The following is a 57361-nucleotide window of genomic DNA, read 5'->3' as shown; positions in this document are numbered from 1 at the left end:
GGCGGCGACGGTGCTGCTGCTGCGCGATCAGCCGGAGTTTCAGGTCCTGATGGTGAAGCGCCATCATCAGATCGATTTCGCTTCCGGTGCGCTGGTGTTTCCGGGCGGCAAGACCCACGCGGGCGACAGCGATCAAGGTTGGGCACAGCATGCGTTGGGGTGGGACAAGCTGGATGCCGTGCAACGGACCTTGCGCATTGGAGCAATCCGTGAGGCCTTCGAGGAGGCGGGCATTCTGCTCGCGCAGTCTTCGGACGGCGCGCCGTTCGAGGCGCCGTGCGACGCCTCGGTCCGCAGCGCAGTGGACGCCGGCGAGCTCGCTTTCATCGACGTGGTGCGCGATCTCGGCGTCAAACTTCGGCTCGACGATCTGGCCGTCTTCGCCCGCTGGATCACGCCCACCATGATGCCGAAGCGTTTCGATACATGGTTCTACGTCTTGCACGCTCCGCCGGGACAAGTGGCGGCCTGCGATGGGCGCGAAACCGTCGACGCGGAATGGATTGCGCCCGCAGAGGCCGTGCGAATGGCCGCATCGGGCGAGCGCACCATCATCTTCCCGACTCTTATGAACCTGCGACTCCTCGCGGAGGCCCAGAATGCGCGCGAATGCCTGGCCCGCGCCCGCGCCCGGACGTTGGTCACGGTGCTGCCCGAAGTCACGGTGCGAGATGGAGAGCGTGTGCTCGTGATCCCGCCCGACGCCGGCTACGGTGACGTGTCGCAGCCCCTGAGCGCCCTGCGCTGAGGCCAGGCAAACCTAGGCCGAGGCCCGCTCAGCAGGCGCGAGGTCGGTAAGGGCGCTTCGGAGAATGTCCAGGATCTCCGTCCTGCGCCCCTGGAAGAAGGGCTCGGCGGCCGCCACCGCGAGTGCGAGCGGCCGGTTGGCGTAGCCCGCGCGCAGCGGGACCGCGAGCATCGCCGCGTGCGGCGTCACCAGCCCGACGTTGAACGCGAAGCCTCGGGCGGCAGCCTGGCCGGCTTGCTTCTCGACGGCCTCCGCGGACGGCGCGGCATCGGGTCCGTCCCACGTCGCCAGGGCCCGGAGGATCAGAATGCGTCGGGGTTCCAAAGGCTCTTGTCCAAGCAGGACGTGGCCGAGCGTGGAGCGAGCCAGGCACCGCCGGTCGCCGGCCTTTACGTGATATCGGATCGGCGTCTCCGCCTCGAGCACACGAACGTACTGGCAGTAGCCGTCGCTGATCGACCCGAGCACGACGGTCATGCCCGTCGCATCTGCGATCGGCCGCATCTGGTGCTGGATGCCTCGCAGCGACAGGATTTCCTCGCCGACCCAGTGGCCCAGCAGTGACACGCGGATGGACGGGAAGAACGTCTTGTCCGTGATCGAGTATTCGAGGTAGCCGAGGTCCGCCAGGCTTCGCAGCAGTGCTGCGGTGCTCGAATGCGGATAGCCAAGCGCCTGCGCGACGTCGTGGATGGGCGCCGGTCGCCGCACGGCATCGAAATACTCGAAGATCTCAAGCGTCCGAGCGGCGGATTTGACGACGGAAGCGTCGGGACTGCGCATGGGCGAACCTACTCCGTGAACCTCGCCTCGGCGTTGGACAGCACGACCCGGCCGTCCTGTGTCTCGGCCTGCACGAGGGCCCGAGCGGGCCCGTCCCGCCAGATGCGCGTCGTGATCGTGTCGCCAAAGCCCACACGATCTGAGAAGCGGCCCCGCATGGCGCGAAACGCTGCGGGATCGTCATGGCATGGTTCCCGCAGGATCGCACGGCCGACGACGCCATAGGTGCAGAGGCCGTGCATGAAGGGCGCCGGAAAGCCGCTCTTTAGCGCGAAGTCCGGATCGATGTGAATCGGGTTCAGGTCGCCGGAGAGGCGGTAAATGGCGCCCTGTTCCGGGCGTGTCTCAAACGCCACGGTGATGTCCGCCTCGCGCGCCGGTGGCGCCGCGTCGGCGGAGGCTGGGCCTCTCTCGCCGCCGAAGCCTCCGCCGCCGCGCACGAACAGGGTGGCGTGGGTCCGGAACAGCTCGCCGTCGCTGTCGCATCCGTGGCTTTCGATGCCGATGACTGCGGCCTTGCCTTGTCCCAAACCTCGGTGATCCGCCCCGTCACCGTCACCGCGGCCTGCGGAGGAAGGGGTCGGAAAAGCTCAACGGACTGCTCTCCGTGCAGCAGCATCTCCAGACGCATGTCGACGTCGCGCATGACGGCGCTCATGGCCCCGCCGCCGGCGATCACGGCGAAGGTCGGCAGCACCTTGGGCCTCGGCCTTCGTAGACGTACTCGAGATCCTCGGCGGGCCTCGCGCCGACGCCGAGCGCATAGAGGATCGCGTCGCGCGGGGACCAGGTGCGCGTCACGGCAGGAAGCGTGAGACCGACGAGCTCGGCCGAGATCGGTTTGCGCGGCATCAGGGTTGGGTTCCGACGAAGGGGACTTCACCATCCGGCGGCCAGGCTGCGACCCCGTCTTCGATCGGCGCCTGCAGGCTTTGCAGCAGCTGCGAGAACATGGTCCAGTTTCCCAAGGCGATGACCAGCTCGATCCTCTCCTGATCCGAGCGGAGGTGGCGGCAGCAGGCCGCCCACGCCTCGTCGCCGATGGCCCCGGTGTCGAGGGTGTCGTCGGTCGCCTGCACGGCCCGATCAGCCTCGCTGAGTTCCGCCGCCTCGCGCCAACGCCGCACCGCCAGGAGATCGGCTTCGGGGATATCCAGGCCGCGTGCGACCCGCCAGTGCTGGGTCCATTCGTAGACTGCGCCCGTCCGCCAACCGATCCGGAGGATGAGCAACTCGCGGAGCCGCGGGTCGAGCGCGTTCCCGGTGAACAGGAGCGTTTGCAACAGGTCGCCGAGGCGCAGCGCCACCGTCGGGTGGCGTAACAGGATGCGGAACACGCTGAGCTCGGCGAAGGCTTCGGGCAGCCCATGCCGACGCGCCGCGTCCCGCGCATTGGGCAGATCCAGCACCGGCACCCGGGGTTCCACGTGCATCCTGGGTCTCTTGCATCATCACACAGATATGCGTTAGGTATGACACAAGCATGTTATGGACGTCTGGCCTTGATCGGGTTGTTGGATGTTGCCGAAAACCACGCTCGCCATGGTGCAGACCGCTGCGCGGCGCCTCGAGGCCCGCGATCTGCCGATGCCGGCGACGCGAAGGACGTGCCCTACGTCGCGGCCGTCGTGGAACTGGAGGAAGGGGTGCGGCTCGCAAGCCGCCTGACGCGCTGTGCGCCCGACGCACTGCGGCTGGGGCTTCCGGTCCGCCTGGCCTTCCACGACCTCGGCGAAGGCGTCATGGCGCCCTGGTTCGAACTCGTCGAGCCGACAGCCGACAGGACGGACGGACAATGACGGACGGCGCCGCCCCATCACCATCGGCAGAACCGTTCGAGGTCATCGTCGTAGGCGCAGGCTTCAGCGGCCTCTATCAGCTCCGGCGGTTGCGGGAGCTCGGGTTCCGGGTCCGCCTGCTCGAGGCCGCTCCGGACCTGGGCGGGATCTGGTACTGGAACTGCTATCCCGGCGCACGGGTCGACAGCCACGTTCCGCTCTACGAGTACTCGGACCCCGAGCTGTGGCAGGACTGGTGCTGGAGCGAGCGCTTCCCGGCCTGGGCGGAACTTCGCCGCTACTTCGACCATGTGGACCGCAAGCTCGATCTGCGGAGGGACATCCAGTTTGGGTGTCGCGTCGAAGGAGCGAGGTTCGACGAGACGCGCCAGACTTGGGAGGTGCGCACCAGCACGGGCGAGGCGCTCGAAACGCGCTTCCTGCTGATGTGCACCGGATTTGCCGCCAAGCCGTACACGCCCGATCTCCCCGGCCTCGACCGCTTTGAGGGTCTTGCCCACCACACTGCCCTCTGGCCGCAGGACGGCGTCGACATGGCCGGCAAGCGGGTCGGCGTCCTTGGGACCGGAGCCAGCGGGGTCCAGGTGGTGCAAGAGGCGGCCGCGGTCGCGTGTGAGGTCATCGTTTTCCAACGCACGCCCATTATCGCCTTGCCCATGCGTCAGTGTCACTTGAGCGTGGAAGACCAGGCGGCGCTGAAGCGGGAGTATCCCGCGCGCTTCGCGAGCCGGCCGCTCAACTTCGGCGGGTTCGACTTCAAGCGGATCGGCGGCGAGTCGGCGCTCGAGGCGTCCGAAGAGGAGCGGCGACGCGTTTACGAGACGTGCTGGGCGGCGGGGGGCTTCGCTTTCTGGTCCGCCACCTTCGGCGACATCCTGACCAATATGGCGGCGAACCGGACAGCCTATGATTTCTGGCGCGAGAAGGTGCATGAACGGGTCGAGGATCCGGTCCTCGCCGAGACGCTCGCGCCTGCGGAACCGCCGCACCCGTTCGGCGTCAAGCGGCCCTCCCTGGAACAGACCTACTACGACGTCTTCAATCAGCCGAGCGTAACACTCGTGGACTTGAGGGCCGATCCAATACAGGAACTGACCGCCACGGGGGTGCGGACCGCGCAACGCGACCACGACATCGACCTCCTGGTCCTGGCCACAGGTTTCGATGCGGTTACCGGCGGTCTGACACAGATCGATATCCGCGGAACGAGCGGCGCGAGCCTTACTGAGACCTGGGCCGCCGGCGCCGCCACCTACCTGGGCATGGCCACCACCGGGTTCCCGAATCTGCTCTTTCTCTATGGTCCGCAAAGTCCTTCAGGGTTCTGCAACGGGCCGACCTGCGCCGAACTGCAAGGTGAGCACGTCGTCAGGTTCCTCGCGCATGTGCGAGGCGGCGGCTACCGCCGCCTCGAGGCGACGGCGTCCGCCCAGGCGGCGTGGTCGCAGCATGTCGAGGACGCTGGAGCGATGACGCTCTTTCCCTATGCGGACTCTTGGTACCTCGGCGCGAACATCCCCGGGAAGCCGCGGCAGTTTCTCAACTACCCGGGCGGCTTGCCCCTCTACCTGCAGGCCTGCGAGGCGTCGGCCGCAGCAGGCTACGACGGATTTGACCTGTCTCGATGAGGCCCAGGGACCAGAGCCTCGACACCGATCACCGAGAGGGGGACCGCCCCTGTGGGAGCCCAGCAACATGACCGCATTTTCCTTGGACGCTCCAACCCGGCGGCCCAGCGCCCACGAGATTCCGCTTGCACAAATCGATGTCAGTAAACCCATCCTCTTTCAGACCGATGTGGTGGGCGACTACTTCGCCCGCCTACGGCGTGAGGATCCCGTCCACTACTGCGCGGAAAGCGCAAACGGGGCCTATTGGTCGCTCACCAAATTCGACCACATTGTGCAGGCTGACACCAACCATCAGGCGCTGTCGTCCGACTCGAAGTGGGGTGGGATCGCGATCCAGGATCTCAACAGCATCGAGGCCGCGGTTCCCATCGAGATGTTCATCGCGATGGATCCGCCCAAGCACGATCAGCAGCGACGCGCCGTCAGCCCCGCAGTTGCGCCGGGCAACCTGAAGCTCCTCGAGCCGATCATTCGCGCCCGCGCCGGCGAGATCCTCGACGCGCTTCCGGTCGGCGAGGAGATCGATTGGGTCGATCTCGTCTCGATCGAACTGACGACCATGACCCTGGCTACGCTCTTCGACTTCCCTTGGGCCGAACGGCGCAAGCTGACCCGGTGGTCCGACGTCACCACCGCCTCACCTGAGACGGGCATCGTCGCGTCTTTCGAGCAGCGCCGCGACGAACTGTTGGAATGTGCAATGTACTTCAAGGCGCTCTGGGACGAGCGGGCCAAAGCGCCCCCGCAACCCGACCTCATCTCGATGATGGCGCATGCCCCGGCGACGCGGGACATGCCGTTCGTCGAGTTCATGGGGAACCTGCTGCTCCTTATCGTTGGCGGCAACGACACGACCCGTAACTCGATCAGCGGCGGCGTCGTGGCGCTCAACCAGGCGCCGGACGAGTACCGCAAACTGATGAGTGACCCGTTGGCGCGCATTCCCAGCATGGTGTCGGAAATCATCCGCTGGCAGACGCCCATCACACACATGCGGCGCACGGCGCTCCAGGACGTCGAAATCGGCGGCAAGACCATCGCGAAGGGCGACAAGGTCGTGATGTGGTACCTCTCCGGCAATCGCGATGACGAGGTCATTCCGCAACCGGATGAGTTCATCATCGATCGGCAGAACCCGCGCCATCACCTGTCGTTCGGATTCGGGATTCATCGCTGCATGGGCAACCGCCTCGCTGAGCTCCAGTTGCGGATCGTTTGGGAGGAGATCGCAAAACGGTTTCGGCAGGTAGAACTCGTCGGCGAGCCCCAACGCACCTACTCCAACATCATCCGGGGCTTCACCGCCTTGCCCGTGAAGCTTCACGCTCACTGAGGCGCGGCTGCATTGACCTGCCCCCTGCCGGTCCGTCGATCATTATGAGAGCCCAGGGGGATGGTAGCTGATCTCCAGCGCCGGCGGTAGCGGCCGGGCGGTGGAGCTGATCAAGTAGCGCAGCCGGCCGGCCGCGGGGTTCAGCCGCACCGCTTCCGGTGTCCGGCCGCCGTGCGCCGAATGTGGCCTGACGTGGTTGTAGTCGAGCCGCCAGCGCTCGATCACGGCCCGTACCTCGGCCAGGTTGGCGAAGACCTCCTCGTTCAGGCACTCGTCGCGCAGCTTGCCGTTGAAGCTTTCCTCGGAGCCGTTCCGCTGCGGCTTGCCCCGCAAGATGTAATGCCATTCGACGCCGGTGCGGTTGGTCCATTCCAGCATGGCGCGGCTGGTCATCTCGGTCCCGTTGTCGCTGACGATGGTCGGCGGCTTGCCGCGCCGGGCGATCAGAAGGTCCAGCTCGCGGGCCATGCGCTGGCCGCCGATCGAGGTGTCGACGAACAGGGCCAGGGCCTCGCGTGCGGATTCCGACCTGATCCCGCCACCCGTTCCGGAATGATGCCGCCACCCATTCCGATTTGATCCCGCCACCCATTCCGGAATGATCCCGCCAGGGATTCCGATCGTGCCGCCAGGGTCCGGGCGGGGCTTCGTCGACGCTAAGGTCCCTCCTTTTCGAGGAGGGCCAGATGCCGACGGAGAGGATCGCGATGCGCCGCGTGCGCGAGATGTTGAGACTGCGGCTGGACGCCGAACTGTCGGTGCAGGAGGTGGCCCGGCGAACCGGTGTCGCGCGCTCGACGCTGCGGGAGATGCTGCAACGGTTCGCCGCCTCCGGCCTTCCGTGGCCGCTGCCCTTGGCGCTGACGGATAAGGGCCTCGAGCTCAGGCTGTACGGCGAAACGGGGACGAAGCAGGGCTTCCGTCGGCGCGCGGAGCCGGACTGGGCGGCGCTGAACCGCGAGCTGAAGAAGAAGCACGTCACCCTGCAGATCCTGTGGGACGAGTACATCGAGGCTCATCCGGACGGCTATCGCTACAGCCGGTTCTGCGAGCTCTACCGCAGCTGGGAAGCCTGCCTGCCGGTCACCATGCGCCAGACGCATCTCGGCGGCGACAAGCTCTTCGTCGACTACGCCGGCGACACCGTGCCGGTGATCATCGACCGCCGAAGCGACAAGACCCAGCCGGCGCACATCTTCGTCGCGGTGCTGGGCGCCTCCAGCCTGACCTTCGCCTACGCCACGTGGAGCGAAAAGCTCCCCGACTGGATCGACGGCCACGTGCAGGCCTTCGCCTTCTTCGGCGGCGCGCCGCGGCTGCTCGTGCCGGACAACCCCAAGGTGGCGATCATCAAGGCTTGCCTCTACGATCCGCAGGTCGGCCGCGCCTACGGCGAGCTGGCCGCCCACTACGACACCGCGGTGCTGCCGGCGCGGCCCAGGCACCCGCGGGACAAGGCGAAGGTGGAAGCGGCGGTGCGGATCGCCGAGCGCTGGCTGCTCGGCAAGCTGCGCCATCGGCGCTTCTACAGTCTGGCCGAGGTGAACGCCGCCCTGGGCGATCTGCTGGTCTGGCTCAACGAGCAGCAGGTCCGGCGCTATCAGCGCCGCACCCGTCGCCAGCTCTTCGAGGAGATCGACGCCCCGCGGCTGAAGCCGCTGCCGAACGAGCCCTATGCCCTCGCCGAATGGCGCGTGCGCAAGGTAGGCCTGGACTACCATGTCGACGTGGACGGCCACTTCTACTCCGTCCCCTACCGCCACGCCCGCGAGAAGGTGGAGGTGCGGCTCACCGCCCGCGGCGTGGAGATCTTCCTGCGCGGCGAACGCATCGCCGTCCACCTGCGCGGCTCCGGCGACGGCAAGCACACCACGCTCAGCGAGCACATGCCCGCCAGCCACCGCCGGTACAGCGACTGGACCATCGAGCGGATCCTGGCCGAGGCGCGGGCCTGCGGCCCGTCCGTGGCGCTGCTCTGCCAGGTGATCCTCGAGCACCGGCCGCACCCTGAGCAGGGCTTCCGCACCACGATGGGGATCGTGCGCCTGGCCAAGGTCTACGGCGTCGCTCGCTTGGAGGCGGCCTGTGAGCGCGCCCTGCTGGTGAGCGCGCGCAGCTACGGCGCGGTGAAATCCATCCTCGACAACCGGCTCGACGGGCAACCCGTCCGCCGGCGCGACGGCGAGGCCGGCGGCGCCGTCGCCCACCCCAACATCCGCGGCTCAACCTACTACCACTGAGGAGATCTGATGCTGACCCATCCCACCTTCGACCAGCTCAACGCCCTGGGCCTGCAAGGCATGGCCAAGGCCTTGCGAGAACTGCTCGACAACCCCGAAGCCACTGGCCTGGGACATGCCGACTGGCTGGCGCTGCTGCTGGATCGTGAAACCGTGCACCGACAGGACAAGCGTCTCGGCGCCCGGCTCCGCCATGCGCGCCTGCGCCACCACGCCGTCCCGGAAGACATCGACTACCGCGCCCACCGCGGCTTGGACCGCGGCGTGCTCAGCACGCTGCTCAAGGGCGACTGGATCGACGCGGCCGAGAACCTCGTCATCTGCGGCCCGACCGGCGTGGGCAAAAGCTGGATCTCCTGCGCGCTCGGCCACAAGGCCTGCCGCAACAACCGCTCCGTCCTCTACGTCCGCGTCCCCAAGCTCTTCGACGAGCTCGCCCTGGCGCATGGCGACAGCAGCATCGGGCGCCGCTTCAAGAGCTTAGGCGCCGTGCAACTGCTGATCTTGGACGACTGGGGCCTCGAGCCGCTGGACGCCCAGGCCCGCCACGACCTGCTCGAGATCCTTGAGGACCGTTACGGCCGGCGCTCCACCATCGTCACCAGCCAGCTGCCGGTCTCCGCGTGGCACACCGTGATCGGCGAGGCGACCTACGCCGACGCCATCCTCGACCGCCTCGTCCACAACGCCCACCGCCTCGACCTCAGCGGGGACTCCTTGCGGCGCCCCAAGCCTGCCGATCAGGCTTGACCGACCGGCCTGATACCTTCCACATCAACACCACGACGAAGCGCCCTCCGGAGTGGCGGGATCAGCCCGGAACGACTGGCGGCATCATTCCGGAACGGGTGGCGGCATCGTCGGAATCCGCACTCGGGCGAAGTCGTCGACGATGCACAGGATCCGGAAGCCCCGGCCCCAGTTGAGCGTGTCGGCGACAAAGTCCAGACTCCAGCGCTGGTTGGGGCCATCCGGCAGCGCCATCGGCGCCCGCGTCCCGGTCGCGCGCTTGCGGCCACGCCGCCTTCGCACCGCCAGGCCCTCCTCGCGGTAGAGCCGGAAGAGCTTCTTCTTGTTCATGCTGACGCCTTCACGCTCGTGCAGGATGCCCAGCCGCCGGTAGCCGAAGCGGCGTCGCTCCGCCGCCAGACCCCGCAGCCGCTCGCGCACGTCCGCATCGCCCGGCTGGGCCACGCGGCGCACCGTCTTGGGATCGATCTGGACCAGCCCGCAGGCCCGCCTCTGGGAGAAACCGCGCTCCACCATCAGGCGAAGCACGGCCTCTCGACGCGCTGCAGGCCCGATCAGTTTTTTCCCAGCAGGTCCTTCAGGGCCGAGACGCCCAGCATCGACTCCGCCAAGAGCTTCTTCAGCCGCCGGTTCTCGTCCTCCAGCGACTTCAACTTCTGGGCATCCGACACGCTCATGCCGCTGTACTTCGCCTTCCACCGATAGAACGTCTGCTCGCTGATCCCGTGCCGCCGGCACACCTCCGCCGTCGGGCTCCCGGCCTCCTGCTCCCGCAGCACCCCGATGATCTGCGCTTCGTTGAATCTGCTCTTCTTCACGTCCGTCTCCTCTAAGTGACGGACTCTCACTCAAACCGAGGGATCAGGAAGGGGGCAGGTCAATTCGCTTCCGCGGAAGAAGGGCAGAGTGCGCCATTTCGGTGGATCCACTTGGGTCAGTCGCAGGGCGGGGAAGCGCTCGGCCAGGCGTTGGAGCACGCGCTTGGCCTCGAGGCGCGCCAAAGGGGCGCCGATGCAGATATGGGCGCCACCGCCAAAGGCCACATGCGGCGCACGCTTGCGGGTAATGTCGAAACGGTCCGGATCCTCGAACACCTCGGGGTCCCGGTTCGCGCCATGCAACGAGGTGATGAGCAACTGGCCGGCGGGGATTTCGCGCCCGCAGACCTGAGGGGGCGCCTCGGTGACGCGGCTGGTGATGGCGACCGGCCCCTCGAAGCGGAGGATCTCCTCGACCGCGGAGCTCGAGAGCGCCGCCGGGTCGGCCGTGAGCTTGCGCCATTCCTCGGGATGGGTCAGCAGCAGCCAGACGCCGTTGCCGATCAGGTCCGTGGTGGTGAGGTTGCCGCCGACCAACAGCGCGGACAGGTTCACGCGGACCTCATCGTCGGACAGCGCCGCCCCGTCCGCTTGGAGCTTCACCATGTCGCTGATGAGGTCTTCCTGGGGCGAAGCCCGCCTCGCAGCCATCAAGTCGGTGAAATACGCGGTGAGTTGCGCCGAGCCCCATTCGGCGCGGGCGGCCTGCTCAGAAGAGCGGAACGGGTTGAGGCTCAGGATCACGGCCTCCGACCAGTCGCGGAACTCCCTGCGCCGATCCGGCTCGACCCCCAGCACGTGGACGATGACCAGGATCGGCACCGGGATGGCGACGTCACTCATCAGGTCGAAGGGCTGGCCGCTCGGCAATGCGTCGATCACCTCGTCGATAACCTCTTCGAGGCGCAGCTTCATGCGGTTGACGTGCCCGTAGAACGCCTGGGCTAGCGGCGGTCGGACCCAGGGTTGTCGAGGGTGAGGATGCTCTCCTGACGGCCCAGCATCTGTTCGGGAGGGCGCTTGAGCCGCGCGCCGTCCTCGGCGTGGCTCGAGGCCCGCCAGATGGAAGCGTCGTTGACGGTTTGCCGGACATCGGCGTAACGCGTCAGGAACCAGCTCTTGACCGGCTCGTCGCGCATGACCGGGCACCGCTGGCGCAAGGCCTTCAATCGGCTGTGCGGGTCGTCGCGCGCGGCGGGATCCAGAGCGGTGGTCTGGATAATGTTCCATTGCGGTTCGCCCGCACCGGCCGTCTCGGTATCATCTGGCATCGTGATCCTCCTGAATGTGTCGGCCGCCGCTCGGCGACCGAGTTCAGTCTCAGTGCGTGGGCGCCGTGGCCGACAGGGTGGCGGTCTCGGCGCACGCTTTGGCGGCGGGGTAGTCCGCCTTGCCATTGCTGACGCGCAGCGGCCGGTCGGCGACGAAAATCCTCTTTGGGGCCTTGTAGGCCGCCAGGGTCGTGCGGACGTGCGCCCGCACGTCCGCCTCGTCGAGCGTCTGCCCGGCCGGGAGCTCGACGACCGCGGTCACGACCTGGCCCCACTTCGGGTCCGGCAAGCCCACGACCAGCGCATCGGCGACGGAGGGGTGGGTTTCAGGGCTTCTTCGACCTCCTCGGGGAAGACCTTCTCCCCGGTTCTGCACGCTGGCGGTGACGGTGGCGTTTCAAGGCGCCTCCCAGCAGGCGATCAGGTCGTGCTGCCAGAAGTCCTTCGACCGGACCCCGACAGTCGTCCCGCGGCAGGGCGGCGCCTTCCCGCGCGTGCGTTCGATGGCGCCGGGGAGGATGTGCGCCAGCCGCGACCGGCGCTTGGCACAGTCGCGGCGGCTGATGCGGCCCTGGGCGCCCGCCCTGCGGGGCTGCTGCAAGGCGCCAGGTCGTCCCGTACTAAAAGCGGTACTGGAGTTCGATGCCGTAGATGCGGGGCGGGGTGAGTTCCACCTCCTGGGCGCCCGTGGCGAACCGGTCCGACGGCACGGTCGGGCTGTTGTTGCGGCTCGATCCGGCGAGCGCGGCTTGGTAGCCCTCGGTGTCGAACACGTTCTTGACGTAGGCGATCACTGTGTACTTGCCGCCAGTAGGCGCCCAGTAGGCGCGGAGATCCACCTGATCCCAGGAAGGGGCCTTGTTGTATTCTCGGGTGAAGACGTTGGCGTAGGCCTCGGACCGGTAAAGATAGGTCGCTCCAAGGGTGAGGGCGCCGGGTTCCAACTCGAAGGTGTAGGACCCGTTCAACGCCAGTTTGTGCTTCGGCGCCTGGGGTAGCTGGTTTCCGACCACGCTGACGGGGCCGGTGTTGATGTTGTCGTTGGTATCGACCAGCGTGACGCTCTTCCGAATCTTCGTCGGATTGTAACCGTAGTCCACCGTCAGGCGTACTGGCCGGATCGGCTGCCAGATCATGCCGAACTCCAGGCCGCTGGACCGCGACTTGGCGATATTGACGAACTGACCGACGTTGGTCGGGCCCACGCGCACGGTGACCGGCGCCTGCAGGTTCCGGTAATCGAGATAGAAGAGCGCTGCGTTCACCTGCAGGGTGGAGCTTACGTTCTTCTTCAGGCCGATCTCGTAGGAGTTGACGGTCTCTTCGTCCGCCTTGGGGTCGGCCAGGAACCCTCCGGCCGAGAAGCCGAAGGCCTTGTAGCCGCGGCTGTAGCGGGCATAGGCCATCGTGTCGTCGTCAGGCTCCCACTGGACGCCGAAGGTCCCCGTCCAGGCGTCCGACGTATCGCCAAGCCGGCGGCTGGCGATGCCGTTGGAGCCGATCGTGTATTGGCGGCATACGCCTGCCGTGCAGACCGAAGGGCTGGTGACCCCTTCGATCAGGCCCGCGGTGCTCTTCGGCGCCAGCGTGTCGGTGAGGTCCATGGCCCCGTTGCCGAGGCCGCCCAGTGGAGCCAGCGCGTTGCCGAGGCCCAGCGCCTGGCCGACGGCCGGCAGAGCGGTCAGGTTGCCGAGCAGGCTGCCCCAGTTGGCGGCCGTGCCGGGACCGAAGGCGCTGAGGCCCAGGGCCGGATAGAGGCCCGGGTAGCAGGCGTCGGAGTTACAGACGATGCGCCGGAACTCGGAGCCGAACTTCTTGTCCTTGGTGTAGCGCAAGCCCGCGGTCACCTTCAGGGTCTCCGTCGCCTGCCAATCCACCTGCCCGAACACCGCCTTGCTCTCGGTCGTCAGGTCGTAGTTGCCCGTCGACCAGAGGCCTTGGGGATTCGGCGCAGCGCCCAGGATCGGAGTGCGGAGGCTGGAAGGGCCGTTGAGGAAGAAGTCGGCGGTGCTGCCGGTCCCGGTGTATTTTTCGTTGTAGTAGTACGCGCCCGCGATCCATTGGAGCGGACCATCGTGGGACGATGAGATGTTGATTTCGTGGCTGTACCACTTCGGATACTCAAAATAATGGAATGTATTGTCTGCGTTTACGGTCAACGGAGCGCAGTTGACCGTCGAGCGTCCGGCCGCGAACAGGGCTCCAACGGTTCCACAGATCGATCCGGGCGCCAGTGGTATCTGGAACGACTGGACGTTGGTCGCGTCGGTGTCGCCATAGAGGTCGTACTTATACTCTTGAATGCCTCCGACGTACCTGATGTCGATACTCGGCAAATGGTAGACGAAGTTGGTCGTCAGCGAATTGACGTCCCGCAGCCTGACACGCTCGGGCGTGTTCGTGTTGAACTCGTGTGCATCCTCCAAAGCGGGATTCACGGTGATGTTCGTGTTGCCGAACTGCCGCAGGCTGCCCGGGACGATGCCGTTCACGCCGGTTTCCGGCGTGTAGCCGTGGGCCGAGTTGTAGACGATCGAGAAGTTCGGATCGAGGCGGCCGGTCTCATACGGGCCGTTGAGATAGCCGGCGCGCGCGCCGGGACCGCCGCGGTTGTGCCAGGCCAGGGTCTTGTAGGAGACCCACAGCTCGGCGTTCTCCCCAAGGTCTGCTTCGAGCTGGAATTGGACTTGGTACTCGTCCCGCTTGCTGCCTTCCGACGGGCCGCCGGCGAGGTTCTTGAAGTAGCCCTTTCGCTGGTCGAACTTGTAGCCCGAGACGCGGAACCTCAGATCGTCGGCGATGGGCCCGGACACCGCGGCCTGGAAGTTGGTGAACCCGTAATTCTCGGCGATCGCCCGAACCTCGGCGTAGAAGTCCTTGGTCGGCCGCACGGAGATGACGTTGACGGTGCCGCCGATGGCGTTGCGGCCGTACAGCGTGCCCTGCGGCCCGCGTAGGATCTCAACCCGCGCCACGTCCAGCGGCGGGCCGCCGGCCAGCACGGTCGAGGTGGTGAACAGGCCGTCGATGTAGATCGACACGGCGCCGTCGACGGCGTGCACGTTCGTCAGACGGCCGATGCCGCGCATGCTGGCCCGGTCGTTGCCCGACTGATAGGTGAAGCCTGGTGTGAAGTTGGTTAGATCCTGGACCGAGTTGACGCCGACCAGGTCGCGTTGCTTGCTGGTGAACGCCGAAATGGCCACAGGCACGTCCTGGAGGCTCTGCTCGCGCTTTTCGGCGGTGACGACCAGTTCCTCAATGACGTTGGCGGGCTGGGCGTTGGCTGTGCCGGCGATAGCCGCAACGGCCAGGGCGCTCGACACCAGAAGATTGTTTCTAAGAGTCATGTTGTCGGCCTCCTCAGCCAATCTGATGAATATGTTGCATTCCCCCGGCGCATGAGCCGGTTCGGCGCGTCTGGTGACCCAAGACGACCGCTACCCGGTCAAGCCGCCAGGATCTGGCTCCCGCCGCCCGCCTAGAACCGCTTCTTGAAGCCGACCTCGAACACCCTGCCGAGCGGATTGCCGTTCGTGTAATCGTAGTTGTACTGGCTCGGCACGTAGGGTGGGTCCTTGTCGAACAGGTTCTGCACGCTGGCGGTGATCGTCGTGTCCCAGGGCGCCTCCCAGCGGGCGACGAGGTCGTGCTGCCAGAAGTCCTTCGACTTTCCGACGGGAACCAGGTCGCGGCCGGACGGCGCGCTGGGATTGGGGACGGTCACGAACAACGGCGATCCGAACGCCGGCGACGTGCCCTCTGCGTATCGGGTCTGCCATCGGACGGACAGTGGTCCCCGATTGAAGGCAAGGAACCCATTGGCCCGCAATTGGGAGTAAGAGAAGAATTCGTTCACCAAGTCGCTGAGGCCCGCGCGGTCCTCGGCCGGCGAGATGGCGATGTCTGTCCCAAGCAGGGACGTGGCGCCGCGCTTGTATTCGATCAGATAGGTGGCCTCGCCGCCGATGGCCCAGGCGCCGTCGAACCAGCCGTCCCAATCGTACTGGGCGCGGAACTCGAGGCCCGATGTCTTGGTGTTCGGCCCGTTGATTGTGAAGCTTCTCAGGCGCGCCACGTTTGCCGCGCCGCAGGCCCCGGCAAACGTGAACCTTGCCTGGAGCTCGGCGAAGGCCGCGGCCCCACAGTTCACGTTGGTCCCGCCCGGGAACATGGTGGCGTAGAGCCGGGCGCCGCTCTCTTCGGTGATCTCGTCTTTGAACTTGAAGTTGAAATAGTCGAGCGTCGCCGTGAAGCCGCCGATCTCCAAGATCGCGCCCACATTGAAGGTGTCGGCCTTTTCGGGCTTCAGGTCGGGGTTGCCGCAGCTCTGGAAGGCGCGATAGGCGCTGCCCAGGACCCGCACGCCGTTGTTGCAGCCGGCGCCGACGAGGCCGGGGGCCGGCGCGCGGAACGTCGTACTCGCGCTGCCGCGCAGGGCCAGCATGTCGGTCACCTGCCATTTCGCGGCGACCTTCGGATTGGTGGTTGATCCAATCCCGCCCTGGTAGTCTTCGTGGCGGATCGCGAAGTTCAGGTTGACGTTGTCGAGCACGGGAACTTGGAGTTCCGCGAAGATCGCCTTGACGTTGGCGTCGTCGTCGCGGTCCACGGCGGAGCCGAAGAACTGCAGGGGGCCGCTTTCGTCAGCGCAGGCCGGCCGGTCGGGGCACGGCGTTTCGCCGGAATTGAAGAACTCGCCGTACTTGCGGATCTCTTGTGTGTAACGGTACTGGGCGCCGGCGGCCCAGGCGACCGGCCCGCCCGCCAGTTCGATACCGGTCTCGCCGGAGAGAACGGCGTCGGCGACCAGAAGCTTGTTGGTCAGGACGTTCGTATAGTTGCCGTAAAGCCAGGCAACCACCTGAGGATTGTTGGCGACCGCCGGATTGTAAAAGGGATTGGCGGCGCCGTTCACGGCGCTGGTTTGCACGCCGTTGGTGAAGGGATTGAAGTAATGGCACCCCAGGGCCGCATTGCCGGCGCCGGTGGTGAAGTTGTTGGTCTCCGCAGCGGTGCAACCGGCAGGGTCGCTCGCCTGCGCCCCGAAGCCGCGTAGCGCCAGCTGGATCCGCGACACCAGCAGGTCGTTCGTGTTCGCGGTATTCTTCTGCTCCATGTAGGTGAGCGCGGTGTCGAACTTGATGCCGGCAAAGAGCTCCCCCTTGAAGCCGCCCGAGATGCGGAAGGCGTCATTGACGATCTCTTGGTGGTCGGCCTTGTCCGGGTTGATCGGGTGCCCCGCGAAGGCGATCGCCCGCCAGCCGAGCTGGATTATATCAACGCCCCGGGCGCCGAGCGGCGCGCCGGGTTGCGCCCCTACCGCGCTGTTGGCGGAGCCTCGGACGGCGGCGCACTGAGCGGCGGTGAGCGGCGCCCGGCAGTCGTTGAGAAGGGCCACGAGGCCGGGATGATTGGCGGGGATGTTGTACGGAACGGCGAAGTTGGGACCATTGGGCGCGGTGGGGGAGAAGGAGGTTCCGCCGATGGCGACAGGCGAGGGGTACTGGGCCGTCAGGTTGGCCGGCGAGATTCGCTGCATCGGCGTGTCGTTCTTGGTCCACGCCGCTTCGCCATGGAAGGACACCTTGTCCGACAAGTCAAAGTTGACCTCAGCGTAGAGCTGGTAGTGGTCTTCGCGGTTTACCAGGTCGTTGAAGTTGGAGAACTGGAAGCGGCAAAGCGAGCCGGCGGTCGCCGGACTCTGCGCGCTGACCGGCACAGCCACGGTCGCTGTCGCACCTTGGCCGAGGGTGCCGCTAAGGGGGTTCGGATAGGTGACGTTGTTGGTGAGCGTGCCGCCAAGCTCTTCGCAACCATTGTCGCGGAACAGGTTGGCGCCCCCCAGGAAAAGGCCAGGGTTCGAGGCGCCGGTCCAGCCGCCGGCGCCCGCATAGCCGCCGAAATCGAAGGACCGGAGCGCCCAGTCGCGGTCATGGATGTCGAGTCGGGACCGGTGGCGGTAGCCGGCGGTCAGCAGGACGTTGCCGTTGTCGAACTGCTTTCCCCAGGCGACGTTGCCCTGATAGTCGCCGTTGGAGCCGTCGATGAGGGCATATTCTCCATCCAACTCCAGTCCGTCCAGGTCCCGCCGGGTGATGAAGTTGACCACGCCGCCGATCGCGTCCGAGCCATAGGTCGCGGCGGCCCCATCTTTGAGGACCTCGATGCGACCGACCGCTGCGGTCGGAATGAAGTTGAGGTTTGCTCCCCCGCCCTGAAAGGCCGCGGAGGGGCTATCCGCCAACCGCCGACCGTTCATCAGGGTCAGCGTGCGGGCGGCGCCGAAGCCCCGCAGGTTGATCGTGGCTGTTCCCGCCCCGCCGTTGTAGCGGTTGCTCTCGCCGAGCGACGACTGCGAGGAGGTGATCGTCTTGACAAGCTGCACGACGGAGGGGCTGCCCTGCGCTTCGAGGTCCTTGCTCGAAAGCACATCGACCGGCATGGCGGCGTCTTCCGGCGTCCCGGCAATGAAGGAGCCGGTGACGATGACCTCCTCGACCTCGGCAGGCGTGTCGGCGGTCTGCGCCGACGCGGTTCCGGCCAGGCCCAATGCGAACGCCACGGCCAGCATCGAGCTTCCGCGGAAATAGCGACGGTTAGTCATCCTGTTTTCTCCCCTTTGTCCGGCCCGCATCGTTATCGCGCGGAGTCTCGGACTGCTTCATGCCGACGAGTCTCTGCGTCGGCAGGCACCCTCGGTCGTCTTGTCTGGGCCTGAGTTCGCCCCGAACCCCTCCCGCGCCTTACAGCTCTCGACGGAGCGGCAGCGCATCGCCACCTCATTTCATAACGTAACGCACAATAGTAATTGCACAAGCCCGTAGCCAGCTCGGGACGTCGACGCGCGAGCGGCCCGGGCCCGACAGGGGATTTCGACCGGCGAGCGCGCGAACCGCATCCCTCAGAGCCGGGAGGTACGAGGTATGCAGGGGTGGATACAAATCCAGCGGGCCGAGTGCGTTCGTCGTATCCCGGCATGGGGCCGCGTTTGGCCTGTCCGGTCAGTCGAAGACGGCCCATCCTCGGGCCTTCGACCGACGTCCCGTCACGCTGGAACTCGCGCGCCCGCATCCCGGCTCAATCGAAAGCAGCGGCCCTCTGCGCGTCCCAGCCTGTCCTTCCTTGGCCAGGGCCGCGTCTCCAAGGAATAGAGCCGATCGCCCTTCATGGCCGCCACAGCTTCAACCTCGTCGGTCGCCAATCCTAATCGGTCAGGCTGAGTTGCAGCGAGCCTCGTATGACCAGAGTCATCCTCCACAAAGAGATGGCCGGTCTGGCGCCACCCGACGTCCGGGCACGACGTTCGCGACGTCGGGCGCCCGTTGCACGGCGGCCAGCGCTCTCCGTAGTCAGGGCTCCGACTTCATCAGCCTTGGGCGCGCGGGCGCACCCCGCCCCCGACGTCTTCGCGCGGAACATGCGGCTGAGTACTCCGCGCAGACCATGGGGTAGTCGTCGGGGAGCCCCCACTTCCGGCGATAGTCTCCGGGCGTCAACCCTCTCGCCGCCAGATGCCGCGGCAGTCTCTTGTAAGGGCGGCCGTCTTCGAAACTGATCAAGGCCGAGCATTTGATCGAGTGGGCGATCGCCGAGGCATCGGGCCTGGGCGCTGAACCGTCGCGGATCGCGGCCAGGTTCGCCGCCGTAGCGGACACCCGCTTCACCAGTTCGACCAAACCGCGAGGGTCGATGCGAGGAGACGCGCCGCTGCTCAGATAGGACGTGACAACCACCGTGGTGAGGCGCGCGACAGCCGGATGCAATGGTCGTTCTCCAATGCCCGCCCTCCAATGCCCGCCGGCGCCAAGGGGGATCTTGAGACGCGGCCTTGCGCCCATAAGATATGCGTACATACGTCACGGTTTCTCCGCGCACAACGACGGGATTCCGAGCGCAGCGTTACTTCAACATTGCCGCTCTACCTGCGTTTTTTGCTACGGGCGCCTGGCTTCGGCGGGATCTCCGGAGTCTCAGCAGACAATATTCGGATGATGAGATAATGTGTGTATGATACAAATATGGCTGTGACGACCTTATGGGCCGCCTCACACCCTTGGACGGCGCACACTTGAATTGGAGATCTCATGAGACTCGCTGCAGCGCTCGCCACGGGCCTCATGCTGTCGATGTTCACGGCCGGAAGCGCGTCCGCGATGGAACCTGTCGTAGCGAAACTTCGCGCTGCGACCGAGAAGAAGGTGAAGTTCGTTGCCGCCGGCACGATCTTCCAATCCGAAGGGACCCAGTGCGTGGCCGCCGTTCCCAACTACCGCACGATCACGCTTGAGGCCTGCAGGCAGCTCTCTCGGCGCTTCGGCGCCATTGACAGCCTGGGGGACGCGCGGCGCTCGCTTAGCTCGGAAAAGCTCGCGACCTGCAACGGAAGCCGGGCCTAGCGAGACAGCCATATGTAGGCATCGGCGCTATCCGCGCGGACTCTTTCCAGCGCCCTTATGGCTGCACGACGGCTGAGGCGCGGACCAATTGGCGAGATCGGCCGTCCAGTATGTCCAGCGGGGAAGCGCCCTGTGAGTCGGGGAGAGCCCTTCGGCGGCTGCCGCGCGCGGGGCATTCGGCGCCGGCGTTGAATCGAATGTGATTTGAGTGGGGGCTCCACTGGCTGGGCCGGCGAGAGTCGATGTGAGCCTCGGCTTCGGGATCCTGGTCTGAGCCGGCCACAAGTCGTCGCTGACCCTGACCACGGATTGCGCGGGCGCCCCTCTCCCTACCGGTTCGGGCTCTCAAGGCCCGGCGGCTCGCTCGCCTCGGACGTTCCGTGCTGACCGATGAGAACGGCTGATCTTTGCCGGTGCGTCGGGCGAACCGATGCCCGCCTCGTCGGAGGCCGGGCCTGATCGAGCGCGACCGCGTCAAAGGCGCGCCGCGCGCCATTGCTGGCGCGCGGCGCAAGGATGCTCTGGGAAGGACTGATGTCCGTAAGCACTTGTATGCTACAATAATAATTCTTCAGCGCAACCCCTGACGTGCCATCGGGAGGCGAAGCCGCTGGCTCCATTTACAAAGATATTGCCAATCCAATTTCGAAGTGGTGGCTAGAGGTCGCGTTTGTATTCGAACTAGCGCATAAATTGCCAAGTTCAGATGTGGTCACATCAACAGCATTGCCGGCTGAGCGAGACATCAATGATTGTTGACAATCTAGCCACGACCGGATTGTTGGCGCGCGTCGGTGGGTGAAAGTCTGTGATTGACGAAAGCGTCGTTCCTTCGCAACCTCCGCAAAGGGCGCAGAACAAGCGTCGATGAACTAGGGTCAGAAATAGGTAAGGTACGGTGCCGATACAATATTATCGGCTTCCGAGCCTGAGCCCAGGCCACCCTTCGACGACTGATCGGAGGAGGAACAGCGCTGCGGGGAGGCAGCCCAGGATGATCGCAAAGAAGCTTATGATGGCGTCAGGCGTTCTGATGCTCACCAGCGTCGCCGGCGCGCCGGCCTTGGCCCAGTCCACCAACACCATCGAGGAACTGGTCGTGACCGCTGAAAAGCGGGACCAGAGCCTCCAGGACGTGCCGGTCGCAATATCCGCCTTCACTGCGGAGCGACGCGAGATCGTCGGGATCAATTCGATCCAGGACATGACGAACTTCACACCGGGTCTGCAGTACAATTCTTCGACGGACCGTGTGTCGCTTCGGGGGGTCGGCCGCCTCACCAACGTCCTGTCGGCAGAAGCCTCCGTCGCCAACTACAACGACGGGGTCTTCGAAACGTTCGCGGTGCAGGCGGGCCGCTCGACCCTGTTCCTCGACCGGGTGGAGGTGCTGCGCGGGCCGCAAGGCACCCTCTACGGCCGCAACGCTATCGGCGGCGCCATCAACCAGATCTCCAAGCGCCCGACCGCCGATCCCTACGGCGAGGTCCGCGCGGGCTATTCCAACTATGAGAACCGGTTCATCGAAGCGGCGTTCTCGGGCCCCCTCACGAGCAATATCCAGGGGCGCATCTCAGGCAGCTGGATCCGCCAAACCCAGGGCTGGATCGACAATATCATCCCGGGCTTCTCGGACGAGGGCGGCGTCAGAAACGAGCTATTCCTGGAAGGCCAGCTGCAGGGAAAGTTCTTCGACGACAAGCTGGACGTCTGACTGAAGGTCGGCGCCGGCCAGCGGCACAATGGAGCCGGCGGGCCGGGAAGCCAGTCCGGCGGGTGGACCAAGGCGCCGTATCCCACGTTCGAGTACGGACCATCAGCCACTGAACTCAACAACGGCTACGGGTGCAATCCGAACGCCACCGCCGTCGTGAACCTTTCGCCGCTCGGGTGCGTCAATCCGGCGTTGACCAGTCCTTGGGAGATGGCCCGTGTGGTCCAGTACGAGGTTCGGCTTCCCATCTACAACACCATCGCCGGGCACTTCACCTGGCACGCCGACGACTTCGACATCAAGTACATCACCGGCGGCGTCAACTACCACTATGAGCTCAGGGGGCCGCCCGGCGTCGCCACCCTGCCCAACACTTCGGCGGCGCCGATCACGTCCTACACCCTTCCTGGCGGTCTGGTGATCAAGCCCGCCGAGATGTTCGACTATCGGGAGTACAACAAGTTCTGGAGTCACGAGGTCAATCTGATCTCCACGAAGGATGGGCCATTCCAATGGGTGGCGGGCGCCTACTACTACAAGCAGCACTATCGCCAGCCCGTGTTCACCACCAACCCGAACCAGACCCAATGGAACGGTCCGTTCGCCCTCGGCAACGTGTTCTGCGCTCGAACCAACAATGTGTGTGCGCCTGGTTTTGAGTTCCGCCGGTTCGACAATCGGCCCGACATCCACGCCGAGTCTTATGCGGTCTATGGGCAAATGGACTGGGAGTTCGCCGAGACCTGGAAGGTGACCGCCGGACTGCGCTACTCGCACGACAAGAAGTACGGGACCGAGTCGGTCCGGATTCTCTGTTTCGCAGTGCCGGCCTGCTTCGCGGCGCCGGAACTGCTCGGTCCGGGCACGCCCCCGGTCGACCTGACTCAGCTTCCGAGTGTGGTTTCGGCGCCCGCCGGCACTGCCGCTGATCCATTCCCGAAGGGCATTACCGGTCCCACAGTCTACGACCCGGCCACCGGCCGCGCGAGCCGGCCATACGGCGCTAGCTGGGAAGCGGTCACCGGCACGGCAGGGCTCGAGTGGTCGCCGGACTCCGACACCATGGCCTATGCGAAGTACAGCCGGGGTTACAAGTCGGGTGGGTTCAACATCGGGATCTTCACGGTGCTGAGCTTCGACGCCTATACTAGGGAGGAGTCCGTGGACTCCTTTGAACTCGGCCTGAAGAAAAACTTCGGCCCCACCATCCAGACCAACGTCGCGGCCTTCCACTACCGCTATAAGGATCTACAGATCCCGATCGCCTCAGTCGCCACTGCCGGGGGCCTCAGCCAGGCCGCCACGAACTTCGAGAACATCCCGAAGTCGATTTCGCAAGGACTGGAATTCGAGCTGACCTGGCAGCCGGTCGACAATCTGCAGATCCTGTTCAGCTACTCCTTCCTGGACACCGAAATCCGGAAGGGCCAAGCCATCGACGTCGTCGATCCCGCGGCGCTCGACCCAAAAGCCACTCCGATCTTCACGGCGGCGCAGTGCGCGGCGTCGGTGGGCACCGCCAATCCCTGCCCGGCGGACATCTTCACGGCGGGACAACTGAATGGTGGCTTCCAGCGCTTCCAGAATCTGAAGGGCAACCAACTGCCGAACGCGCCCAAGAACAAGCTGGCGCTGAACGTCAACTACACAATCGAGACGGACAGCGGAGACTTCAACCTGTCGGGAAGCTACATCTGGCGGGACAACCAGTATGGGACGCTCTTCTCGCGGTCTTACAACCAGTCGCCGGCCTGGGACCAGGTCGATGCGCGGGTGACTTGGGACGCGCCCAACGGCAAGACCCGAGTGATCGCCTACGTGAAGAACCTGTTCGACGACATTGGCTACGACGCAGGCGCCGTGGGCTATCGGTTCGCCGGGACGACCAACAGCGCCGCTGGAATCGGGACGAACACAATTCAGGGCGTCTTCCAGAATTTCTCCGTCACGCCGCCCCGGACTTACGGCATCGAGGTGCAGTACAAGTTCTGGTAGCGCCAGGATTGTAGAGGGAGGCGTTCCACGATGTCGTGGAACGCCTCTTCGAAACGAGACTGGACAGAGTGGCGCGAGGGGACTGCTCGATGGGCGCTCAACTGCGGCTTCGAGACACTTGCGCGACCGCACGGATATCTAGACTACTCTCATCGTGGCACGAAAAATGACCAACACGCGATCCGCGGCGGAAGAGGACGAGGGACGCCCGCCCACGGCCGGCCATGAAACCGCGTCGGTCGCCGCAGCCCGAATTGAGAACGTTGGTTTTCTTGTTGCCGACGTGACGCGATTGATGCGGAAAAGCTTTGACCGCCGCGTTAGGTCGCTGGGGCTGACGCGCCCCCAGTGGCGCGTTCTCGTCTACGTCCTTCAGAACGAGGGCCTCTCCCAGTCCATGCTGGCGCGGGCAATGGACCTCGAGCGCGCTCCGCTCGGCCAGCTGGTGCGGGCGCTGGAGAACCTGCGCCTCGTCCGGCGGGTGCGCTCTTCGGCCGACCAGCGAGAGTGGCTGATCTATGGGGGCGAGGACTCCCGAGATATCATGCCCCAACTCGTCGAGGCGGCCGGCTGGCTGCGAAGCGTCTATTTCCAGGGGCTGACACGAAGCGAGGAGCAGATGCTGCGCCGGCTTCTTGAGCGGATGCGCTCGAACCTCAGCTACGAACTCGAACGCTGACCCCGCGGCGCACGGCGTATCCCTTAGCAACCCGGCAAAATGAGCGCCACGCACTTGGCGTGCGGCGCCAGAGGCGCTCCTACGAGCTTGTGTCGGGGCAGTAGTATTGTATGGTACAAACTATCGCACACCTGCGAGATCGAAGTCCGCTACCGGCCTTCTTGCCCTTCTGGGGAAGCGGCGAGGCCGCTGCGCCTCCTCGCAGGCGCTTCGCCGACAGGCCTCGCACCTTTCGGGAGCCACCGCAGCGGGCGCGGAGCAGAGAGGGATCGGGGTGCAACCGCCGTCGGCAGAGTCCTCGCCACACGACCACGTGCTCGATCACGCCGCCCGGCGGTTCAACGCCCAGGGGATGGAACTCTCGACCCATGCGCAGTTCGTCGAGCAACTCGGCGCGGTGAGACCCGCCATCTGCGGCCTGACAGAGGAGCGCAAGGACTTGCTGTTCCAGGTCTACCAGCGGTCCTTCCAGGTGGTGGCCTGGCATCTTCGCGGCGCGACGCGTCGGCGAGGGCACCCGTTGAAGGTCGTCCGATCTCTCGTCGCGACGGTCCTGAACCCCGCTCGCCCGGAAATCGCCGCGCCGAGCGAGATCGATCTCCTCTCGGCCGCCCGAGGCGCCAAGCTGCGGAGCCTTCACGACGCGCTCGTCGCAGAACTGGCGGCGGTGCTCGCGGCGGGCGCTCAGGCGGGCCAGGTTCGCGATTGCGACTTCCCAGTCGCTGCGCGAGCCATCCTCGGGCTTATCCTCTGGACGCCGGTCGCATCGCACAGGATGCCGCCCGCAAAGCTCTTCAATCGCCCTCGCGTCATCGAAGCGCTTCAAGACCTCCTCACCTATGGCCGGGCAGGAGACCGGTCGGTCGGGGTGGAGGCGCCGCGCCTCGACCTTGCGCCGCCGTCGTCACGCTTCCCGGCAAGCGTCGGCTTCCCTGACTTTCAGAGCTCGAGCCGCGAAAAGGTGCTCGTGAACGCCTCGTACCTGCTCAACCGCTGCGGTGGATGGCGCGCTCCGCCGGAAGAGGTCTCGAAGCGCCTCGGCTGCGATTCACGCCCCCTCCGCGAACTCGCCGGCGACAAGGCGGGTCTGGTGCGAGCCTGCCAGGCCAGGACGATCGACGTTCTCTATCGGATACTGGAAGAGGCCTTCGCAAGTGGTCGTACCACGGACGTCGCTGCCTTCGCCTTCGCTCAAGCTTTGGCGGAGGCCTACCTTCGGGAAGATGTCCAGCCACTGCGTCCATTCGTGGGACTGGAGGCGCTTTCACCCGACGACCTCGAGGCCCTGCGGATTCGGTGGCGCGTCTTGTGGGCGAACCTGCGTGGCCGCCAGGTAGACGCGGTGGCAAATCACCAGCTCCGGGAACGCTACTATGACCTAGCGCCGCTCATCTGGACGGCCCTCTGCGGCTGGCTCGCCTCGGGGCTCCTGGATGGCGGCGACCGCGCAAACGACCATTCGCGCGAGGTCGCGCAACTCATGCGCCTGGGGCTCGCTCCGGTCTGAAAATGGGATTCGAGGCCTCAAGGTCGCGCGCTACGACGTCCCGGAACGAACGCCGGCGCAACGTCGGCGCGCTTCCGCGGCAGGATCCTGGAGGCGCGGGGGCGGGGTCTTGAACGCCGGTGCGCGGACCGCGCCGGCGCGCCAAACGCACCCCTGTCTGCGCGTTCGGCCACATCTCCGATGCTGGCGGCGCTCTAGACTTCATCTCCTGAAGCCTTCGACCAGCCCATTCTTGTTCTAGTGTGGAGATCGATGCCGAAGCGCCCACCTCCAATCCGCCAGCGGCCGAAAGTCCTCAATCCGACGTTGGAACAGGCCATGGTCTCGCTGCGAGCGCAACGCCCCCATGAGGCCGAGCGTCTCGCCTCTGTGGTGCTCAAGGCGGACCGGGGCAATGTGATTGCCGCGCAGATTCTGGCCGAGGCCTTTCTGCTGCAGGACCGGGCCCAGGAGGCCATCGATCTGTTGCGGCGAACGGCGCGGCGCAGCCATGAGCCGGGGACTGAGACCCTGCTGGCCATGGCGTTGAACGCCGCCGGTCGAGGCGACGAGGCGCTGGACCAGTTGCGCCGGGCGACGATGCGGCGCCCCGTGTTCCCGTTGGCGTTTCTCAAATTGGGAGAGCAACTCGCCGAGATCGGTCGCTTCGACGAGGCTATCGCTGTGCTTGAAAGCGGGCTTGCGCTGGCGCCTGATGGCGTCGGGTTGCGTGTCGGACTTGGATTCATCCACCTTGGACACAATCAACGCGATGTGGCGCGGCGTCTGTTTTTGCAAGTGCTCGCGACGGCCCCTGAGCGGCACGACGCGACGGTCGGGCTGGCTCGGGTGATGGCCGCGGATGGCGAATACGCCGCCGCCGCCCATCTCCTTCGGCGCGCGCTCATTCTGCGGCCTGAAGACGCGGCGACCTTGCTTGAGCTCGGAAAATGTCAGTTGGAAATGGGCGCGCGAAGCGCTGGGGAAGCCACCTTGCGCGCCGCGGTGCGGAGTGCGCATCGGCTGGCGCCTCTGGCTATCGTGGCGCTTGGGACTACCTCGCATGGCCGCTTCTTCCTGCGGCCTAGCGAGGCCGCGGCATTCCTGGGGCGCGCTGCAAATTGATCCCGTTCAAGCCCGGTAGTGGCGGCGGTAGACGCCCTTGTCGCGGCGGATCCGCTCGCTCAAATCGCGGTTCGCCGTGGTTTCCTCTGCGGTGAAGACCGCTGTCTCCGCGGTCCAGGCCTCCCGCTTGATTGGGATGCATTGCGCGACCGGCGTGCCCTTCGAAAGAACGCCGTTGAAGGCCGCGTTGTGCCAGTGCGCCGGGAAGTGGATACTGGCGTCGTGGTATCGGTCGCAGTCCACGACCCCGGTCAGGGTGGTGAACGGCAAGTCGAATCGGTTGGCCGGGTGCGTGAAAAGCAGCGAATACCCAGCTGGCGCCTCTATCGTCCAGAGGTTGTGGAACTTGATGAGGAAGCGATCCGGGTCGAACAGCGGCGAGCCGATGACCTGGCTGGCCGGATGGAAGCCAATTGGCGAGCGCTCGAACGCGACGCCTCGGGTTGGCGGGAGGTCGTTGTCCCACGTGAATTCGCCATTCTCGACCTTCACGTCACAAATCAGAGGGATCAGGAATCCAGCGGTCATGGCGTCTATGAACGGGGGGCACCGCTTGACTGTGTCGTCCTCAATGGAAGCAAGCGGGTTGAACGCCTGCTGCGGCATGGTCTTGAACCAGTCAGGCAGGCCGCGCGTCGCCGGGACGGGTAGGGGCAGCCGTCCGTCCAGCTCCTGCGGGCACCGGAACTTCAGGGTCATCTGAGCAGGTTGGGGCACTACGCCTGAAGACCTTCCTCTCTAAGCTCCTTGGGCAGCGGCCGGTCGCGATCGAGGCGCAGGTTCAGAATTCTCAGAATGGTCAGGCAGGTCTCAAGGGCCTCGCCAGACACATCGCCGAGCAGATCGCGCTGGAGAGCTGCGACGATCGCCTCGATCCGTTCCATCAGCGGCTTCGACCTAGCGGCCAGCCGCACGCACTGGGCGCGCCGGTCGCCTGGCCGGGGATAGCGTTCGATGAGCCCCAGCCGTTCCAGCTCCTCCAGATGACGCCCGATTGTGGGCCCGCCGACGGCCAGCTGGTCGGCGAGCTCCCGTTGGCTGACCCCGTCTTCGACCCTCGACAGGCTCAGCAACACCTGCCAGCGGGCATGCGTGAGCCCGCTGGCCCGCAGGCGATCATCGATCCGTCTGCGCCATCGCCGCCCAAGGAGTGTTGCCTCGACTCCAATCTCGGCCGCCCGAATGTAATGTGCCATAACGACAGCTTACGACAGCGCTCGCGGATGGCCAACGAGCCGATTCTTCCCCGAAATAAGCGGTCGGCCTCGCTCCAGGCCACAGATGCTTGACAGTAATGTATGATACAATTATTGCTACACGTCTCCTCGGCAGTTTTACTGTCATTTCGGGCGCGCCCTTGGGCGCGCCCGTTTTCTTCTCCGCGGCGGACGGGGCACTCCATGGGCCGGTTGGTCCAAGATGGTTTGCCCTAGCCCGTCTGCCGCAGAATATTCAGCCAATCACGAAGCGTCGCCAATCGGCGACGCTTGGCCAGGCGACTGCCGTCCCGAAGCATGCCAATGGCGACGCCATCCACCATCGCCGCAAGACCCCGAGCCACGAGCGCCGGGTCCGCGCAAGCTGCCATGTCGCCTTCAGAGTGCGCGCGGTCTACGAGTTTGGTGAGCTGCTCGTGCCAGGCGGCGTAGCCGGAGCGGAGAATGCGGGCGACATCCGCGGCGGGTGCGCGAGCCTCCACGATCCGCCCGTACGGAGCTAGCACCGCTCACGGCCGCCGAACCTGCGAAAACCCACGACTTGCGGTCTGACATAATTGAACCGAACCCTCCGCGGCACATATTGAGGCCTTCGTTCCGCGCTGCGCGCTCGACGGATCCGACAGCGCCGTCGTGCGGTTCGACAAGATCCTGAACCTGATCACCTCGTGCAAGTTCTCGTTGCATGACGTCTCGCGCTTCGAGCTGGACAGTCCCTCGGGCCTGCCGCGCTTCAACATGCCGCTGGAGCTGGGCGCGGACCTCGGCCCACGGCTCAAGGGTCCAGCCGCCCAGCGCCGGCGGCGAATCCTGGTGTCGGACGCGGAAGCGGACCGGCATGACCAACCTTGTCGGACATCTCCGGCATGAGATCGACGACCTCATCCTCGAACCTATCGACTCTAAGGGAGGCGTCGCATGCCCACGCTGAAGCGCGCAGAAGTCCTCGACGAGACCCCGGTGAAGTGACGTCGAACTCCCGGCTGCGTAACACCGGCGGTCTCGTTGCCTATAGGATATGCTGGGCCGGGAAGGGGGCGAACCGTCGAAACCCCGTGAAGCTCGTCCACGCCGATGTTGGCTCCGTTCACCGGGACGACCGCGTGTCTCGCGAATATAGCGCCCGGCCCAAGCGAAAGCCCCGAGCTGGCGCAGAGCAGATCGAGGGGTTGCGATCGCGCTAGTCCGGAGCGAACGCGCGCATGAAGCGATGCGCAGCCTCGCAGGCGGTGGCTTCGATTTCCTCGTGGGAGATGTCGGCGCGAGCGTTAAGTAGAAAGGCGGACTGGAGGCTCCCGATCACCATCCCCGCGTACATCTCTGCCGCCTGACTGGGATTGGGGATGCTGAGCCGTCCTGCCGAGGCTTCGACGACGAGGAAGTCGGCGAGACTGGTTCGACTCATGCGGATCCCCGAATGATAGATCGCCCGCGCCAGTTCGGGCGACGTCGCGGCGCTGCCGATGGCGAAGCGCATGAAGCCGATGCTGCGTGTGGCGAGGAGCGCTTGCAGCAATGCGACGCCGTAGGCAACGAGGGTCCTCTCGGGATGCTGGGCGGCATCCAGTCCAGCCAAGGGGGCCGCGATCGAGGCGGCCCGCCGAGCGGCGAGGGCGCGCACCACCTCGTTCTTCGAACCATAGTGGTTGTAGATCGTCTGCTTGGCGACACCCGCGCGGCGCGCAATGTCTTCCAGGGACGCCTCCACGCCACGCTCCACCAACAGTTCGATAGCCGCGTCCAGTATGGCTTCGTGCTTCGCCAGGTCGATCTGGCCTGTGCTTCTGGACATGTTCGACGCGTCGCCCCCCAAGAGCATCAATGACCGACCAGGTGCACGTCAACAAGCCCGGCGGTGTCGCCTTCGCGGCGCTGCGTGGGCGACGACGCTTGCCGAACGTAGGGTACGGCTGGATAGATGTATCCACGAGTAGCCGGCGCCCGCTTGGACGCGGTGGGCCGTGCAGCCGGGCGTGAGGGGACTTGAGTACATCGGAGGACCGCAAGCCGGCTGCGCCCGGAGGAACCGCACGCCGCCAGTTCCGGCGGCGCTGGGTGGTTATGGGGGTGGGACCGATCCTGATCCTGGCCGTCCTCGCCTACCTGATCCTCAGCAGCGGGCGCTTCGAGACCACCGACAACGCCTACGTCCAGGTGGCCAAGACGCCGGTGGCGCCCTCGATCGGCGGCCGTGTCGTCGAAATCTATGTGAAGGAGAACCAGCCGGTTCGGCGCGGACAGGTGCTGTTCCGCCTGGATCAGCGCGACCTCCAGGCCAGCGTCGACCTGGCCCAGGCCCAGCTCGGCAACGCGCAGCTGGCGGTGAGCCAGGCGCGGATCGCCTATCAGCGCGAAATGGCGAGCGTCGGCGCAGCGCGCGAGAACCTGGCCTTCGCCACCCGTGAAGTGACCCGCCAGCGCCAGCTCAACGCGGCCGGGGCCGTCTCGGGCCAGGTGGTCGACCAGGCCGTGCACACCGCCAACCAGGCGCGCGACCAGCTGGCTGTGGCCCAGCAGCAGGCGGCCCAGGCCCTGGCGGCGCTGGGCGGAGACCCGAACGTCGGCGATCAGGCGCCCGCGGTGCTGCAGGCCCGCGCCCAGCTCCAGCGCGCCCGGCTGAACCAGGACTTCGCCACAGTCGTCGCCCCCGCCGATGGTGTCGTCGCCCGCGTCGACCAGCTGCCGGTCGGCGCCTATTTAAACGCGTCGCAGACCGCGTTCTGGCTGTTGTCCGGTCACCCGTGGATCGAAGCCAACTTCAAGGAGGACCAGGTCCGCAACATGGAGGTGGGCCAGGCGGTGGAGATCGACGTCGACGCCTATCCCGGCGGCGCGCTGCGCGGCCACGTCGCCAGCTTCGCGCCCGGCACGGGTTCGGCATTCTCGGTGCTACCCGCCCAGAACGCCACGGGCAACTGGGTGAAAGTCACCCAGCGGCTGCCGGTCCGCATCGCGTTCGACCGCCCGCCGCCGCCGCGGGCGGCCCGCGCGGGCCTGTCGGCCAAGGTGAAGGTCGATGTGCGCACCGCGCTGAAGCGGGAGTAGGGACGTATGGCCCGCGCCCCCGCCGCCCGCCTCTGCGCCGCCGTGGCGAGCCTGGGTGTGGCCATTTCGGCCTGCACCACGGTCGGCCCCGACTTCCAGCCGCCCGCGCCCGACAGCAGACTCGCGGGCTACGCCATGACTGGGGAACCCCCGGCGCCCGGCGTGGTTCTGAGCCCCGACGTCCGCGCGGCGGGGCCCTGGTGGCAGGCCTTCAGGTCTCCGGCCCTCGACGAGGTCATCGGCCTGGCCCTGGCAGACAGCCCCACAGTCGCCGCGGCGCTCGCCAAGCTCGAGCGCTATAAGGCCGCCGAGCGCGAGGCGACCGGCGAACGCAAGCCGCAGGTCGAGGGAACCGCCTCGGCGCAGCGGCAGAAGTTCAACCCCGCCTCGTTCGGCTTCTCCGGCGCGCCCAGCGGCTCGCAGTTCACAGAGTTCGGGCGGCCTCGCACCTTCGACGTCTTCTCGCTGGGCGGGCGCGTCAGCTACGACCTCGACCTCTTCGGCGGCGGGCGCCGGCGCGAGGAGGCCGCCGCCGCGCGCACCGCCCAGGGCGCGCATGAGGCCGACGCCGCCTACCTGACCCTGACCGCCAACGTGACACTGCAGGCGGTGCGCATCGCAGGCCTCAAGGGCGAGATCGCGGCCCTGCAGTCGATCATCGCCGACGACCGCACGCTGCTGGACCTCGCCCACCAGTCGTTCGCACTGGGCGGCATTCCGCGCATCACCGTCACCCAGGTTGAGACGCAGTTGGCCGAGGACGAGGCCCTGATCCCGCCACTGCGCCGGCAGTACGACGCCGCCCGCCACCAGTTGGCCTTGCTGGTGGGGAAGTCTCCGGCCGCCTGGACGCCGCCGGAATTCGAACTCGCCGGCCTGACCGTGCCGGCTGCCATACCCGTCAGCCTGCCGTCCGCCCTGGTCCGCCGCCGGCCCGACATCCTGGCGGCTGAGGCGGAACTGCACGCGGCGACGGCCGCAATCGGTGCGGCCCGGGCGGACCAGTTTCCCAACATCCGGCTTTCGGCGAACGGGGCGCTCTCGTCGATCAAGCCCGAGGACGTGATCTCGACCGACGCCGCCGGCTGGACGCTGCTGGGCGGACTGACAGCGCCGATCTTCGATGGCGGCGCGCGTAAGGCCCGCACCCGGCAGGCCGAGGCGCAGGCGCGCGAGGCGCTGGCCCGCTACCGGCTGACGGTTCTGCGCGCGTTCGTCGAGGTGTCGGATGCGATGGCCGCGCTGGAGACCGACCGCCAGCGGACCGAGGCCCTGACCCGGGCGGTGTCGCTGAGCCGCGAGTCGGCCGACGTCACGCTGCAGGCGGCGCAATTGGGCGCGCGCACCGCGGCCGAAGTCTTGCAGGCGCGCCGGCAGCTCGACCGCGATCGCCGCGACCTGGCCCAGGCCCAGGCCCAGCGACTGTCGGACCTCGTGAGCCTCTACGCCGCCTCGGCCGCCGACTGGCGCGGACGTGAAGCCTCGGGGGCGCGCAATGGCGTCGGCCCAGGACGTTAGGAACCGGATCCCGATCACTGGGTCGCTGATGCTGGCGACGCTGATGTATACGCTCGACTCCACCATCGCCAACGTCGCGCTGCCACACATGCAGGGCAGCCTCTCGGCCTCTCAGGATGAGATCACCTGGGTGCTCACCTCCTACATCCTGGCGACGGCGGTGGCGACGCCGCTGGCCGGCTGGCTGGCGCAGAAGATCGGCCGCAAGACCATGCTGTTGTGGTCGATCATCGGCTTCACCATCGCCTCGATGCTCTGCGGCCTCGCCCAGAACGTGCCCGAGATGGTGGCCTTCCGCGTCCTCCAGGGGCTGGCCGGCGCCGGCCTGATGCCGCTCTCGCAGTCGGTCATGCTCGACATCTTCCCGATGACCATGATCCCGCGGGTGATGAGCATATGGAGCGCCGCGGTGATCCTGGGCCCGATCGCGGGCCCCACCCTCGGCGGCTGGATCACCGAAGAGCTGGACTGGCGCTGGGTCTTCTACATCAACCTGCCGATCGGGATCCTGGCGACGCTGGGCGTGCTGCGCTTCATGGCCCACGACCCGGGAGGGCGGGCGCGGCCCTTCGACTTCGTGGGCTTCGGCGGACTGATCGCCTTCATCGTTGGCCTGCAGGCGATGCTCGACCGCGGCCCCGGACGGGACTGGTTCGACTCGAAGGAGATCTGGGTCGAGACCGCGATCGCACTGGCCGGCCTTTGGGTCTTCATCGTCCAGACGGCGACGGCCAAGCATCCGTTCTTCCATCGCGACCTCGCCAAGGACCGCAACTTCGTCGGCACCGCCCTGCTCGGGTTCTTCGTGGGCGTGCTGCTGTTCTCGACGACGGCGCTGCTGCCATCGTTCATGCAGAACCTGCTGGGCTATTCGGCGACGCAGGCCGGCGTCGCCAGCGTGACGCGCGGGCTGGGTTCACTGGTCTCGTTCCTGCTGGTGCCCATGGCCATGGTTCGCCTGGGCCCCCGCACGTGCCTGTTCCTGGGCCTCATCCTTTGCGTCTGCGGCTTGTGGATGATGGGCGGCTTCAGCCTCGAGATGACCTCGGGACCGATCCTCGTCAGCGGGTTCGTCCAGGGCTTCGGCGTGGGCCTGCTGTTCTCGCCGCTCAGCACGCTGGCCTATGTGACCCTGGACCAGAGCCACCGCGTCGAGGGCACCATCGTGTCCACCATGGTCCGCAGCCTGGGCTCCAGCGTCGGGATCTCGATCGTCCTGGCCGCGGTGCTCAGGAACTCGGCGGGCGCCCACAGCGAGCTGGCCGGCCGCATCGACCCGTCCAGCCCGCTGCTGCGCTACCTACTGCCTCCGCTGATGGATCCCCGCAGCGAGGTCGGCGCGCAGATCCTGAACGGTGAGATCACCCGGCAGTCCGCCATGATCGGATACGCCAACATCTTCATGTGGATGGCCCTGGTGACCTGCGTGATCTTGCCGGCAGTCATACTCCTCAGGCCGGCGCGCGCGCCGCCGTCCGACAAGGTTGAGATCCACACGGAATAGCCGACCGGAAGCGGACGCCGGTGCCGCGGCGGCCCGCTCTCTCCCTGCGCCTCAGCGCCTGACACGCGCCAAGCGGCCGGATAGATGTCCCCCTTCTCGGGCCCAGCCCAAGTTCTGCACCCGTCGAAGGTTCGGATGCCGGCCCTTGCACATGAGGACGATCTGGCTCGACCAGCTTGAATGAAGAGGGCAAGACCTCCCCCTGCGGTGGAGCCCGAGATCTCGAACGACCCTTCGAGCGGGGAGCCCCCTACAGCTTTCCCAGGAGCACGCGGAACCGGGCTTCAAGGACCGAGACGGGGGGAGACGTCCGAAGCCAAGCCTCCGTCGCATCGATCTCCGCTCGCGCGGCAGGGGGCCATCCATCCTCGCGTTTCAGTATCGACAGGACCTCCTGCGCCCGGCGTCGCGGTTCCGGCGCCGACCCGAAGGTGCGCACGAGCTTGCGGGCGTCGACGAGGGCCTGCTGTCGGGTGCCGGACATGTTGACCTTTGGGTGCGGCGGGGGCGGCGGTGAACGCGCCGCTTGCGTGGATTAGCGTCTCGGGCCGAGCCCACACAAGCCGTTGCAGACCGGGACTTGGGCTGAAACAGTTGGCGATCACGGCCGACGGGGGTTGCATGGGGAAATACGACCCGCTGGAAGGACACCTGCGCCGTCAGAAGGCCGCGATCTATGAGATGACCTTCCGCGACATCGAGCGGGTGCTGGGCGAGCTCCTGCCGCGCAGCGCGCACCGCCCGGAATGGTGGGCCAACGAACAGGACCCCACGACGCGCCACGTCCAGTCCAAGGCCTGGCTTCGGGCCGGCTTTCGAGCCCTCCCGCTCACGCCCGCCGAACGAGTCCGCTTCGAGCGTCGAGGCTGATTGCCACCTGGCGATAATGATAGCCGAGACGCGCGAATGAACTCTAAGCCGCTTCAAGTGATCCCCCTTCGTCTATCGGCTTTTGCGAGAGGATGGTCTCCAGCCGCTTGGCCCAGAGATCCAACGCGTCGCGCTTCTCCTTGGCGTACTGATAGAGGTTGTAGTGGCGTGACGTGACGGCCGCACCGCCATCTTCGTCGGTGTGCGCGATCACCTTGGACACGATGTAGGGCGCCACCCCGAGCGCCGCCATCTCGGTGGAGCCCGTGCGGCGGGTGTCGTGCAAGGTGAGGTTCTCGAGCCCAAGCGCCGCGGTGAGGTCGCTCATCGCGTGGCTGAGAGCGCCGGGCCCGATCGAATTGTCGCTGGAGCGGGGCGACGGGAACACGAACTGGCTCGGGCCCTTGCGGCGGTCCTTGTGAAGCTTGAGCGCCGCCTTGATGAGCGCGATCGCTTGGTCGGACAGGGGTACGAGGTGTTCGGCCCGCCCCTTCATCTTGTCCCCTGGCACCACCCAGGTCTTGTGCTCGAAATTGAGTTCGGAGAGGTGCATCTGCGCGACCTCGCCGCGCCGCTGCAGCGTGAATAGCGCGAGCTTCATGGCGATGCAGACGCCGAGGCTGATGAAGACCTTCTCTTCCTCGCCGTTCTCACGCGTGATGGTGAGCCCGGTCCGCTGCTCCAGGCCCGACCACAGGGTTCGGAGCTCCACATTGGTGGCGGTTCGTGTCCGGGCCTTGTCTTCCGTCAACCGTTGGACCAGGGCGACCGGATTGGCCTCCACGAGTTCCTCCGAGATGGCGTAGTTGAACATCTGCGAGAGGAGGCTGCGGACCTTGTTCGACTGGCTGGGCGCCAAGACCAGCACCTCCTGCAGGATGCCGCGGACCCGGGCCTTGGTGAGGGACCCGATCACGTCGTCGCCGATTCGGTCCTTCAGGTACTTGCCCCAGATCCAGCGTTCCCCGGCGAGGGTGCTGGCGGCCTTCTTGCGGCGCCGCGGCCGATAGGCGCCGGTCTCGCAGGCCGTGAAGTAGGTGGCCGCAAGCTCCGCCCAGGTCCTAATCTCCTGCGACCGCACCGCTTCGCGCTTGCGCCGGATCTCGGCCGCGGGGTCGACGCCCGCGTCGACTTGGCCGCGGAGCTGGCGGGCGGCGACACGAGCGCCGGAGAGCGTCAGCGCGCGCACGCCGTTCTCGTCGGGTTCGCTGTCGGCATTCGGGTCGAAGGTGCCGAGCGTCACGCGACTCTGCTTGCCCGTCAGCTTGTCGCGGTAGCGATAGGTCCAGGACTTCCGCCCGCCGGGCGACACCCTGAGGGCCAAGCCCCGGACATCGGAATCAGGGTAGTCGGTCTGGATCGGCGCGCGGCCTCCGGCGCCGTGTGCTAGGCTTGGCTTCGCGCTTCGGCAGAAGGCGACCGTCAGCGCCTGGCTGGTGAGTTTCGGCATGTTTCATCTCCCGCAATCGGGTCGTGCCAGTCGGATTTTGAGGTCACACCTAGGTCACAAAACCTCGCAATCCAGGGCACAAGTCTGGACCAAGGCGGAAAGGCGAGCAACTCACAAAGCTTTGTAAATAAAGGTGTTTTGTGTTTCAGGTGGTTGCACTTTGTTCCGCCCAGGCAGTCTACCGCTGAGCGCCACCGGCGCGCCGACCGCTGGCGTGACGCGTGACGCCAACTGCACGAACGTCGGTGGTTTCGCCGGCTTCTCGGGCGCGACCCCGGCCTGCTACTTCACGTACATCCCGTTCGATAACCTCGTGGAACACGAGGACCGCTACCACGTGTTCGCTCAGGCGAATGTCGACCTCACCGAAAAGACCAAGTTCCACGTCGAAGCCTATTGGGCCAAGACTGACCTGCCGCGCATGCGCTTCTCGCCGGCATTCCCCCCAATCCAGGGACCGAACGGCCCGGGCAGCGTGGGTGTCTTCTCCACCCCGATCACCAATCCCGGCGCCCTGACGGCCCTGCAGCAGGCCGGTCTGTCGGCCGCGCAGATCGCGGCGACCAGCCGCATCTCGCTCACCCTGTTCCGTCCGCTCGGGGCCGGGGGTAACCCGCTCTATGACAACGGCGGCCAGGTCGGCTACCGCAACTACGATATCTATCGCGTCGCGGCGGGCCTGACGGGCGAACTGCCCATCGCTGGCATCGGCTACGACCTGGGCGTCACCTATTCGCATACCCAGAACCGCCAGCACACGCCGGACATCTTCATCGACAAGCTCCAGCGGGCCCTCAACGGCCTCGGCGGGGCGGGCTGCCGGACGAACACGCCCGGCACGAACGGGTGCGTCTACTTCAACCCGTTCTCCAACGGTTATGCGGGTAACCCGGCTCTCGGCCTGACCAATCCCGGCTTCGTCTCGGGCAACGCCAACGGCGTAGAACTGCTCGATTGGCTGTTCGAGCGCGGCTCCGAGACGCGTCAGCGCCAGGACCTGTTCGTGGTCGACCTGGTGTTCAACGGCGAGCTGGGCATCGAGCTGCCGGGCGGCAAGGTCGGCTGGGCGGCCGGCGGTCAGTATCGGACGACCGACTTCCAGTCCACGCTGCGCAGCCCCTTCCAGGACGTGCGCGTCACGCCCTGCCCGGTCCCCGGGACGACGAACTGCACGCTCGCGACCGGCCCTTACATCTTCCTCGGACAGGGCACGCCGCAGCAGCTCGAGGACTCGGTCTACGCGTTCTTCGCTGAAACCAACCTGCCGATCACCGATGCGCTCAACGCGCAGCTGGCGATCCGCTACGAGGACTACGGCGGCCTGACGGGCTCCACCACGAACCCGAAGCTGGCCCTGAAGTGGCAGATCGTCGACAGCTTCGCCCTGCGTGGGTCGGTCGGCACCACCTTCCGCGGCCCCACGCCGGGCAACCGTTCGACGAACTCGGTGACCGGCCTGTCGGGCATCCAGGCCGCGGGCAACAACTTCAAGTCGGTCGACTTCACCGGCAACCCGGCGGTCGGCCCCGAGAAGGCCTTCACCTACAACATCGGCGCGATCTTCCAGACCGATGTCGGTCGCGGAAGCCTGCGGGTCATCGGGGACTACTGGCACTTCAACATCGAGGACCAGATCACCACGGTTCCGGCTCAGGTGGTCGCGACTTCGGTGGGCGGCGTGGGTAACGGCACCCAGCTCGTGAACTGCGGCGCCGCGCTCCGGAGCCTGATCACCTTCAACAACAACAACACCTGCACCCAGGGCGTGACGGTCGGCAACGACATCCAGCGCGTCCGGTCCGACACCGTGAACGGGCCGAGGACCAAGGTGACCGGCATTGACGGCAGCATCGACTACAAGATGCCCGACGTTCTGAGCGGCGATGTCTCGTTCGGCGCTTCGTTCAGCCGGCTGGTCAAGTACGACATCGGCGAGTTCAGCGTGAACGGCGTCTTCATTTCGGCGCCCTACAAGGCGCTGGGCTTCACGAACTACGACCGGTTCCCAGGCACGGTCTCGAAGCTGCGCGGCGCGGCCTACGCCGAGTACACGCGCGACGAGCATAACCTGCGGGTCGATTTGACCTATATCGGCGGCGCGACGGACAATCGCGGTCCGACGACGGTTCAGACCGGCTCGTCCACGAACTGCAACGTCGCCAACGCTCAAGCGGGCATAGCGACCAACTGCCAGCTGACCACCATCGGCCTGAAGGTGAAGTCGTTCTACAGCTTCGACGCCACCTATCGGATCGAGCTGCCTTGGGACACCACGGTGTCGGCCTCGGTGTTCAACATCTTTGACCGTGATCCGTCGGCCGCCCGGCTGGAGGCTTCGTACGATCCCTTCATCGGCAACCCCTACGGACGCACCTACAAGATCGCGGTGCGCAAGAAGTTCTGATCGCCGCCCGGGATCACCCCGGCTCGGACCTCTACCGACGCCGCCAGTTCCAACTGGCGGCGTCTTTTCTTTTCCGCCGTCGCCGCCTTCGCTCAACAATATCAACGTTAGGCGAGCGGCGAGATTCTTGTGGCGGAGATGAAACAATTCCCGTCACTATCGATCCACTCAGGACGGCCCACCACAGAGGCTGCCGAGGGGAGGAAAGCGATGACTAAAGGCAGGTTCTTCTGCAGCGCATCCGCTATTGCCGCGCTGTTTGCATTGGGGGCGTCGGGACAGGCGCACGCACAGGCCCAGGCCAATCCCACCGAGATCGGCGAGGTTGTCGTCACCGGATCGTTCATCCGCGGCACCCCTGAAGACGCGGCTCTGCCGGTCGACGTGATAAGCCAGGCGGATCTTGAGAAGCAGGGCTCGCCCTCGACGCTCGAACTGATCAAGACCCTGTCGGTCTCCAGCGGCGTGTTGGGCGACACCAACCAGTTCGACACCCGCGCCCAGGGCTCGGAAGGGTCCGGCTCGATCAACCTGCGAGGCCTGGGGGCTGCCCGCACGCTCGTGCTGCTGAACGGTCGGCGTATGCCGCTGAACCCATTCGCCGCCGGCGTTGTCGACACCAACATCATTCCGCAGGCTGCCATCGGCAGGGTGGAAATCCTCAAGGACGGCGCCGCGGCCACCTACGGCTCCGACGCCATCGGCGGCGTGGTGAACTTCATCACTCGCAGCAAGTTCGACGGGCTTGATGTCGGCGGCAGCTACACGCTGATCGACGGCTCAAAGGGCAACTGGGACACCTCCGCAGTCTGGGGCAAGTCCTTCGAGAATGGCGAGATCCTGATCAGCGGCGGCTGGCAGCATCGCTCTGAACTGAAGACCACCGATCGGAGCTGGGCGCTGCGCCCGTTCGCCGAGAACGCCGAGGGCGGCTGGTCCGGCGGCACCTCGACGACCTCGCTGTTCCCGATCCTGCAGAGCCCGACGACCGGCCGCTGGAGCCTGGCGGGAGGGCCCAGCGTCGACGTCGGCTGCGCGGCGATCGGAAACCTGGCGGTGCCCGGCGGGTGCCGCTTTCAGTTCACCGCGTTCGACAATCTGATTGAGAAGGAAGACCGCTATCAGGTCTTCGCCTCGGCCAATTTCGATCTGAACGAAAACCACAGGTTCCACACCGAACTGCTGTGGGCCAAGACCGATGTGCCCGTGTGGAAGACGTCGCCGTCGTACCTCACGCTGCAAACCCCGACGGCGACGACCAGCCCGATCGTCGGGAACATCGACCTGCCGGCCGCCGTGCCGGGCCAGGGCTGGTTCGTGCCGGCGACGAACCCTGGCCTCGTGGCTTATCGAACCGCCAATCCCACGGCGCTGCCGGGTGCGGCGACCGGCGTCTACATGGCCGGGGTGCTTTATCGTCCGCTTTCGGGTGGCGGTAACAACATCTTCCCAGGAAGCGACGGCTCTTCGGTCGGCCTCCGCTCGTATGAAGCCTATCGCGTGTCGGGCGGCTTCTCCGGCGAGACCGGGTTCATGGGCATCGGCTATGATGTGGCCCTGACCTATGGCCAGGAAGTCGCCCGCCGCACGGGCTACGACACCGTCGCCTCGCGCCTCCAGCTGGCGATGCGCGGCTACGGCTCGCTCGCCGGCGACGCCGGCGGCGGCTGCACGGCCGCGGAAACCAACAACTTCACCACCGGCGCGGGCAATGCGGCGTTGGGTTGCCTCTGGTTCAACCCGTTCTCAAACGCTGTCGCCGGAGCCGCGATCACGGGGGCTGCGAACCCCGGGTTCAACCCGACCGTGGCCAACAATCCGGATCTGATCCGCTGGCTGTTTCCCCAGGTCGCCACCAAGCAGACGACCCGGCTCGTGGTCTTCGACGCGGTGCTGAACGGCAAGACCGGCATCGAGCTGGCCGGCGGCGATGTGGCCTGGGCGGCGGGCGTGCAGGCGCGGCGTGACACGTTCGACAGCCAGTACTCGCCTTTCACCAACATCGGCGAGAACCCCTGCATCGATACGCCGGTGAACGGCTCCACCAACTGCGCTGTCCGCAATGGCCCGCTGGTCTTCCTCGGCACCGGCGAGGAACAGGAACTGGAGCGGCTGGTCTATGCCGGCTTCGGAGAGTTGGCGGTGCCGATCACAGACTCCCTCCAACTGCAGTTCGCAATTCGCTACGAAGACTACGAGCGGGTCGGCTCCACCACCAATTACAAGGCGACCGCGCGTTTTCAGGCGACGGACTGGCTCGCGCTGCGTGGCTCCATCGGCACCACGTTCCGCGGCCCGACGCTCACCAATCTGACGAACTCGAGCGGCACCGCCCTGTCGTTCATCGCCGGATCGTTCCGCGCCATCGACACGTTCGGCAACCCGGACCTGGATCCAGAGACCGCCAACACCTATTCGGCGGGCCTCGTGTTCGACGTCGGCAACCTGAAGGCGACGCTCGACTACTGGCGGTTCGACTTCAAGGATCCGATCGTGGTCGAGCCCTCGGGTTCGATCGTGAACACCATGTTCCCGGGCGGCTCAACGGCTCGCTGCGGCACGGCGGAATTCGCCCAGCTGCAGCAGCGGTTCACGTTCCAGGGCGCCTGCTCCACCGCCAACATTAGCCGGGTCCGCGTTCAGGTCGTGAACGGCCCGAAGATCAAAACCTCGGGCATCGACCTGCTGGCCAACTACGACTTCGGCGAAGTGGCCGGCGGCGATGTGCGAATGGGCGTCTCGGCCACCTACACGCTGGAATACAAGATCAATGCATTCCAGGTGGCGGGCGTTCAGGTCGAAGCGGCTTACGACGCCGCAGGCTTCCTGAACTACCAGCTCTCGGCCACCTCGCTTCCCGAATGGAAGGGCTCGGCCTTCCTGGAGTACGAGCGAGAGAACCACAATCTGCGGTTCACGTTGAACTACATCGACTCCTACACAGACCAGCGAACGGCGCCGTTCACGGCGAACAACATCGTGACCGGCGCGCCGGTCACCAAGGGCAAGACCATCAAGTCGACTCTCATCGCCGAGCTCGACTACCGCGTCGAACTGCCTTGGGACACCACAGTGACGGCTTCGATCGACAATCTGTTCGATCGCGACCCGTCGTTCGCCCGACTGGACCTCAACTACGATCCGTTCACGGGCAACGCCATGGGGCGGACTTTCAAAGTTGCGGTGAGGAAGCGCTTCTAGTCGCTTAGCATTGCAGACCTTCGAAGGCGCCGTCGGGTTCCCGACGGCGCCTTCTCCTTATGGCGCAAGGGTTTCCGTCCGCCGCCGAGCCGCGGATCGCGTGTGGCGCCGGCGCAACGCCCAGCACACCGAACCTTCGCTGGCCGCTCGGTGATCAGCCTTCACTTTCGGCGAAGCAACCGCCCGATCTCACTCACCATTCCAAATTCCCGAGCACATTTCGGAACATAGGTATTGTTCGCAACTGCGGTACGTTTCCGTTGCGGAATTTCCTGGCGCGAAACGCAATCTCGTCGGATCATCGCCGGGCCACGCGCTGTCAAACCACGCACGCGAGATGCGGGTGCGGCGCGGAGGGGAGGAAGTAAAATGATCAAGCGCAGATATTTCTGCGGCGGCTCGACCCTGGCCGTCGCCCTCGTTCTCGGTCTCGCCGGCAACGCCCAGGCGCAGACGCAGAGCTCGTCCGACCCGGCCGAGGTGGCCGAAGTCATCGTCACGGGCTCGTTCATCGCCGGCACGCCGGAAGACTCCGCGCTCCCCGTCGATGTCTTGAGCCAGGCCGACCTCGAGAAGCAGGGTTCGCCGACGGTGGTTCAACTGGTGAAGACCATCACCGCGTCACAGTCGTCGCTGGGCGAGTCCAACCGCTATAATGGCGGCGCCGGCACGGCGACCATCAACCTGCGCGGCTTCGGCGCGGCGCGTACGCTGACGCTGATGAACGGGCGGCGCCTGGCGGACAGCCCGGCCGCGGCGTTCCAGGGCGGCGGCGCCAACCTGAACTTCATCCCGACCGCTGCGGTGGGCCGCATCGAGATCCTGAAGGACGGCGCGGCCGCGACCTATGGCTCGGACGCCATCGGCGGCGTCGTGAACTTCATCACCCGCAAGGACCTGGACGGTCTTGAGGTCGACGGCGAATACGCGCTGATCGACGGCTCGAACGGCGACTACAACGCCAATGCCGCCTGGGGAAAGAAGTTCGACAACGGCAATGTGCTGCTCACAGCCGGCTATCGCCATCGTTCGCGGCTCGACATTCATGACCGCGACTGGGCGATCCGACCCTTCGACTTTGCGGGCTATGCCGGCTCCGGCGGCTTCACCGGAGCGGCGAATCCAGGCTTCTTCGGCGTCGCGGGGGTCGCGGGCACTACTTTCCGCGACAATGGCTGCGAGGAATTGGGCGGTACGCTCACCAATAACATCACCTTCCCCAATCCGCTGAACGGCACCTTGGGCCAGGGCGCCACGGCGACGATCGCGGTGCCGGTCAGCGCCCAGAACCCTGCCACCGCAGGGTCCAATTGCCGGTTCCAGTTCTCCAACTTCAACGATCTGGTGAACCGCGAGGATCACTACCAGCTCTATGGCGAAGTGAACTTCGATCTGTCGGAGAACATGTCGTTCCACGCCGAGGTGGCCTGGACCAAGAACGACACCCCGGTGCAGCGGATTTCACCCGCGAACCTGACGGCGCAGTACCCTTCGCCGGTGAACGTCGGCGGCACCTCGTTCTCGCCCGCGACGCCGAATGGCCCGAACCTCTCGGTGCCCTACAATATCCCGGCCAACCATCCGGGCCTGGTCGCGCTGTTGAACGACTGCCGCGCCCCCCTGACGGCAGCGCAGTGCGCCGCGATCCGCGCCGGCGCCAACGCGCCCAATCCAGCCTATCCAGGTTCGGCGATCACCCGCGGCGTCGACATTTCCCAGCTGGGCTGGCGGGCTGTGGCCTTCGCGGGTCATCCGCTCAACAAGGATGGGGCCGATCACCAGTCGATCGTCAACGACGGGTTCCGGGTCTCTGGCGGGTTCAAGGGCAAGATCTTCGAGAACATTAACTACGACACTTCTGTCACCTTCATGGAGCAGAAGAACACGTCTTCGATCTCTGACATCCTGGTGCAGCGTCTCCAGCTGGGGCTTCGCGGCTACGGCAGCCGGGTGAATAATACCGACGAATGCACTGCGGCCGAGACCAACAACTTCACCACCAATGCCGGCAACGCTGCGCTTGGCTGCTATTATTTCAACCCGTTCACCAACGGCGTGGCCCGCAGCGCGGTTAACGGGGCCGCCAATCCGTTCTCCAACCCGGCAGTCACCAACAACCCTGACGTGGTGGCCTGGCTCTACGGGCCCTATACCAATGTGCTAACCAACCGGCTGCTTGTCGTCGACGGTGTCTTTTCGGGCCAGACCGGAATCGAGCTGGCGGGTGGGCCTGTGGCATGGGCGGTCGGCGGCCAGTACCGCTACGCCCAGGAAATCCGCAAGTACGGGGCCTTCTTCAACTCCGATGAAAACCCCTGCCCCGACCGGGCCGCTTGCGCGGACGAGACCGGGCCACTGCAGTTCTTCGGCTCCAACACGGATCGCGACGACGACGCCAATGTGAAGGCGATCTTCGCGGAGTTGCAGGTTCCGGTGACCGACGATCTCAACGTGAACTTCGCGATCCGTCACGAAGCCTACCAGGGGGGGATCGGCTCGACGACCAATCCCAAGGTCGCCGTGAAGTGGCAGATCATGGACATGCTGGCCCTGCGGGGTTCGGCGTCCACCACGTTCCGGGCTCCGACCTCGGGTCTGGTCCGCAACACCTGCAACAATGGCGTCCGGGTGCTGGGCGGCGGCTATCGCGCGTTCCAGAGCTGTGGAAATCCGGATCTGAAGCCTGAGAAGGCTGACACCTACAACATCGGCGCCATCTTCGAGATCGGCAGCTTCTCCGCAACGCTCGATTACTTCAATTTCAAGTTCAAGGATGAGCTGACCGAGGAAGCGGGTGGACGCCTCTACGCCACGATGTTCCCCGGAAACTCGGCTGTGAACTGCGGCAATCCGGCGTTCGCCGCGCTCCAGTCGCGCTTCACGTTCGCCGGAGCCTGCGGCCCGGCCAACGTCGCGCGGCTGCAGAGCTTCGTCGTCAACGGTCCCGGCACGAAGACGTCAGGTCTTGAGTTCCGCGCCCAGTACGACTGGGACGGCTGGCTCGACGGAAGCTGGTCGGCGGGCGTCGAGGCCACCTATCTGATCGAGTACAAGCGCGAGGCCGTGAAGCTGAAGGGGACGAGCATCGAGATCGCCCCGGCGGAAGATCGGGCTGGCCTGAGCGACCTGATCAACGACTTCTTCTCCTACCCGGAAATCAAGGGGAACGCCTATCTGGCCTATGTCCGCGGCCCGCTCTCGGTCCGCTGGCTGGCCCGCTATTCGGAGGGCACCTCGCCTGCGTTCGGCTCGCCGCTGTTCATCACGGTTCCGAACCCTGCCGCGACGACTGCCGCCGGCTGCACCACGGCATCCTGCGCGGGGCGCGACCTGCAGGCGGTGGGCAAGTCCAACGACTTCTGGCAGCACGACGTCGTCGTGCGGTGGGAAGCGCCCTGGGACACGACGATCACGGCCAGCGTCCAGAACGTTCTGGACAAGGACCCGCCTTTCGCGCCCAGCCAGTACAACTACGATTACACCCAGGGGAACCCGCTGGGCCGGACCTTCGAGATCGGCTTCAGGAAGCGGTTCTAACGTTCTCCCGAACGGGAGGCGGGCGTCGGGCCTCGGCCCGGCGCCGCCAGTCCTCAAGGGACTACCTTTCCTCCAAGGCAACTGGGCGTCGGAGCAATCCGACGCCCTTTCCTTTGGTCAGGGCCGCGCGTGCTTGGGCAGCGCCTTGGCTTCCTCGACCGTCAGCTTTCGGATCTTGGAGACGGCGCAGCGCTGCGGGCCGATGGATGAGGGCGCGATCACCTCGGCGTCCAGGCCCGTGCAGATGTAGCTCGAGCCGCGCGAGTTGATGGCGATGGTCTGACTCCACTCGACGTCGGGACAGCGGCCCAGCATTTCCAGCTGATAGACGTCGCGGACGCCGACCCGAAGGTTGACCACCTTGTCGTCATTCGACGCGAAGCTGCTGATGTTCCGCGCCCAGAAGCACTGGCGGGGGGTCTTGGCCGCGGGCGCTTCAGGCGACTTGGCGAAAACCGGCGCGGCGGCGCCGGTGAGCATCAGGCCCGCCGTGGCGGCTGTGGCGAGGGCGATCTTCAACGACATGACTACAGTCCTCCGGCCCCGATGGGTCCCCCCGACCGCGGCAGTATACGTGCGCTCAAGCTGTCAGGAACCTGAACGACGTGCGGCGCGGCGGGCGAAGCGGTCGGGCGTCACCAGGTCGGCCGCGGCGCGGCTGATCGGTGAGGGGGCCGACAGCGCCAGGGCTGCGACGTGCTCGGCCAGCAGCGGCGCCAGGGAAAAGCCGCGGGAGCCGAAGCCGGTCAGGGCATAGAGGCCCGGGGCGCCCACGGACCCCGCCAGCGGCAGGCGGTCGGGCGTCACAGCGCGGATCGAGGCGCGGCCCTCCAGGGTCTCGGGGTCGATCTTCGCCGCCAGGTTGGGGAGGGCGGTGGCGAGGGTCGCGAGGTTTCGCTGGTGATCCCCGGGCCGCAGGTCGGCGCTTTCGTCGTCGCGGTCGTGGGTGGCGCCGAGCAGCAGGCCTTGCGGCGCGGGCAGGACGTAACCGCCCCACGCCGCCGCGGGCGCGGAGGCGCCATCGGTGGTCCAGCTGGCCTGGCCACGCACGGGCTGCAGGGGAAGGCCGGCCAGGAGGTCCCGGGAGGCCAGCGCGCCGGCCACGATGACCGCGTCAGCATCGGCGATCACAGCATCGGCGGCGTCAAGCAGCCGCCAGCCATGTTCGGCGGCCTCCAGCCGGTCGACCGCCGCGTTCAGGATCTGGCCGTTCCAGGCCGCCAGAATCGGCTCCGGTCGGATGACAAGGGCGCGGGTCTGGTCGAGTGCGGAGGGTGCGGCTTCGCCCAGCCTGTCGCTGGTGACCGCCGGCGCGAGGATCGCGAGCTCACCCTCCTCGAAGACGTCCGACCCGGCGATCTTCGCGAACCGTTCGGCGTCGCGTTCGCCGGCGGCCAATTGCACGACGCCGCGCGACAGGATCGCGGCGGGCGCGTCTTCGTAGAGCTGAGTGGCGCGCGCATAGGCCTGGGCGAACAGCCGGGCGGCCTCCCCCAGACCGGCGTCGAGGCGCGGGGTGACGAGCGCGGCGGGGTTTCCCGAGCCCCCCGCACCGGGCGCCTGAGCCTCGATGACGATGGCCTCGCCGCCCAGACCCCGTACGGCGCGGGCGGCCGAGGCCCCCGCGATGCCGCCCCCGATGATGGCGACGCGGCGACCGGGCGGGTCGACGGCTGCGCCCGCAAGGCGTGCTTCCAGCCGTTCGCGCTTTCGGCCGAAGCCGGGACGCTTCTCGACCGTGAAACCTGCGGCGGCGAGTCCCCGGCGGACCTGGCCTGCCACGGTGAAGGTGGCGGCCCGTGCGCCCGGAGCCGACCGGGCGGCGACCATCGCCAGCACCTCGTCCGACCACATTCCGGGGTTGGTGGCGGGCGAGAAGCCATCGAGGAACCAGGCGTCGGCTTGCCCCGACCAGCCCACCAGGGCGTCGGCCACCTCCATGATCGCGACATCCAGCGTGGCCGAGAGTTCCGGCAGGTCCACCCGGTGGCGGCCCCGCGCGCGGCCCGGCCATCGGGCGGTGAGCAGGCTGGCGATCGGCGCAAGCTCGGGCCAGCGCGCGAGCGCGCGAGCGGCTTCGTCGGAGGTGATGGGATGAGCCTCGATCGAGGCGATGTGCAGGTGGGCGCCGGACGGTCGCGTCGACTGCCAAAGCTGCAGGAGGGCCGCGATGTTTAGGCCGGTCCCGAACCCCAGCTCGGCGACCACGAACCGCCGCCGGTCGGCCCAGGCTTCGGGGAGGCCGCAGCCCTCCAGGAACACCGCGCGGCTTTCGGCCAGCCCATCCTCGGCCGAGAAATAGACGTCGCCGAAGAGCGCCGAGCGCGGCTGGCCGTCGTCTGTCCAGGTCAGCGGACTGTCGGCCGCCATGAGCTATTCCACAAAGAAGAAGGGCCGCCCCAGAGGGCGGCCCTTCCGTATCGCTTTGAGCGAAAAGAAGCTTACTTCTTTTCCGGCTCGGCAGCGGCCGGAGCGGCCGGAGCAGCAGCGGCGTCGGCGGCCGGAGCGGCAGCGGCGTCGGCGGCCGGGGCAGCGGCGGCGTCAGCAGCCGGAGCAGCAGCGGCGTCGGCGGCCGGAGCGGCGGCGGCGTCGGCGGCCGGAGCTTCAGCGGCCTTTTCTTCGGGCTTCGAGCAGGCGGCGACGCCGAGCATGGCGACGGCGGCGGCAGCGATCAGGAGTTGCTTGGTCATATCCCTAGTCCTCTGGTCGGTGTGTCAGGCGCCGGTACGAACCTGCCAGAGACAAGCCGCCCCCCGACGCATGCGTAGGGATACGCCTCACGACGGCGTGATAGCAAGCGCAAAACTCACGCGTTTGTGATCACTTTTTCAACCTTTACTGCGGTTGCGCAAGTGCGGCGCCCGCGGCGTGCAGGTCGAAGGGCGGTCCTGTGCAGACGCAGCCGAGGCCTGTGCTTACGCTTCGGCGGGAATGTTCGAAAGCGCCTCTTCCAGCTCCAGGAAGCTGGGCTGGGAGCCCGAGGGGACGTTGCCGCGACCGATCTCGACCGAGATCTGGGCGGCGTTGCCGTGCAGGTGGGCCACCAGGACGGCCTGGATGATCTTGTAGAAGGCGCCCTCCTCGTTCACCACTTCCTGCATGCGCGTGGCCAGAGGACCGACCATCCCGTAGGCCAGAAACACGCCGAGGAAGGTGCCGACGAGCGCGCCGCCGATCATGGTGCCAAGAACCTCGGGCGGCTCTGTGATGGCGCCCATTGTCTTGATGACGCCGAGCACGGCGGCGACGATGCCGAGGGCCGGCAGGGCGTCGGCCAGGTTCTGGAAGGCGTGGCCCGGCGCCAGCGCCTCGTGGTGGTGCTTCTCGAGCTGCTTCTCCATGGCGTCCTCGACCTGGTGCGGGTCTTCAAGGTTCATGGTCATCATCCGCAGCGTGTCGCAGATGAAGTCGATGGCGAAGTGGTCCTTCATGATCTTCGGGAAGCGGGTGAAGATCGTGGACTCTTTGGGGTTCTCGATGTGGCTTTCGAGCGCGATGACGCCCTTGGACTTCATCGTCTTGGTCAGCAGGAAAAGCAGCGACAGCAGGTCGCGATAGTCCGAGGCCTTCCACTTGGGCCCGCCGAACGCCTTGCCGAAAGCGCCCCCGAGACCCTTGATGGTGCTGATGGAATTGCCGATCAGGAACGCCGCGACGCCGGACCCCCCGATGGCCATCATCTCGTGCGGGAGCGCGTGCAGGATCACGCCCATGTTGCCACCGGCCATGATGTAACTGCCGAACACCATGCCGAAGAGCAGCACGAAACCGATAATCTGGAACATGGAAACCCCCGGAGAGTCCGGGGAACATGCCGGTTAATGCTTAATACCCAGTGATCGGTGGGCCTTTGGGGTAGGCGGCGCGCCCTCGAACGCTTAAGGCGGGGGTCCGATGTCCAGTGTGGCGCCCGCCCTTCCTCGCCGGTCGTTCGCGATCATCTTCGCCGTTTCGGCCGCGACCGCCATGGGCAATACCGGCCTGATCTCGGTCCTACCGGCGATCGGTCGATCCATCGGCATCGCCGACTGGATGGTTTCGGGCATCTTCTCGCTGTCGGCGCTGCTCTGGGCGGGGTCGTCGCCTTATTGGGCGCGGTCGTCCGACCGCCATGGCCGCAAGCCGCTGATGATGCTGGGCCTGTCGGGGTTCATGGTCTCCATGGCCCTCTGCGGCGTTGTGGTGAGCGCAGGCCTGCACAAGCTGGCGGCGCCGATCGTGATCTTCGGCCTGTTCCTGCTGGCGCGGGCGCTGTTCGGCCTGTTCGGCGCCGCCTCGAACCCGGCCACCCAGGCCTATGTCGCCGAGCGGACGCCGCCCGAGGGGCGAACCCAGGCGATGGCCAGCCTGGCGGGCGCGTTCGGCCTGGGCACCGTGATCGGGCCCTTCCTGGCGCCGCTGTTCGTCTTCCCGGTGGTGGGCCTGGCGGGACCGCTGTTCAGTTTCTCGCTGATCGCGCTCGTCATGCTGTTCATCGTCTGGCGCTACCTGCCCGACCAGAAGGTCCCCATAGAGGCGCAACGACCGCGCCGGCCTGTCGTGGGCGGGCCGAAGGAACGCGGCATGTGGCGCGATCCGCGCATCCAGCCCTTCCTGATCTACGGCTTCATCGTCGCCACCTGCCAGACGGCCCAGGCCCAGACCCTGGGCTTCCTGATCATCGACAAGCTGCACATGTCCCCGGCTCAGGCGCAGTACTTCATCGCCATCGCCATGATGTTCGGCGCGGTGGCGGGTCTCCTGGCCCAGTGGGGCCTGATCCGCATGTTCGAGATGACGCCACGCCAGCTGCTGCGGTGGGGCGTGGGCATCGCGGCTCTGGGCAACCTGATCGTGGCGCTGTCGCCCGGCTACTACGGCGCGGTGGCCGGCTATGCGATCTCCAGCCTGGGCTTCGGCTTCGCCCGGCCGGGTTTCACCGCGGGGTCGTCGATCGCGGTCGACATGGACGAGCAGGCTCGCGTCGCCGGCCTGATCGCCGCCGTGAACGGGATCAACGTGATCTTCGCGCCCGCGTTTGTGTTCGCCTACCAGCACTATGGTCCGGCGCCGTTCATCCTCAACACGGCGCTGATGGCGGCGATGCTGGTCTATGCCTTCCGCAACACAGCCCTCAAGAACGCCGACCCCAAGCCTGCGACCCGCGAGGCCGCCTCGGCGGCGACGATCGAGAAGGCCGACGAGGGCGCAGTCTAGCGCTGCGTCTCAGGCGGCTGGCGTCGCTGTCGCGGTCGAGGCCTCTTCGCGCAGACGGCGGACCATGTCGGCCGAGAGATAGCCGTCGGCGGTCAGGCCGCGGGCTTTCTGCCATTCGCGCAGAGCCTTGCGCGTGCCCATGCCGACGACGCCATCGGGTTGCCCGGCATCGAAGCCCAGGGCCGTCAGCGCGCGCTGGGCGGTCATTCGGTCGACGAGGCTGAGCGGGGTTTCCTGTGGCCAGGGGCGCACCGGCGGTCCCTCGCCGGCAAACCGATCGGCGAGCAGGCCGACGCCCAGGGCGTAGCTCAGGCTGTTGTTGTACTGGCGCAGCGCGAAGTGGTTGGGGAACAGCAGGAAGATCGGCCCGCTCGCCCCGGCCGGCGCCACCAGCTGGGCCTTGGCCTCGGCGTCGGCGGCGGCCCAGGGCAGCCCGTCCGCCCGCCTGACCCCTTTGTCGGCCCACCACGCCGGCGTTTCCCGCGGGCCCTCGGTCAGGCTGAAGTCGAAGCCTGGAGGGACAGCAACCTCCCGCGCCCAGCTTTGTCCGCGCACCCAGCCGGCCTTGGCCAGCAGGTTGGCGGCCGAGGCCAGGGCGTCGGCGCGGCTGGTCCAGATGTCGCGGCGGCCGTCGCCGTCCTGGTCGACGGCGGTGGCCAGGAAAGTCGACGGTATGAACTGGGTCTGGCCCATGGCGCCGGCCCAGCTCCCGCGCAGGCGCGCGCGCGGGTGCTCTCCAGACTGGATGATCTTCAGCGTGGCGATGATCTCGCCCTCGGCCCAGCCGCGACGGCGGCCCTGGGCGGCCAGGGTGGCCAGCGCGCGCAAGGTGTCGTTGTCGCCCTGGATCGACCCGAAGCCGCTTTCCAGAGCCCAGACGCCCAGCAGCACGTCGCGCGGCACGCCGTACTTGGCCTCGATGGTGGGGAACTCGGCCACGTCGGCGTGTCGTCGCTGGCCGATGGCGACACGGTCGGCCGTGACGACGCCCTTCAGATAGTCGCCGATGGGCTTGGAGAACTCGGGCTGACGGGAATCCAGCGCGCCGACCCGCGGATCGGGGGTCAGTCCCGCCATCTCACGGCGGAACACAGCCGGCTCGATCCCCGCGGTGATGGCGCGCGCCTCGAACTCTGACGCCCACTGGTCGAACACCAGGTCGCCTGACGCCACGGGCGGGGCGATGGTGGCCTGGGCGGACTGAGCCACGGCGCCGGCATGCGCCGCGATCGGCGTCGAGGCAGGTGGCGCGGCGGGCGAGGCGCAGCCGGCGAGCAGGAGCATGAAAGAAAGACGTCGACGCATCCGACCGAATCTAGGGTGTGTCGGCGGCCGGCCCAATCAAATCGGCGTCAGGGGGCAAATCGGGCTCGGCGGAACGCCGCGACGTCGCAGGCCCTCCGGTTGACTTGGCTGCAGGCGACCCGTATATGCGCGCGCTCTTGTTCGCCAACCGGCCCCTCGGGGCCCGATTGAAGATTAGGTCCATGAAGGTCAGAAGCTCGCTCAAGTCGCTGAAGACGCGTCACCGCGACTGCAAGCTCGTGCGCCGCAAGGGCCGGGTCTACATCATCAACAAGACCGACCCGCGCTTCAAAGCCAAGCAAGGCTGAGCCGCCCAGCTCGCGCATGCCGAAGGCTCTGCTCTGGGACTTCGGCAACGTCATCGTGCGCTGGAACCCGCGCACGCTCTACGAAAAGGTCATCCCTGATCCGGTCGCCCGCGACCGGTTCCTGAACGACGTGTGCACCCTGGCCTGGCATGGGCCGACCGACTGCGGCGTGACCTTCGCCGAGAACTGTTCGGCGCTGGCCGCCAAGCATCCCGAGCACGAAGCCGAGATCTGGGCCTGGCATCACCGCTGGGACGAGATGTTCTCGGGCGCCATCGCCGAGACCGAGGCCGCCATTGAGGCCCTGCACGCTCGCGGCGTGCCGCAGTTCGGCCTCTCCAACATCAGTCACGAGACGCTGGACAGCACCCTGGCCATGAGCCCGGCGTTCGGGCGGCTGTCCGGCGTGGTGGCGTCGGGGCTGGAGGGCGTGATGAAGCCCGACCCGGCCATCTTCCACCTGTGCTGCGAGCGTTTCGAAATGGCGCCGTCCGACTTCCTGTTCGTGGACGACAGCGCCAGGAACATCGCGGCGGCTCAGGCCCTGGGCTTCGACACCCATCACTTCACGGACCCGGCGGACCTACAGCCCGCCCTGGAGCGCCGCGGGCTGATCTGAGCCATCCCCCCGCGACGGGGCATTGCGTCTTTCTTTAGAGCTTAGCCGTACGGTCGGGGACAGCTGTGGCACGCCCTCTGCAGGACTGTGCCGCAAGTAAAAGCGTTTTGTTTCAAACCGGCACGGCATCCGATCAGGGGGCCGTCACCCAGATCACGGACGACCCCCGATGCGTATCCGCACCCTCCTGATGGCCGCCGCTGCGGCCGCCGCCTTCGCCGCCCCCGCCTCGGCCGCGATCACCATTTCGCTGACCTCGCAGAACGCGCCGCTGGCGCTGCAGCCGGGCGAGCAACTGGTCGCCGACTTCAACAACGCGGCGACGCCCGAAGCCGTGCTGCTGCCGGGCTTCGATCTCGACCTCGTCGGCGCCACCGTCGGCGTCTGCGAGGGCTGCAGCGGCTATTCCGGCACGCTGCCGGGCAACGCGACCCACTATCTGACGATCCCCGGCAACGCCTCGGCCAAGCTGACCTCGCTGGCCGGCCTGAAGACCTTCAGCTTCTACATGGGCTCGGCCGACACCTACAATTCGATCCGCTTCAAGGGCGATAACGGCTTCGACGTGACCCTGAACGGCGGCCAGTTCACGCAAGGCTACGTGGGTCAGAGCTGGTCCTGGGGCAAGCGCGTCAACTTCGACTTCGGCGCCGATCGCGTCACCGAGGTCATCCTGAGCTCGTCGGGCAACTCGTTCGAAGTCGACTCGTTCGCCGTGACCGCGGTGCCGGAACCGGCCACCTGGGCGATGATGATCATGGGCTTCGGCGTCGCCGGCGCCCTGCTGCGCCGCCGCCAGGTCGCGCTCGCCCGCGCCTAGACAACAGACGTACCGGGCGGCCCAGCTCTCTCCCTGGGCCGTCCTTCTAAGGAACCCCTCGCCAGAGCCCGGCGGGGGGTTTTCTTTGGGCGCAGTTCAGTCGCCGTTGCGCACCAGGTCGAAGAACTCCTGCCGCGTCCGCGGGTCGTCCCGAACTTCTCCCAGCAGGCTCGAGGTGGTGAGCTTCGAGCCCGGCGTGTTGACACCGCGCATGGTCATGCAGCTGTGCTCGGACACGATCACGACGCCCACCCCCTTGGGTTTGAGGATGTCCTGGATCGCCTCGGCGATCTGGGCGGTCAGTTTCTCCTGAATCTGCAGCCGTCGCGCGAAGCCGTGGACCACCCGGGCCAGCTTCGAAATCCCCACCACCCGGTCGTTCGGCAGGTATCCCACGTGCGCCTTGCCCAGGAACGGCAGCATGTGGTGTTCGCAGAAGCTAACCACCCGGATGTCGCGCAGCACGACCAGCTCGTCGTAGCCGCCCACCTCCTCGAACGTGCGCTCCAGATACTCGCGCGGGTCGCTCTCATAGCCCGCGAACAGCTCGCGATAGGCCTTCGCCACCCGGCGCGGGGTGTCCAGCAGGCCCTCGCGGTCGGGGTCGTCGCCAGCCCATTCGATCAGGGTTCGGACGGCGGCCTGGGCGTCGGCCTCGGTCGGCTTCGTACGGTGTTCGTGGGCCATGCATCCTCCGCGTCGTATGGCCTCAACGATTGGCCTGCGGCGAAGGTTCAGAGCGCGTGACACGGCCGGGTCCGATGAGTAGGTTCCGCGCCTTTCCGACCCCTCGCATCTAGCTTAAAGGCTTGGCCATGGCCGACGACGCTTCCGCCCACTCCGACGTCCTCAACGCGACCGCGCAGGGTCAGCTCAAAAGCATCATCGAGCGCATCGAGCGTCTCGAGCAGGAGAAGTCCGAGATCGCCGAGCAGATCAAGGAAGTGAAGGCCGAGGCCAAGGGCAACGGCTTCGACGTCAAGATCATCGGCAAGGTGATCCGCCTGCGGAAGCAGGACCGGGCCAAGCGCCAGGAAGAAGAAGCTATCCTCGACCTCTATCTCGCGGCGATCGGAGAGATTTGAGGAACAAGCCTCCAGTCTCGCCCCTGGAGGCCCGAAAGGCGGCGACCAAGCGCGCCGCCCTCAACGCCTTGAAGCGCGCCCGCCGCGCCGCCGACAAGGCAGGCGTGCAGCTCTCCGACTGGGAGGGCGAGTTCCTCACCGAAGTGGGCGAGCGGGTGAAGACCTACGGCCGCGCCTTCGGCGATCCCGAGAAGGGCGCGCTAGGCGAGGCGCTCTCGGTCCTGCAGACGGTGAAGCTCAAGGAGATCACGGCCAAGGCCAAGGGCGAGAAGAAGGAACTCAAGCGCAAGCCGTTCCGCCGGAAATCGCGGGACTAGAGCGTGTTGGGCGAAGGTGGACGCCGGTTTCGCCCTGAGACACGCTCAAGATCAAAGAGAGCGAGCCTGTTCATCCGGTTCAGATGATTCCATCTGAACCGGACAGGCTCTAGCCGGCAAGGGTCCGTTCACCTTGCCTTTTCACCGGCTCTTCGCCGCCCGCGGGCATTCTCGGCGGCATGTCCCGCGTCCTGCGATCTTTGGCAAAGGCCGCGCTGCTCGCCGCGGCGCTGGGTGCGTTCGCCGCTCCCGCGGCGGCGCAGGAGATGACACAGGCCAGGTTCGCCGCAGTGATGGACCGGGTGTTCGGCCCCGGCGCGTGGCGCATGACCGGCGGCTATCGCACTCCGGAGCGTGAGAACCAGCTGCGGGCGCAGGGCGCCATGACCGTGCGCCCCGGCGGGATATCGCGACACTCTCTGGGCCATCCGGGCGCTCCGGGCGCATTCGACCTGGTGGTCAACGGCATGAGCCCCTTCGCCGCCGCGCAGCGCCTCCGCGAGGCGGGGGCGCCCTTCGCCCGCTACCAGCCCAAGGGCGCGCATGGGACGCAGGGCCCGCACCTGCATCTCGAACCCTTCGGCTTCGGTCCGGTGGGCCAGCCGCGCTTCCAGGTGGCCTCGGTCGCCAAGCCCCAGGTCGCAGAGGGCCGGACCCGCTCGGTCACCCTGATTATGCCGCAACCCAGCGCCGGCAGCGCCTCGGCGGTGCGCCAGGAACTGGCCCGTCTGCAGGCCGACGCCCGGGAACAGGATCCCGAGGCCCAGCTGGAGCTGGGGCGCATCTACACCCTGGGTTATCTGGCGCCGCGCGACTTCGAGACCGCCCGAAAGTGGCTGGAGGCCGCGGCGCGCAATCCCCTGGCTGACGACGACACCCAGGCCTCTGCGGCGGCCGGCGTGGCGGAAGTCACCCGCCTCATCGAGGCCGAGCGGGCCCAGCGGCCGACGCAGGCCGCCTACCTGCGGACAGGGGCCGCCGACCGCTAGAGGTGACAGGCCGCCCGAAGGGTCTAGTCTCGCCGACAGATGGGGAGATCAGGACATGGGGCAGGCGAGCCGGCGGGCATTCCTGGGGACAGTCGGCGCGGCCTGGTCGAGCGCGGCCTGGGCCGCCATGAACCCGGACGAACCGGACCTCGTGGTCCTGAACGCCAACGTCATCACCGTCGACCCCAGCCGTCCCAAGGCCCAGGCCTTCGCTGTGAAGAGCGGGCGGTTCGTGGCCGTGGGCGCGAGTGACGACGTCCGCGGCCTGATCGGCAAGCGGACCCAGGTCTACGACGCCAAGGGGATGACGATCACGCCGGGGTTCATCGACACCCACAACCATCCCGTGGGCGACGTGCTGCTCTACGAGGTGCTGGTCGGCAATCCGTTCGAGGTGGAGTTCGTCACCATCGACTCGATCGTGGACAAGCTCGCCGCCAAGGCCCGCACCCTGCCGCCCGACACCTGGGTCTCGGGCCACTTCCATGACGACACCAAGCTGAAGGACAAGCGCCAGCTGACGATGGCCGACCTGGACCGGGTGTCGAAGGACCATCCGGTGGTCGTGAACCATCGCGGCGGCCATACGGCCTTCTACAACAGTCGCGCCTTCGCCCTGGCCGGCGTGACCAAGGCCACGCCCAACCCAGTGGGCGGCACCTTCGACCGCGACGCTTCCGGCGAACTCACCGGCCGGGTGACCGACACGGCGATGGACGTGTTCGACAATGTCGGGAAGCGGCCCACGTTCTCGCCGGAGGAGACCGCACGCCGCGCCCGCGACGGGCTGGCCCATATCTCAAAGCAGTTCGCCCGCTACGGCCTGACCACCGTCCATCACCAAGGGGGCGACCTCGGCGCCCTGCAGGACGTCCGCGCCCGCGGCGACCTCAAGCACCGGGTCAGCTACGAGCCGATCGGGCCCGTTCTGGAGGCGATGATCAAGGCGGGGTTGAAGACCGGCTTCGGCGACGACTGGATCCGGCTGGGGGCCACCTTCGAGCACCTGGTCGACGGCTCGTTCTCGGAGCGGACTCTGGCCTGGAGCAAGCCGTTCCCCGGCCGCTCGCCGCCCTACTACGGCAACCTGGTGGAGGATCAGGCGACCCTGGATGCGTGGGTCGAGCGGGTCCACCGGGCCGGGATCGACGTGAACTGCCACGCCAACGGCGACCGCGCGATCGCCAGCGTGATGACGGCCCGGT

The 57361-nt window shown here is 66.6% G+C and carries 48 protein-coding genes and 2 pseudogenes (1 of these 50 cut by a window edge); 28 read left to right on the top strand and 22 right to left on the bottom strand.

The annotated features are described in order from the left end of the window. On the top strand, positions 1 to 748 hold the 3' portion of the coding sequence (locus EPN98_RS24230; RefSeq protein WP_293365566.1) for an NUDIX hydrolase. It extends 35 nt beyond the left edge of the window; 748 of the gene's 783 nt are visible here — the last part of the coding sequence; its start codon lies off the left edge, out of view; its stop codon occupies positions 746 to 748. 12 nt (positions 749 to 760) lie between these two features. On the opposite strand, the gene EPN98_RS24225 is transcribed toward EPN98_RS24230, so the two are convergent. The 3 genes from EPN98_RS24225 to EPN98_RS24215 form a co-directional block, all read right to left on the bottom strand. After that, entirely contained in the window at positions 761 to 1531 is a 771-nt protein-coding gene (locus tag EPN98_RS24225) for a helix-turn-helix domain-containing protein (RefSeq protein ID WP_293365565.1), read from the bottom strand. Between the two features lie 8 nt (positions 1532 to 1539). Then, positions 1540 to 2061: a MaoC/PaaZ C-terminal domain-containing protein gene (locus tag EPN98_RS24220; protein ID WP_293365564.1), complete on the bottom strand. Its 522-nt coding sequence runs from the start codon at positions 2059 to 2061 to the stop codon at positions 1540 to 1542. Positions 2062 to 2382: 321 nt separating this feature from the next. Further along, positions 2383 to 2946: a carboxymuconolactone decarboxylase family protein gene (locus EPN98_RS24215; RefSeq protein ID WP_293365563.1), complete on the bottom strand. Its 564-nt coding sequence runs from the start codon at positions 2944 to 2946 to the stop codon at positions 2383 to 2385. Between the two features lie 87 nt (positions 2947 to 3033). Here EPN98_RS24215 and EPN98_RS24210 point away from each other — a divergent pair, with 87 nt between their 5' ends. From EPN98_RS24210 to EPN98_RS24200, 3 genes are all read left to right on the top strand, one after another. Then, a complete protein-coding gene (locus tag EPN98_RS24210) occupies positions 3034 to 3330 on the top strand; it encodes an OB-fold domain-containing protein (protein ID WP_293365562.1) in 297 nt (98 codons plus the stop codon). Then, entirely contained in the window at positions 3327 to 4958 is a 1632-nt protein-coding gene (locus tag EPN98_RS24205; RefSeq protein ID WP_293365560.1) for an NAD(P)/FAD-dependent oxidoreductase, read from the top strand. Before EPN98_RS24210 ends, EPN98_RS24205 begins: the two co-directional genes overlap by 4 nt. A 67-nt stretch (positions 4959 to 5025) precedes the next feature. Then, positions 5026 to 6294, top strand: coding sequence for a cytochrome P450 (locus EPN98_RS24200; RefSeq protein WP_293365559.1), 1269 nt, complete (start codon positions 5026 to 5028; stop codon positions 6292 to 6294). Between the two features lie 42 nt (positions 6295 to 6336). On the opposite strand, the pseudogene EPN98_RS24195 reads toward EPN98_RS24200, so the two are convergent. Further along, positions 6337 to 6810: pseudogene (locus EPN98_RS24195) on the bottom strand (integrase core domain-containing protein); the annotation flags it as partial. Positions 6811 to 7001: 191 nt separating this feature from the next. On the opposite strand from EPN98_RS24195, the gene istA reads away from it, so the two are divergent. Both istA and istB read left to right on the top strand, forming a co-directional pair. After that, the gene (gene istA / locus EPN98_RS24190) at positions 7002 to 8534 is read left to right on the top strand and encodes an IS21 family transposase (RefSeq protein ID WP_293365577.1); all 1533 of its coding nucleotides are present in this window, start codon (positions 7002 to 7004) and stop codon (positions 8532 to 8534) included. A 9-nt stretch (positions 8535 to 8543) separates the two neighbouring features. Next, positions 8544 to 9284, top strand: a complete 741-nt coding sequence (gene istB, locus EPN98_RS24185) for an IS21-like element helper ATPase IstB (protein WP_293365557.1) — start codon at positions 8544 to 8546, stop codon at positions 9282 to 9284. A 132-nt stretch (positions 9285 to 9416) separates the two neighbouring features. Here istB and EPN98_RS24180 read toward each other — a convergent pair. From EPN98_RS24180 to EPN98_RS24150, 7 genes and pseudogenes are all read right to left on the bottom strand, one after another. Continuing rightward, positions 9417 to 10102, bottom strand: a pseudogene (locus EPN98_RS24180) (transposase); the annotation flags it as partial. Positions 10103 to 10132: 30 nt separating this feature from the next. Beyond that, the gene (locus EPN98_RS24175; RefSeq protein WP_293365556.1) at positions 10133 to 11017 is read right to left on the bottom strand and encodes a cytochrome P450; all 885 of its coding nucleotides are present in this window, start codon (positions 11015 to 11017) and stop codon (positions 10133 to 10135) included. Positions 11018 to 11046: 29 nt separating this feature from the next. After that, a complete protein-coding gene (locus EPN98_RS24170) occupies positions 11047 to 11373 on the bottom strand; it encodes a hypothetical protein (RefSeq protein ID WP_293365554.1) in 327 nt (108 codons plus the stop codon). A 49-nt stretch (positions 11374 to 11422) separates the two neighbouring features. Beyond that, complete coding sequence (locus tag EPN98_RS24165; protein ID WP_293365553.1) at positions 11423 to 11668, bottom strand: hypothetical protein; 246 nt, start codon at positions 11666 to 11668, stop codon at positions 11423 to 11425. A 325-nt stretch (positions 11669 to 11993) separates the two neighbouring features. Further along, positions 11994 to 14723 carry a TonB-dependent receptor gene (locus EPN98_RS24160; protein ID WP_293365552.1) on the bottom strand — a complete coding sequence of 910 codons (2730 nt, stop codon included), beginning with the start codon at positions 14721 to 14723 and terminating at the stop codon, positions 11994 to 11996. A gap of 131 nt (positions 14724 to 14854) precedes the next feature. After that, positions 14855 to 17980, bottom strand: a complete 3126-nt coding sequence (locus tag EPN98_RS24155; RefSeq protein ID WP_293365551.1) for a TonB-dependent receptor — start codon at positions 17978 to 17980, stop codon at positions 14855 to 14857. A gap of 745 nt (positions 17981 to 18725) precedes the next feature. Next, entirely contained in the window at positions 18726 to 19214 is a 489-nt protein-coding gene (locus EPN98_RS24150; protein WP_293365576.1) for a MucR family transcriptional regulator, read from the bottom strand. 246 nt (positions 19215 to 19460) lie between these two features. Here EPN98_RS24150 and EPN98_RS24145 point away from each other — a divergent pair, with 246 nt between their 5' ends. From EPN98_RS24145 to EPN98_RS24120, 6 genes are all read left to right on the top strand, one after another. Continuing rightward, complete coding sequence (locus tag EPN98_RS24145) at positions 19461 to 19772, top strand: hypothetical protein (protein ID WP_293365550.1); 312 nt, start codon at positions 19461 to 19463, stop codon at positions 19770 to 19772. A gap of 994 nt (positions 19773 to 20766) precedes the next feature. Beyond that, positions 20767 to 21486: a TonB-dependent receptor plug domain-containing protein gene (locus EPN98_RS24140; RefSeq protein ID WP_293365549.1), complete on the top strand. Its 720-nt coding sequence runs from the start codon at positions 20767 to 20769 to the stop codon at positions 21484 to 21486. 210 nt (positions 21487 to 21696) lie between these two features. Then, positions 21697 to 23481 carry a TonB-dependent receptor gene (locus EPN98_RS24135; RefSeq protein ID WP_293365548.1) on the top strand — a complete coding sequence of 595 codons (1785 nt, stop codon included), beginning with the start codon at positions 21697 to 21699 and terminating at the stop codon, positions 23479 to 23481. Between the two features lie 166 nt (positions 23482 to 23647). Next, positions 23648 to 24160 carry a MarR family transcriptional regulator gene (locus EPN98_RS24130; RefSeq protein WP_293365547.1) on the top strand — a complete coding sequence of 171 codons (513 nt, stop codon included), beginning with the start codon at positions 23648 to 23650 and terminating at the stop codon, positions 24158 to 24160. Between the two features lie 313 nt (positions 24161 to 24473). Further along, positions 24474 to 25667, top strand: coding sequence for a hypothetical protein (locus EPN98_RS24125; protein ID WP_293365545.1), 1194 nt, complete (start codon positions 24474 to 24476; stop codon positions 25665 to 25667). Between the two features lie 318 nt (positions 25668 to 25985). Then, the gene (locus EPN98_RS24120) at positions 25986 to 26771 is read left to right on the top strand and encodes a tetratricopeptide repeat protein (RefSeq protein ID WP_293365544.1); all 786 of its coding nucleotides are present in this window, start codon (positions 25986 to 25988) and stop codon (positions 26769 to 26771) included. Positions 26772 to 26777: 6 nt separating this feature from the next. Here EPN98_RS24120 and EPN98_RS24115 read toward each other — a convergent pair whose 3' ends face one another. From EPN98_RS24115 to EPN98_RS24595, 3 genes are all read right to left on the bottom strand, one after another. Further along, a complete protein-coding gene (locus tag EPN98_RS24115) occupies positions 26778 to 27470 on the bottom strand; it encodes a hypothetical protein (RefSeq protein ID WP_293365543.1) in 693 nt (230 codons plus the stop codon). Between the two features lie 17 nt (positions 27471 to 27487). Then, complete coding sequence (locus EPN98_RS24110) at positions 27488 to 27967, bottom strand: MarR family transcriptional regulator (RefSeq protein ID WP_293365542.1); 480 nt, start codon at positions 27965 to 27967, stop codon at positions 27488 to 27490. Positions 27968 to 28200: 233 nt separating this feature from the next. Next, complete coding sequence (locus EPN98_RS24595) at positions 28201 to 28470, bottom strand: TetR family transcriptional regulator C-terminal domain-containing protein (RefSeq protein WP_366558524.1); 270 nt, start codon at positions 28468 to 28470, stop codon at positions 28201 to 28203. Between the two features lie 151 nt (positions 28471 to 28621). Between EPN98_RS24595 and EPN98_RS24105 the strand changes: the two genes are divergently transcribed. Further along, complete coding sequence (locus tag EPN98_RS24105) at positions 28622 to 28858, top strand: hypothetical protein (protein WP_293365540.1); 237 nt, start codon at positions 28622 to 28624, stop codon at positions 28856 to 28858. A gap of 310 nt (positions 28859 to 29168) precedes the next feature. Here the strand turns inward: EPN98_RS24105 and EPN98_RS24100 are convergent, their stop codons facing one another. Then, on the bottom strand, positions 29169 to 29807 hold the full coding sequence (locus EPN98_RS24100) for a TetR/AcrR family transcriptional regulator (protein ID WP_293365538.1): 639 nt from the start codon (positions 29805 to 29807) through the stop codon (positions 29169 to 29171). 164 nt (positions 29808 to 29971) lie between these two features. Here EPN98_RS24100 and EPN98_RS24095 point away from each other — a divergent pair, with 164 nt between their 5' ends. From EPN98_RS24095 to EPN98_RS24080, 4 genes are all read left to right on the top strand, one after another. Next, positions 29972 to 31033, top strand: a complete 1062-nt coding sequence (locus tag EPN98_RS24095; protein ID WP_293365537.1) for an HlyD family secretion protein — start codon at positions 29972 to 29974, stop codon at positions 31031 to 31033. Between the two features lie 6 nt (positions 31034 to 31039). Continuing rightward, entirely contained in the window at positions 31040 to 32551 is a 1512-nt protein-coding gene (locus EPN98_RS24090; protein WP_293365536.1) for an efflux transporter outer membrane subunit, read from the top strand. Beyond that, positions 32529 to 34055, top strand: coding sequence for a DHA2 family efflux MFS transporter permease subunit (locus EPN98_RS24085; protein ID WP_293365535.1), 1527 nt, complete (start codon positions 32529 to 32531; stop codon positions 34053 to 34055). Before EPN98_RS24090 ends, EPN98_RS24085 begins: the two co-directional genes overlap by 23 nt. Positions 34056 to 34676: 621 nt before the next feature. Continuing rightward, on the top strand, positions 34677 to 34925 hold the full coding sequence (locus EPN98_RS24080) for a hypothetical protein (protein WP_293365534.1): 249 nt from the start codon (positions 34677 to 34679) through the stop codon (positions 34923 to 34925). Between the two features lie 43 nt (positions 34926 to 34968). Here the strand turns inward: EPN98_RS24080 and EPN98_RS24075 are convergent, their stop codons facing one another. Next, positions 34969 to 36375, bottom strand: coding sequence for a site-specific integrase (locus tag EPN98_RS24075; protein WP_293365532.1), 1407 nt, complete (start codon positions 36373 to 36375; stop codon positions 34969 to 34971). Positions 36376 to 36589: 214 nt separating this feature from the next. On the opposite strand from EPN98_RS24075, the gene EPN98_RS24070 reads away from it, so the two are divergent. The 3 genes from EPN98_RS24070 to EPN98_RS24060 all read left to right on the top strand — a co-directional run bounded on the left by EPN98_RS24070 (position 36590) and on the right by EPN98_RS24060 (position 45517). Continuing rightward, positions 36590 to 38779: a TonB-dependent receptor gene (locus EPN98_RS24070; RefSeq protein WP_293365531.1), complete on the top strand. Its 2190-nt coding sequence runs from the start codon at positions 36590 to 36592 to the stop codon at positions 38777 to 38779. A 210-nt stretch (positions 38780 to 38989) separates the two neighbouring features. After that, positions 38990 to 41980 carry a TonB-dependent receptor gene (locus EPN98_RS24065; protein ID WP_293365530.1) on the top strand — a complete coding sequence of 997 codons (2991 nt, stop codon included), beginning with the start codon at positions 38990 to 38992 and terminating at the stop codon, positions 41978 to 41980. Positions 41981 to 42349: 369 nt separating this feature from the next. Then, on the top strand, positions 42350 to 45517 hold the full coding sequence (locus EPN98_RS24060) for a TonB-dependent receptor (RefSeq protein WP_293365528.1): 3168 nt from the start codon (positions 42350 to 42352) through the stop codon (positions 45515 to 45517). A 117-nt stretch (positions 45518 to 45634) separates the two neighbouring features. On the opposite strand, the gene EPN98_RS24055 is transcribed toward EPN98_RS24060, so the two are convergent. The 4 genes from EPN98_RS24055 to motA all read right to left on the bottom strand — a co-directional run bounded on the left by EPN98_RS24055 (position 45635) and on the right by motA (position 49302). Next, positions 45635 to 46042, bottom strand: a complete 408-nt coding sequence (locus EPN98_RS24055) for a DUF6491 family protein (RefSeq protein WP_293365527.1) — start codon at positions 46040 to 46042, stop codon at positions 45635 to 45637. A 63-nt stretch (positions 46043 to 46105) separates the two neighbouring features. Further along, the gene (gene mnmD, locus EPN98_RS24050; protein ID WP_293365526.1) at positions 46106 to 47887 is read right to left on the bottom strand and encodes a tRNA (5-methylaminomethyl-2-thiouridine)(34)-methyltransferase MnmD; all 1782 of its coding nucleotides are present in this window, start codon (positions 47885 to 47887) and stop codon (positions 46106 to 46108) included. A 71-nt stretch (positions 47888 to 47958) separates the two neighbouring features. Beyond that, a complete protein-coding gene (locus EPN98_RS24045) occupies positions 47959 to 48207 on the bottom strand; it encodes a hypothetical protein (protein ID WP_293365525.1) in 249 nt (82 codons plus the stop codon). 225 nt (positions 48208 to 48432) lie between these two features. Then, the gene (gene motA / locus EPN98_RS24040) at positions 48433 to 49302 is read right to left on the bottom strand and encodes a flagellar motor stator protein MotA (RefSeq protein ID WP_293365524.1); all 870 of its coding nucleotides are present in this window, start codon (positions 49300 to 49302) and stop codon (positions 48433 to 48435) included. A 109-nt stretch (positions 49303 to 49411) separates the two neighbouring features. On the opposite strand from motA, the gene EPN98_RS24035 reads away from it, so the two are divergent. After that, positions 49412 to 50713, top strand: coding sequence for an MFS transporter (locus EPN98_RS24035; RefSeq protein WP_293365523.1), 1302 nt, complete (start codon positions 49412 to 49414; stop codon positions 50711 to 50713). A gap of 9 nt (positions 50714 to 50722) precedes the next feature. Here the strand turns inward: EPN98_RS24035 and EPN98_RS24030 are convergent, their stop codons facing one another. Next, a complete protein-coding gene (locus EPN98_RS24030) occupies positions 50723 to 52018 on the bottom strand; it encodes a lytic murein transglycosylase (RefSeq protein WP_293365521.1) in 1296 nt (431 codons plus the stop codon). Positions 52019 to 52200: 182 nt separating this feature from the next. On the opposite strand from EPN98_RS24030, the gene ykgO reads away from it, so the two are divergent. The 3 genes from ykgO (at position 52201) to EPN98_RS24015 (ending at position 53765) form a co-directional block, all read left to right on the top strand. Beyond that, positions 52201 to 52326: a type B 50S ribosomal protein L36 gene (gene ykgO / locus EPN98_RS24025; protein ID WP_111513452.1), complete on the top strand. Its 126-nt coding sequence runs from the start codon at positions 52201 to 52203 to the stop codon at positions 52324 to 52326. Positions 52327 to 52342: 16 nt separating this feature from the next. Continuing rightward, on the top strand, positions 52343 to 52945 hold the full coding sequence (locus EPN98_RS24020) for an HAD family phosphatase (RefSeq protein WP_293365519.1): 603 nt from the start codon (positions 52343 to 52345) through the stop codon (positions 52943 to 52945). 169 nt (positions 52946 to 53114) lie between these two features. Then, positions 53115 to 53765 (top strand): PEPxxWA-CTERM sorting domain-containing protein, encoded by a 651-nt coding sequence (locus tag EPN98_RS24015; RefSeq protein WP_293365518.1) that lies wholly within the window; start codon positions 53115 to 53117, stop codon positions 53763 to 53765. Positions 53766 to 53861: 96 nt separating this feature from the next. On the opposite strand, the gene folE is transcribed toward EPN98_RS24015, so the two are convergent. Next, positions 53862 to 54452, bottom strand: coding sequence for a GTP cyclohydrolase I FolE (gene folE, locus EPN98_RS24010; protein ID WP_293365517.1), 591 nt, complete (start codon positions 54450 to 54452; stop codon positions 53862 to 53864). 128 nt (positions 54453 to 54580) lie between these two features. Between folE and EPN98_RS24005 the strand changes: the two genes are divergently transcribed. The 4 genes from EPN98_RS24005 to EPN98_RS23990 all read left to right on the top strand — a co-directional run. After that, complete coding sequence (locus EPN98_RS24005) at positions 54581 to 54850, top strand: DUF2312 domain-containing protein (protein WP_293365515.1); 270 nt, start codon at positions 54581 to 54583, stop codon at positions 54848 to 54850. 23 nt (positions 54851 to 54873) lie between these two features. Beyond that, entirely contained in the window at positions 54874 to 55167 is a 294-nt protein-coding gene (locus tag EPN98_RS24000) for a hypothetical protein (RefSeq protein ID WP_293365574.1), read from the top strand. 179 nt (positions 55168 to 55346) lie between these two features. Next, a complete protein-coding gene (locus tag EPN98_RS23995) occupies positions 55347 to 56156 on the top strand; it encodes a hypothetical protein (RefSeq protein ID WP_293365514.1) in 810 nt (269 codons plus the stop codon). A gap of 55 nt (positions 56157 to 56211) precedes the next feature. Next, positions 56212 to 57361: amidohydrolase family protein (locus EPN98_RS23990; RefSeq protein ID WP_293365513.1), on the top strand; the 1150-nt coding region annotated here is incomplete at its 3' end.

This window comes from Phenylobacterium sp. (assembly GCF_004299445.1).
Lineage (GTDB): Bacteria > Pseudomonadota > Alphaproteobacteria > Caulobacterales > Caulobacteraceae > Phenylobacterium.
This window is presented reverse-complemented; position numbering and strand designations above follow the sequence as displayed.

Bases quoted from the DNA above. Each gene is read 5' to 3' on its own strand.
- motA (WP_293365524.1), bottom strand. From the start codon at position 49,302: ATGTTCCAGATTATCGGTTTCGTGCTGCTCTTCGGCATGGTGTTCGGC.
- EPN98_RS24030 (WP_293365521.1), bottom strand. From the start codon at position 52,018: ATGCGTCGACGTCTTTCTTTCATGCTCCTGCTCGCCGGCTGCGCCTCG.
- EPN98_RS24075 (WP_293365532.1), bottom strand. From the start codon at position 36,375: ATGCCGAAACTCACCAGCCAGGCGCTGACGGTCGCCTTCTGCCGAAGC.
- EPN98_RS24055 (WP_293365527.1), bottom strand. From the start codon at position 46,042: ATGTCGTTGAAGATCGCCCTCGCCACAGCCGCCACGGCGGGCCTGATG.
- EPN98_RS24045 (WP_293365525.1), bottom strand. From the start codon at position 48,207: ATGACCAAGCAACTCCTGATCGCTGCCGCCGCCGTCGCCATGCTCGGC.
- EPN98_RS24085 (WP_293365535.1), top strand. From the start codon at position 32,529: ATGGCGTCGGCCCAGGACGTTAGGAACCGGATCCCGATCACTGGGTCG.
- EPN98_RS24120 (WP_293365544.1), top strand. From the start codon at position 25,986: ATGGTCTCGCTGCGAGCGCAACGCCCCCATGAGGCCGAGCGTCTCGCC.
- EPN98_RS24020 (WP_293365519.1), top strand. From the start codon at position 52,343: ATGCCGAAGGCTCTGCTCTGGGACTTCGGCAACGTCATCGTGCGCTGG.
- EPN98_RS24150 (WP_293365576.1), bottom strand. From the start codon at position 19,214: ATGGGCGCAAGGCCGCGTCTCAAGATCCCCCTTGGCGCCGGCGGGCAT.
- EPN98_RS24035 (WP_293365523.1), top strand. From the start codon at position 49,412: ATGTCCAGTGTGGCGCCCGCCCTTCCTCGCCGGTCGTTCGCGATCATC.
- folE (WP_293365517.1), bottom strand. From the start codon at position 54,452: ATGGCCCACGAACACCGTACGAAGCCGACCGAGGCCGACGCCCAGGCC.
- EPN98_RS24090 (WP_293365536.1), top strand. From the start codon at position 31,040: ATGGCCCGCGCCCCCGCCGCCCGCCTCTGCGCCGCCGTGGCGAGCCTG.
- mnmD (WP_293365526.1), bottom strand. From the start codon at position 47,887: ATGGCGGCCGACAGTCCGCTGACCTGGACAGACGACGGCCAGCCGCGC.
- EPN98_RS24135 (WP_293365548.1), top strand. From the start codon at position 21,697: ATGGCCCGTGTGGTCCAGTACGAGGTTCGGCTTCCCATCTACAACACC.
- EPN98_RS23995 (WP_293365514.1), top strand. From the start codon at position 55,347: ATGTCCCGCGTCCTGCGATCTTTGGCAAAGGCCGCGCTGCTCGCCGCG.
- EPN98_RS24130 (WP_293365547.1), top strand. From the start codon at position 23,648: ATGACCAACACGCGATCCGCGGCGGAAGAGGACGAGGGACGCCCGCCC.
- EPN98_RS24140 (WP_293365549.1), top strand. From the start codon at position 20,767: ATGATCGCAAAGAAGCTTATGATGGCGTCAGGCGTTCTGATGCTCACC.
- EPN98_RS24160 (WP_293365552.1), bottom strand. From the start codon at position 14,723: ATGACTCTTAGAAACAATCTTCTGGTGTCGAGCGCCCTGGCCGTTGCG.
- istB (WP_293365557.1), top strand. From the start codon at position 8,544: ATGCTGACCCATCCCACCTTCGACCAGCTCAACGCCCTGGGCCTGCAA.
- istA (WP_293365577.1), top strand. From the start codon at position 7,002: ATGCGCCGCGTGCGCGAGATGTTGAGACTGCGGCTGGACGCCGAACTG.
- EPN98_RS24175 (WP_293365556.1), bottom strand. From the start codon at position 11,017: ATGAAGCTGCGCCTCGAAGAGGTTATCGACGAGGTGATCGACGCATTG.
- EPN98_RS24225 (WP_293365565.1), bottom strand. From the start codon at position 1,531: ATGCGCAGTCCCGACGCTTCCGTCGTCAAATCCGCCGCTCGGACGCTT.
- EPN98_RS24110 (WP_293365542.1), bottom strand. From the start codon at position 27,967: ATGGCACATTACATTCGGGCGGCCGAGATTGGAGTCGAGGCAACACTC.
- EPN98_RS24060 (WP_293365528.1), top strand. From the start codon at position 42,350: ATGATCAAGCGCAGATATTTCTGCGGCGGCTCGACCCTGGCCGTCGCC.
- EPN98_RS24065 (WP_293365530.1), top strand. From the start codon at position 38,990: ATGACTAAAGGCAGGTTCTTCTGCAGCGCATCCGCTATTGCCGCGCTG.
- EPN98_RS24155 (WP_293365551.1), bottom strand. From the start codon at position 17,980: ATGACTAACCGTCGCTATTTCCGCGGAAGCTCGATGCTGGCCGTGGCG.
- EPN98_RS24145 (WP_293365550.1), top strand. From the start codon at position 19,461: ATGAGACTCGCTGCAGCGCTCGCCACGGGCCTCATGCTGTCGATGTTC.
- EPN98_RS24015 (WP_293365518.1), top strand. From the start codon at position 53,115: ATGCGTATCCGCACCCTCCTGATGGCCGCCGCTGCGGCCGCCGCCTTC.
- EPN98_RS24200 (WP_293365559.1), top strand. From the start codon at position 5,026: ATGACCGCATTTTCCTTGGACGCTCCAACCCGGCGGCCCAGCGCCCAC.
- EPN98_RS24170 (WP_293365554.1), bottom strand. From the start codon at position 11,373: ATGCCAGATGATACCGAGACGGCCGGTGCGGGCGAACCGCAATGGAAC.
- EPN98_RS24005 (WP_293365515.1), top strand. From the start codon at position 54,581: ATGGCCGACGACGCTTCCGCCCACTCCGACGTCCTCAACGCGACCGCG.
- EPN98_RS24080 (WP_293365534.1), top strand. From the start codon at position 34,677: ATGGGGAAATACGACCCGCTGGAAGGACACCTGCGCCGTCAGAAGGCC.
- EPN98_RS24205 (WP_293365560.1), top strand. From the start codon at position 3,327: ATGACGGACGGCGCCGCCCCATCACCATCGGCAGAACCGTTCGAGGTC.
- ykgO (WP_111513452.1), top strand. From the start codon at position 52,201: ATGAAGGTCAGAAGCTCGCTCAAGTCGCTGAAGACGCGTCACCGCGAC.
- EPN98_RS24100 (WP_293365538.1), bottom strand. From the start codon at position 29,807: ATGCTCTTGGGGGGCGACGCGTCGAACATGTCCAGAAGCACAGGCCAG.
- EPN98_RS24115 (WP_293365543.1), bottom strand. From the start codon at position 27,470: ATGACCCTGAAGTTCCGGTGCCCGCAGGAGCTGGACGGACGGCTGCCC.